This window comes from Methylovulum psychrotolerans (assembly GCF_002209385.1).
GTDB classification, from domain to species: Bacteria; Pseudomonadota; Gammaproteobacteria; order Methylococcales; family Methylomonadaceae; genus Methylovulum; species Methylovulum psychrotolerans.
The window spans coordinates 4,094,238-4,151,172 of record NZ_CP022129.1; the positions used below are offsets into that span (position 1 = coordinate 4,094,238).

Genomic DNA, 56,935 nt, shown 5'->3' on the forward strand with positions numbered 1-56,935 from the left:
GAGAAAACCGCCTCATGACAAGCTTTGCCGAAGTTATTTCATGCACATTACTAATCTCAGGAATGTGCATGAAATAAAATCTGTTGTAGAGACGTTGCACTGCAACGTCTCTAACCACCTTTGGGCCAGCATAAGCTTTATGCTGGCACTGCACCTATAGGCTTCAGCGTAGGCGGCGGGGCATATCCCGTCCGGCGGGGCGGTTCATCGCCCGGATTTTCGTGCGTAAGCGTTGGATGGGGATGTCCACCAGATAGATGGTCATCAGGGACAGCACGGCCACCACCAGCAAGGTGGTGAGGAAGACGATGGCCCCGCGCCCCGACAATTCATGAAATGCTTCGCCATACAGCAAATAGCTTACCGCCAAACCGGCTTGCCAGTGCCACAAATAGACCGGATAGGCAAAGTCGCCGATCACTTTATCCGCAGCGGCAGGGATAGCGGCAATTTTGTCGCCTTTAGCCAAGCTGTAGACCAGTAAGGCGCAAATGCCGATATTCAAATAAAAGCCGATTTCAAGGTAGAGGCCCGGATGGGTGACGGTCAGGACAGTCCAAAGCAAACAGTTGGCCAGTAAGGCTATAAATAAATGTCTGGCGCGTAGTCGGCTGCGGACATAGAGCTGATAAACACGCGGTTCCTTGGCTAAAAAATACAGCGCCGAACCGACCGCAAAGGGTAGCGACCCGGCGGCGATGGGGGCATAGCGTTGCCTTAGGGGAGCTTCCAGCAGATAAGTGCCGATCACATAGGCGACGGAGAGCAGTAGCCAAACCTTAATGCGGCGCGGGTGTTTGGAAATGCCCAAGCCAATCGCCACATAAAAAAACAGCTCCACCGTTAACGCCCAAGCGGGCGGTACGAGGCGCGGATCGACCGAATTGGGCAGCCAAGCCGGAAACAACATACTGGCATTGCTGAGATAATCTTTAAGCGACTGCGGCAAAAATAGGCTGTCATGGTAACGCAGGACGGTTGCCGGGCCGATGCCGATAATCAAAGCGGCCGAACCTAAGGCCGCCAACCAATAAGACGGATACAGCCTTAATAGGCGGTTAGCGGCAAAAGCTAGCCGCCCTGACCCGGTATAGCCGTAATTGTCGTGCATGATAAGGGTCATCAGGTAGCCGCTGATCAGGTAAAAACCAAATACCGAATAAGTGCCTAAGGGCGATAACTCAATCAGCAAATGGAAGGTGACTACCATCAACGCCAGTGTTGTGCGGAGTAAGCCTAGCATGGGTCGTAAAATAATGGCGCGAAAAAAGGGCGGGTAAAACCAATCGGCAATAGTAGCGGACAGCGGCGGCAAAGTCGATAGACGCTAAGGAACGTGCATAAAATTAAGTAGGCGTTCATTGCATCTTAGTGCCGTACCCCACTCCCAGCCCTCACTGCTATTAAGTTAAAGGATAGTCATTTACTTATGCCTGTAGAAACCGTTAGTTTACGGCCAAGGACACCAGCAAGCGCTTGAAAAAATAGTGCGCTTGGCGGTAAATGCAGTTTAAACTAGGGTTCTCGCTGCCGCTGGGCTTATCTGGACTGCCGCAGCCGCTGTGTGCCATTCCCTATCATGAGCTGATACTGATGACGAATCCCGCTCCTGCCGATGCCGCCCCAGCCGGGTCGCGGTTTTTTATTAACTTGCCGCATTACCGCATCGATATGTTTTTAGCGGCTGCCGCCACCGACTTGGTGGTGACGTTTGAGCCGATGGGCAGAAGAAAAACCTTCGGGGAAGGCCGCGAAGGCTGGGGCATGCGTTTTTTGCAAGGCTTGGGCTATTCGGTGATGGCGGTGATGATTAAAGACTGCGACTGGTACCGCCAAGCCGACCTGGCGGCCTTTTTTGCGCAAATGCAGGCGCGGGGCTTTTTCCGCAGCTTTGCCAAGGTCAGCACCTACGGGGGCAGTATGGGCGGTTTTGCCGCTTTGGCTTATGCCGATGCGGTATCGGCTGACATCGTGCTGTCACTGAACCCACAGGCCTCTTTAGCGGCGGCTTTCGCCCCGTGGGAAAGCCGTTTCCCATTTGTTGACCGCAAACAATGGCAAGAGGGCCTGAATAATGCGGCGGCGGGCTTTAAGCGCGTCCGGCAAGCCTATGTCATTTATGACCCTTGGTTGGCATTGGATGCTAAGCAGGTGCAGTTGTTGGTGGCGGATAACCCCGCTTTGGTACGGCTAAAAGTGCCCGCCGTGGGGCATGGTATGCCGAAATGGCTGGCGGAAATGGGCTTGCTGAAGCCGACCGTCGGGGCCATTCTGGCCGGGCAGTTTTGCCTGGCCGACTTTTATCAGCAAGCCCGCAAACGGCGCACCCTCAGACGGTATTGGCAATTGCTGATCGCCTTGCCAAGAGTCGCCAAGTCGCCGCTGTTCACGGAAATTGTCGGGCGGTATGCCGCGCAGTATGGCTTTCCCTATCGGCAAGGCACGTTTGCGCTGCCTGATGCCGCCCTGTAAGAGCTGCTGCTTAGTTGCTGCTTGATAATCAAATTGTCATATAAGCAGGTGTAAAATAGACTGTAATTTTTCTGACATATTTCCCTGACGGTATGAACCCGCTTCCCTCCTTCCTGTGCGTCGGTGTCCAAAAAGCCGGCACGTCCTGGCTTTATGAGCAATTGCGCCAGCATCCTGAGATTTGGTTGCCGCCCATTAAGGAACTGCATTATTTCGACCATTTGTATTGCCCCGCTAACCGTGCTTGGACGCAGTGGCACATCGAGCAATCGGCGAAAAACCTGCTCAAAGATTACCTTAACCAAGCGCAGGCTGTCGATTTCCGCTATGTCCGCTATCTGGCGACCATGGCTTCTAAGCCCTTGTTCACCGAAGCGTGGTATCGGCAGGCTTTCACGCGCCGGGCGGCCCGAGGCAAGCTGTTGGGCGACATTACTCCCGAATATTGCGCCATAGGCGATGAAGGCATCCTCTATATGAAACGCTTGCTGGGTGCGGTAAAAGTGCTGTGGATGATCCGTGACCCGTTAGACCGCGCCTTATCGCAATTGCGCATGAACGCCGGGCGGCGCGGCCTGTCGGCAGACACCCCGGCCAGCACTTGGCTGGCGTTGGCCGAAGACCCCGAAGTGGCCGAGCGGGGCAACTACGCCGATTATATCCCCCGTTGGGAGCGGCACTTGGGGCGGGATGCCATGCTGTTTATACCGTTCAGGCAGATCGGCCAACAACCGGAAGCGGTGTTGCAGACGGTCGGGCAATTTTTGCAAGTCACGCCCTGGCAAGGCTACCAGTGCCTACATGAAAAAGTCCATGCCAGCCCACCTTACCCTATTCCTGAGGCCGCAGTCAGTTATCTTAGCGCGTTAGCCCAGCCCCAATACCGCTTTTTGCGGGCTTACTTTCCTGCCGAATTCATGCAAGCGATTTAGACGAATAGGCCGATATTTTGCGAAAGATCCTGCGTTTTTTAAAAAAAGCCCTCCCCCTCCAGCTTAAGGCGCGGCGGCATGGCCGTGATTTAGCCTTGGTAAAGGATTGCACCGCACACATTAACGGCAAGGATATTTTAGCGTTTATCGTGTTGCGCAATGAGGCGGTGCGGTTGCCGTATTTTTTCGACTATTACCGGCACTTAGGGGTCGGCCATTTTCTGATTATCGATAACGGTTCCGATGATGGCTTGCTGGAAGTGATCGGCGCGGCGGCCGATTGTTCGGTCTGGCATACCCAAGCCAGCTATAAGGCCGCGAAATTCGGTGTGCATTGGCTGAATTTCCTGCTGCGCAAATACGGTACGGGGCATTGGTGCCTGACGGTAGACCCCGACGAGTTTTTGGTTTACCCCTATAGCGATAGCCGTAATCTGCGGGAACTGACCCATTACCTTGAGCAGGAAGGCAAGCCGTCGTTGTTTACCCTCATGCTGGACATGTACAGCGACACCGCCATAGAGCAAGCCACCTACCAGGCCGGCCAAGACCCGTTGGCAATTTGTCCATGGTTTGACGGTACGGGCTATTATCAGGACAAACGCCCACACTATGGCGAATGGTGGATACGCGGCGGGGTGCGGCGGCGGGCATTTTTCGCCGACCAGCCCGAACTGTCGCCCGCCCTGAACAAAACCGTGCTGGTGCAGTGGCGTTGGTATTACGCGTATATCGCCTCCACCCATATTGTCTGGCCGAACCGCCTCAATAACCCGCACTTTGCCGACACCCTGGCCCCGACCGGCTGCTTGCTGCATTTTAAGTATCTGTCCCTGTTACGCGAAAAAGCCGAAGAGGAAGTGCACCGCCAAGAGCATTATGCCGGTTCTTTTGAGTATCAGCGCTACTTGGCGGGACTGGACGCACAGGCCTATCTTTGGACTAGCGCGTCGGTGCGTTTCCAAGACTGGCGGCAGTGTGTCGATTTGGGGCTGATGACGACGGGGCGGTGGTTTTAGTGATGAAATTGGCGTTTATCATTTTGGCGCATGACGATAGCGACAACCTGTTCCGGCTGATCCGGCGGCTGTTGGTTGACGGCGATTTAGTGGTGGTGCATTGGGATAAAAAAAACCCTTTCGACTTAGCCGCCGCCGCATATAGCCAATTGGACGGCCCACAACGCTCGCGCCTGCGCTTTGCCCGCCGCCATGCGGTCGAATGGGGGGGCTGGAGCATGGTCGAGGCGACCTTGGCGGGGCTGGCGGAGCTGGCAACTTCGATTGAGGCCTTTGATTATGTGATTCTGCTGAGCGGAGCCGACTATCCCATCAAACCCTTGCCCGTGCTCAAAGCATTTCTTCGCCAAGGCGGTGGCCGCGAATATATCGAATGCGTAAACCCCGAACACGAGACATGGGTGGTCGATGGTTTGGTGCAGGCGCGTTACCAGCATTACCATTGGCTAAATTGGCGCAAACGCCCTAAGCTGTTCAGCTTTATGGTGACAGTGCAAAAAAAACTGGGCATCCGGCGGCGTTTGCCGGAAGACCTTAGTCCGCGCTTTGGCTCCCAGTGGTGGGCGTTGACCGGCACGACCGCGCAACAGGTGCTGGAACGTAGCCGCCGCCGCGCCCTCCGCGCCTTCTTCAAAACCACTTGGGTGCCGGATGAGCTGTTTTTTCCGACCCTGGTGGCGGCGCTGGTGCCTGCCGGGCGCATTGTCTCCAGCAGCCTGACTTTTTACCATTTTAGCCAGCAAGGCCGCCCCTTGCTGTTATATAACGACCATTTTGACTTTCTGTGCCGACAAGAGCGATTTTTTGCGCGGAAATTATCGGCACACGCCACCTTATTGCGCGACCGCCTCGACCAAGTGTTGGCCGCTCCTGAACCTGCCGCCCCACCCGTCCGGCTCAGTAAGCAATTGCCTGCTTACGAAGCGTTTACCGCCGTACAATGGCGCGGCTTACCGGGGCGGCGCGTCATCGGTCGGCAGCACGATGCGTGGTACGGCGATTTGGAATGGAATAAGCGGCCCTATTTTGTCTTAGTCTGCGACCAGCAGACCCGGCTTGAAACCGCCCACCAAACCTTAAACGCCCTGCCGGGCGTTAGCTGCTATGGTGAGCTGTTTCATGGCAGCCATATTGACTATGGCGTATCCGGCTGGGCACATCCGTTTTACCCCGCCGACAAGCCCGCTGTCCGCGATATGAAACGGCCCAATTTTTTGGCGGATGTCCTCCAAGCCCAACCGGCGCAGTTTATCGGCTTTGTTTTACGCCTGCCCTGCGGCCATGAAATGGAAAAAGTCATTCTGTTTGACCCGCAGGCCGCGCCTATTTTTATCCTGCCCGCTGACGGTTACCAAACCCCCGACGGGCTGGCCTGGGACACCGCCTTCGCTAATATGGTTTTACATGATAATCTGCAAGAAGCCCGCCGAGCGGGTAAGCGCTGCTTATTATTAACCGCACACCAGCATCACCTTTCAGATGAGGGCATTAGCCAGCTAAGCTCTTATGTCAGCCGTCTAAAAACAGGTTTTACATGTTAAGTTTTTTGGGGATACTAGGACAAATGGCAGGCCACTACCAACCCCGCCCGTTATTGTCGCCGGCAGCGGGGGATAATCGGCAACCGGCCAAGCAACGCTTGGTGATGACCTTATTGGTCAGAAACGAGGCCGACGTCATCGAAGGCAATCTGCGCTTCCATCTCGACCACGGGGTGGATTTTATCGTCGCCACCGATAACGGCTCCAGCGACGGCACGACAGAAATCCTCGAAGAATACGCCAAGCAGGGGGTCGTGCATTTGCTCCACGAGCCGAGCCGGGTGTTCCAGCAACGCGCCTGGGTCAACCGCATGGGCAGGTTAGCCTGTTCGGCCTTTGCCGCCGATATGATTTTCCACGCCGATGCCGATGAGTTATGGTTACCGCGTAGCGGTTCCTTAAAAACCGAGTTGTCCCGCTATAGCGATGTGGATGTGTTGTCGGTGCCGGTCAGAAATATGCTGATCGCCAATCGCGGCGGGGCCGAGTGTTTTCCGGGGGATATTATTTACGAAGTCAGCAACCCGATAGTCAAAGCCCTGCCGAAAGTGATGGATGAAGTCAATTGGCGGTCGTTTTTGTTGTACCGTTACCCCAATAAAGTCATTTACACCACCCGCCAAGGTTATTTGGAAGTGGTGCAGGGCAACCATGACATTCAGCCTAGGCATTGGCAAAATTATTGTAAACAGCCGTCTTGCGATATAGAAGTGCTGCATTTTCCGGTGCGCGGCTTTGCGCAATTTTGCCGGAAAATCATCAATAATGGCGAGGGCTTGGAAAATCTGGAACAGCACTTTGGCAGCAAGCCCGCCCATGCTTGGCATGTCAAACGCTGGTACGCGCTGTATAAAAACGGTAAGCTGGACGAAGAATATGCCCGGTTGCTGAATTTGGAGGCTTACTTGGCGCAAGGCATCCTATCGCCCTTAGGCGAACACCGCTACCGGGCGTTGGATTATTTTGCCGATGCCTTGGCAATGCCGGGCTAAGCGGTACATTAAGGGTTAAAATCATTGATGATCAAGTTTTTCATAAAGCCCGCCAATTAGGGTGGGGCATTTGTTAAAAACACAAGGCCGTAGGGTAAAACGGCTCCCTCCCCTGATGGGGAGGGCTGGGGTGGGGAGAATAAAATCAATGGCTTATACTTATGGCTTAGAGGTTTTAATCAGACTGCTTTCTGTCCGAATTAATGAAAAAAGCCTTATTTAGATTCTCCCCTCCCCATCAGGTGAGGGAGACGGGCTTCGTTGCAACCTGTTGTTTTAAATTAACTTGTGTTTATTTCCAATGTCCGGTAGCCGGGCTATTGATTTGAATGTTAAAAACTTGATGATCGAGAAAATGATAATAAAACGCCGTACAGGCTGGTTGCTTGCCTTAGGTCTGGCGCTCATTGGCGCGTTGGCGATTTTGGCGCCGGTTCCGCTGGCGTTTGCCCCGGCTTTACAGCTAACCACCCTTACCGGGCAAACGCTAACACTGTCGGACTGGCGCGGCAAGCCGGTCATCGTCACGTTTTGGGCGACCGATTGCGCTGGCTGCATCAAAGAAATCCCCCCGCTGCGCGGTTTGTATCAGGATTATCACGCGCGGGGCTTGGAGATGCTCGCCATTGCCATGTACTATGACCCACCCAGCCATGTGGTGGCGATGACGGGCGAACAGCAGTTGCCGTATCCGGTCGCCTTGGACTTAACGGCAGCGTCGGCGCGGGCGTTTGGCCAAGTCGCCCTGACCCCGACCACGTTTTTAATTGCCCCCGATGGGCGCATTGCCTTACAGTACACGGGTTTATTTGATGAGCAGGCGATACGCGCCGCGCTGGACCGTTTTTTAAAAGGATAACTATGCTTTGGTTAAAAGCCCTGCATTTGATTTTTATGGTGACGTGGTTCGCCGGCCTGTTCTATTTGCCGCGTTTGTTCGTCTACCATGCCATGAGCGATGATGCCATCAGCAACGAACGCTTTAAGGTGATGGAGCGCAAGCTATACTTTGGCATTATGACACCGGGCATGGTGGCGACGTGGCTGTTTGGGCTGTGGATGTTGCACAGCTATGCGTGGGCGGCTTATGCGGGCAGCGGTTGGCTGCACGTCAAGCTGGCCTTGTTGCTGGTCTTGGTGGCTTATCATATCCTGTGCGGGGTATGGTTACAGGCGTTTAAGCAGGACCGTAATACCCATAGCCATGTCTATTATCGCTGGATGAACGAAGTGCCGGTGCTGTTTTTGGTGGCGATTGTCATCTTGGCGGTGGTCAGGCCTTTTTAGGTATTACGGCCTTTAGTCCGTGAGGGCGGCAGGTGGACGGATCTCTTGGTAAGGAAAAGGTTTATGTTCGACATAGTAACTGATGTTACGCAGCCCTTAGTTTTTGCAACTCTTCATAAGCCATTTGGTTGGCCTTGACGAACAGCTTGGCCCGCATAGCGAAATGATTGGTTTTATGTTTTATCTTCAGGCATTCGAGCTTGAACCTTGCTTGGAACGAAAGCACCGTAACCCGCCCAGACAAAAGACATCGGCAAGGGGGTTGCTGAACTTCCATAAAAGGAAGAAAAAACATTGTTTCTGAACAGAATTTCCTTAACTTAATGGCAGTGACCCCAGCCCTCCCCTTCGCAGGGGAGGGAGCTTATGCCTTCCCCGTCGTACAGGCGAAAATAGGGAGGGGTTGCCGTACTTTCGCTTCTACTACAGATTTATTTCATGCACGTTCCTTATCGGGTTTAATGCTCGGCTTCTAACATCGCGGCCATTTCATTGTAGATGTGCTGTTGCCGTACCGGGTCGGTAATCGGCTGGTTTTGTGGGTCGGTGACGTAAAACAAATCCTCGGCGCGGCTGCCGATGGTGGTGATCTTGGCGCTGTGCAGGTTAATGTGCTGTTTGATGAAGGCTTGGCCGATTTGGGACAGCAGGCCGGCGCGGTCGGTGGTGACCAGTTCGATAACGGTATGCCGCCCTAGCGGGTCGTCTAAAAATTGGATGCGGGTCGGAATCGGGAAATGGCGGGCCTGGCGTGATTGGCGGTGCAGGTTTTTGTGTTTTTTAACTTCTTGTTTGCGCAAGCTGGTTTGCAGGGCGGTGCGGATATGTTCCTCGCGGTAATGGTCTTGGATAGGCTCGCCGGACTGTTCCAATACTTGGAAGCTATTGAGGGTGTAATCGTTCAGCGTGGTCATGATCCGTGCGTCTAAGATGGTCAGGCCCAGTTGGTCGAGGGTGGCGGTGCACAGGGAAAAAATTGGCCCGCAGTTTTCGGTATAGACGAATATTTCCGCGCTGCCGCGTTGGGTATGCGGCTCCAATAACACCATCGGCAGGTCGGCCGGGTCGGCGTAGGCGATGGCGCGGGTATGCCAGACAATTTCATCGGTGGCGTAACGTAAGAAGTAATCGTCGCTGAGGTTGTGCCACGTCTTGTCAATGACGCTTTCACATAAGCCCAGTTGGCGCAGTTCGTCTTTGGCTTCGGCTTTGTTCTCCGCCAGCCGTTCCGCGAGGGTGACCGGATTTTGCAGGCCTTTGTGCAGGACGCTATGGGTTTTGTTATACAGCTCTTTGAGCAGCACGTCTTTCCAGGAGTTCCACAGTTCCGGGTTGGTGGCGCGGATGTCGGCAACGGTGAGCAGGTACAGGTAGTTAAGGTATTCGATGCTGCCGACCAATTGCGCGAATTCGTGGATGACATCGATGTCGCTGATGTCTTTGCGTTGGGCGGTCATGGACATCATCAGGTGGTTGCGTACCAGCCAAGCGGTCAGTTTGCTGTCGTGGTTGGACAGCCCGTGCTGTAGGCAAAATTGGTAGGCGATGTCTTCGCCGATGGTGGAGTGGTCGCCGTTGCGGCCTTTGGCAATGTCATGGAACAGCCCGCCGAGGTAGAGCAGTTCGGGTTTTTGGATTTGTAAAAAGACTTTGTGGCAAAACGGCATTTCGTTGCAATGGGCTTCAATCGAGAAGCGGCGCAAGTTGCGGATCACGAACAGGGTGTGTTCGTCGACGGTGTAAATGTGGAACAGGTCGTACTGCATCCGTGCGACGATGTTGGCGAAGCTGGGCAGGTAGGCGGCCAGGACACCGTAGCGGTTCATGCGTTTGAGTTGGGTGGTGATGCCGCGCGGTTGCCGCAACAGTTCGATGAACAACTGGTTAGCGGCCTTGTCGGTGCGGAACGCGTCGTCCATCAGGTGCAGGTTTTTGCGGATCAGGCGGATGGTGGTGGCGCGGATGCCGCTTAAGCTGGTGTTTTGTTGGAGGATGAGGAAAATTTTCAGCAATAAGAGTGGGTTGCGGGTAAACACGTCTTCATCGACCGCTTCCAGATAGCCGTTGATGGCGACAAAGTCCTCGCTGATGTCGGTGGGTCGGCAACCGGTTTCGCCACAAACGAAACGCTCGTTAAACAGTTGCAGAAGCATTTCGTTCAGCCGCTCCAGGCCTTGTACAGTTTTAAAATAAAACTGCATGAAGCGTTCAACGTCTTGGTTGTATTGCTGGTCTGCGCCGCTAAAGCCGAATTGTTGGGCGAGGTCGCGTTGGTAGTCGAAAATCAGGCGGTCTTCGCCGCGTTGCGTGAGCAGGTGCAGGGCATAACGGATGCGCCACAGCACTTCGCGGGCGGCAATCAGCTCGTTATATTCCGACTCCGGCATGAAATTGTATTTGATCAGCTCTTTCAGGGTGGAGGAATGGTAATGGCGCTTGAACACCCACGCGATGACCTGCATATCCCGCAAGCCGCCGGGGCCTTCTTTGACGTTCGGCTCCAGATTGTAGGCGGTGTTATGGGCCTTGGCGTAACGTTGCTCCTGTTCGGTCATTTTGGCTTGAAAAAACAAGTCCGAAGGCCAGATATGGTCGGGCGAGGTCTGTTCTTTCAGTTCATCAAATAAGTCAGGGTTGCCGGTAATCAGACGGATTTCGGTCAGGCTGGTCATGACCGTCTGGTTTTTAATGGCTTCGGCCACGCATTCGCTAATGGTGCGCACGCTTTGTCCGGGTTTGAGGCTGATGTCCCAGAGGAAGGTGAAGAAGTTGCCCAAATCTTCTTGGTAGCCGCTGTCGTCGCCGTCCTCTTCGCCGTTGTCGAGCATCACTAAAATGTCGATGTCGGAATAGGGGAACAGTTCGCGCCGCCCGTAGCCGCCGACGGCGATGAGGGCGAAGCGGGCGGCTTTGATGCCGAGAAAATGCCGCCACGCGCTGCTGAGCAGATTGTCGATAAAGTCCGAGCGTTCTTTAATAAGCGCCGACACCGATTGGTGCGGGTCGAATTTTTGTTTAAGTTCCGCCTCGTTGTGTTTCAGCAAAAGCTTAAACTGTTGCAGGTGGTCGGGCTGGTCAAAGAGTTCAGAATACAAAGGCTTCACCGTTCTTCTTGGCGTAAGGTCAGGATTTCATAGCCGGTCGGGGTGACCAGTATGGTATGTTCCCATTGCGCAGATAAGCTATGGTCTTTAGTGACCGCCGTCCAACCGTCCGCTAAAACTTTGACATGGCGTTTGCCCAGGTTAATCATGGGCTCGATGGTGATAATCATGCCCGCGTCCAGCACGTCGCCGCTACCCGCCTTGCCATAATGGAGGACTTGCGGGTCTTCATGGAATTTTTTGCCGATGCCGTGCCCGCAGAATTCGCGTACTACCGAATAACGGTTGCCTTCGGCATGTTTTTGGATGGCATGGCCGATGTCGCCCAAGGTAGCCCCGGCCTTGACTTGCTCAATGCCTTTGTACATGGATTCTTGGGTGATTTTTACCAGCCGTTTGGCGTGGGGGCTGACCTCGCCGACACAAAACATTTTGCTGGTGTCGCCGTGATAGCCGTCTTTAATGACGGTGATGTCGATATTGACAATATCGCCGGATTTAAGTTTCTTGTCGCTGGGGATGCCGTGGCAAACCTGCTGGTTGATCGAGGTGCAGATGGATTTGGGGAAGCCTTTGTAATTCAGCGGCGCGGCAATGGCTTCTTGGACATTGACGATATAGTCGTAGCAAATTTGGTCTAGCTCGTTGGTGGTGATGCCGGGGACGACAAAAGGTTCGAGCATTTCTAAGACTTGTGCGGCCAGTCGGCCTGCCACACGCATTTTGTCGATTTCACTGGCGTTTTTTATAATGATGCTCATAGTCAATTAGCAATGGCTACTGCTGTCGGCAGTATTTCAGGGTCAAAAAGTATAAGGAACTGGAGAGTTTAACAGAGATTGGCTTGTTGTAAAAAGCTTTATATGGTATAAAGATAAGTTCATTTTTGTACCAATACTCACATTTATCGTCACGTTTGGAAGGGTGCCGGGTCGCCGTGTGCGGACTGGTTTCCAGACGGGATAAGTGGAGGCGTAACCCACTCGGGACAAGTGTCCCGAATTTTAATCTTTAGGAGAAATAAATGGCAGCAGTATCTATGCGTCAAATGCTCGAAGCGGGTGTCCACTTTGGCCACCAAACCCGTTACTGGAACCCCAAAATGGCTAACTACCTGTTCGGTTCGCGTAACAAAATCCACATCATCGATTTGGAAAAAACGCTTCCTTTATTTAACGACGCTATGAACTATCTGGGTCAAATGGCGGCTAACAAAGGCACTATTTTGTTTGTCGGCACCAAAAAAGCCGCGCGTAAAGTGGTCGCCGAAGAAGCGGCGCGTTGTGGTATGCCTTACGTCAACCATCGTTGGTTGGGCGGCATGATGACCAACTTTAAAACCATCAAAAAATCAATTAACCGCCTGAAAGAGCTGGAAGCGATGAAAGCGGACGGCACTTTGTACCAACGTTTCGGCAAAAAAGAAGCCTTGGGTATGGAGCGCGAACTGGAAAAGCTGGAACGCAGCCTCGGCGGCATTAAAGACATGAAAGGCGTGCCTGATGTGATTTTCATCTTGGATGTCGGCTACGAAAAAAATGCCATCAGCGAAGCCAGAAAATTGGGCATTCCTGTGGTCGGTGTGGTTGACTCCAACAACTCACCTGACAAAGTGGATTATGTCATTCCGGGTAATGACGATTCAATCCGCGCCGTTAAGCTGTATTGCGAAAGCGTGTGCGCGGCGGTATTGGATGCCAAAGCGGCGACTTTAGGCCTGTCCGCCAAAGCCGACGACTTTGTTGAAGAAGCGCCAGCAGCAGAATAAAGGCCGTTTCCGGCCTACGGCAAATGCCGTAAGGGCCGGGATTGGATTAGACAACGCCTCCTTAACGGGGGCGTTTTTATAGTGACACAGACTATTTTTAAAAAACAGGCGAGGAAAACGAGCAATGAGTATTACTATTAGTGCAGCAATGGTGAAAGAGCTACGCGAGAGAACCAGTTCAGGCATGATGGAATGTAAAAAAGCGTTGGTTGAAGCCGAAGGCGACATGGAATTGGCGATTGAGAACATGCGTAAGGCCGGTTTGGCGAAAGCCGACAAAAAATCAGGCCGTATCGCTGCCGAAGGCATCATTGGCGTACAAGTCAGCCCCGACGGCAAAACTGTCGCTATCGTTGACATTAACTGCGAAACCGACTTTGTTGCCAAAGCCGACGATTTTGTCAGCTTTGTCAAAAACGTGACGGTCGGTATCTTAAATGCCGATATTCAAACCGAAGAACAATTATTGGCGATGCCGTTGGAAGATGGCGTTACTGTCGACGAAATGCGCCGTGGCCTGATCGCCAAATTGGGCGAAAACATCACCGTCAGACGTTTTGAAAAATTCACCGCCTCAGAAGGCGGCACCGCTTGCTATCTGCACGGCAGCAAAATGGGCGTAATCGTTGAGTTGGCGGTTGCCGACCCTGAGTTAGGTAAAGATGTCGCCATGCACATTGCCGCCAGCAAACCCATTTGCGTGTCCGAAGACCAAGTGTCGCCTGAAACTATCGCCAAAGAAAAAGAAATTTTCATGGCGCAAGCGGCAGAAAGCGGCAAGCCTGCGGAAATTATCGAAAAAATGGTGGTCGGACGGATCAGCAAATTCTTGGCCGAAGTTACCCTGTTAGGCCAACCGTTCATTAAAGACGATAAAATCACCGTCGGTAAGTTGGCAGCTTCTAAAGGCAATAAAGTCATCCGTTTCAGCCGTTTTGAAGTGGGCGAAGGTATTGAGAAAAAAGAAGAAAACTTTGCCGAAGAAGTCATGGCGCAAGTACGCGGCAGTTAATGTCCGCATCCCAAGCAACTTGGGATAAAATGCTTGCCACTTAGACGTAACCCCTTAAAAGCCGACCTCCGATAAAACTATGACCAAGCTGATTTGCCAAAGAATATTGTTGAAATTAAGCGGTGAAGCCTTAATGAGCGATGTGGGCGGCAGTATCGATGCCGACATTGTGCAGCGGCTGGCGACCGAAATTAAAGAATTGTGTGACTGCGGTGTTCAGGTAGGTTTGGTGATCGGCGGCGGCAACATCTTGCGCGGTGCGGAAAAGGCCTCCCAAGGCCTGGACCGCGTCACCGGCGACCAGATGGGAATGCTTGCCACCGTCATCAATGCCTTAGCCATGCAGGATGCCATTGAGCATTTAGGGCAACCGGTACGCGTGATGTCCGCGCTTAAGATTAATCAGGTCTGTGAAGATTATATCCGCCGCCGTGCCGTCCGGCATTTGGAAAAAGGCCGGGTGGTGATTTTTGCTGCCGGGACGGGTAATCCGTTCTTCACCACCGATTCCGCCGCCAGCCTCAGGGCGATAGAAATCAACGCGCAATTGATGATTAAGGCCACGAAAGTCAAAGGCGTGTATTCGGCCGACCCTGAAAAAGTTAAAGATGCGACGTTTTACCCGCGTTTAAGTTATGACGAAGCCCTGGACCAACGCTTAAATGTTATGGACACCACCGCTTTGGTATTGTGTAAGGAAAACAATATGCCGATGCGGGTCATGAATATTTTTGAGCAGGGGGCTATTATGCGGCTGATGACCGGCGAAGACATCGGCTCACTTATTCAATGAGGAACACAAAATGATTAATGATATTCAAAAAGATGCCTCTATCCGTATGGGTAAAAGCATCGACGCTTTGAAACATGAATTTTCTAAAATACGCACAGGCCGTGCGCATCCGAGTTTGTTGGACCAGGTGACGGTGTCTTATTACGGCACTGAGTCCTCTATCTCCCAAGTCGCCAATGTCGCGGTGGAAGATTCGCGTACCCTGACTATCACGCCTTGGGAAAAAGGCATGGTGCAGGCGATTGAAAAGGCGATCTTAAAGTCCGATTTGGGGCTTAACCCGGCGACTAACGGTATGGTTATCCGGGTGCCGTTGCCGTCTTTGACGGAAGAGCGCCGCCGGAGTTTGGTCAAGGTCGTTAAGCACGAAGCTGAAAATGGCCGCGTGGCGATCCGCAACATCCGCCGCGATGCCAATTCCGACATTCAAAAAGCGTTAAAAGAAAAGTTGATTTCAGAAGACGAGGCACGTTCAGGCGAGGACAAAATCCAAAAGCTGACCGACCAGTTTGTCAAAGATGTGGAGAAGTTGTTGGAAGCCAAAGAAGCTGACTTATTGTCCATTTAAGACTGGGATTAACGTTATGTCCAATGATGACCTGAACTTTTCGGCGGCGACTCCCCGCCATATCGCCATTATTATGGACGGTAATGGGCGGTGGGCGCAGAAGCGTTTTATGCCCCGCGCGTTCGGTCATCAGGCAGGCGTTAAGACCGTCAGGAAGATGGTCGAGTATTGCGCCAGAAATAAGATAGAGGTGTTGAGCCTATTTGCGTTCAGCAGCGAAAATTGGCGGCGACCGCAAGATGAGGTGTCCATGCTGATGAACCTGTTTTTGGCGACGCTGCAAAGTGAAATTAATAAGCTGGACCGCAACAATATCCGTTTGCGTTTTATCGGCGACCGGAGCCAGTTTTCTGACAGTTTGCAGAAAAAAATGGCCGAAGGCGAAACGCAGACCCAGAACAATACCGCCCTGACCTTAGTGATTGCCGCCAATTACGGTGGCCGCTGGGATATGTGCCAGGCCTGCCAGCAAGTGCTGGATAAAATGGCGGCGGGCGAATTGCCGCCGCAAGCGATTACCGAGCAGTTGCTGAACCAGCATTTGTCTACCGCCGGGTTGCCGGAACCGGATTTGTTTATCCGTACGGGCGGCGAGCAGCGGGTGAGCAATTTTATGCTGTGGCAACTCGCTTACACGGAAATGTATTTTACCCCGACGCTGTGGCCTGATTTTGACGAAGCAGCGCTGGAAGCGGCGGTTGTCAGCTTTACGGGCCGGCAACGCCGGTTTGGCCATACCGGCGAGCAGATAGCTAACCGATCCGTTACCTTATAATTTATCTTAAGACCTACCCATGTTATTACAGCGAATTATCACAGCATCTATCTTGGCAACCTTGATTGCCCTCGCCGTCTTTTTGTTGCCGATTGACTATTTCTCCCTCGTGTTGGCGATTATCGCCCTAATCGGCGGCTGGGAATGGGGCAACTTGATTGGCATCAACTCATTGCTTAAGCGCGTGTTGTTTTTGGTGATGATGATAGTTCCGATGTTAGGCATCCATTTTTGGACACAACTACTGGAAGTGGTGGCGACCCTGTTAGATTGGACGGAAGTCAGAACTTATTCGGGGGTGTTGGACTGGCTGGCGGTTCCGCCTGTGATGTTTTGGCTGCTGATGATGATTATGATCCGCAACGCCCCCGGCGGTGTCTTGGCGTTGCAATTAAAACCCCGTTACAAGGTTTTTATCGGTTGGTTTGTGCTGTTGGCGACATGGATGTTCCTGTCACGCTTGCGGTCTTTTTATGGCTCAGAAATGACCATGTATTTTTTATTGCTGATTTGGGGCGCCGATGTCGCCGCCTATTTCGTCGGCAAAAAATATGGCACGGTCAAGCTGTCGCCTGAAATCAGCCCCGGCAAAACGGTTCAGGGCATGTACGGTGCTTTGGCGGCGGGGGCGTTGTGCGGCATTATCCTGTGCCTGATTTACCTGTTCCCGATTATGATTTCTGCCGACTTTGTGTTGCTGTCGGCTTTGACGGTGCTGATTTCGATTTATGGCGACTTGTTTTTCAGTGTCGTCAAACGCCAACGCGGCGTTAAGGACAGTGGCTCGATATTACCCGGCCACGGCGGTATCTTAGATCGGATAGACAGCATTATCGCCGCCGCCCCGTTCTTTTATGCAGGCGTGTTCCTGATTTATCGGAGCGTATCATGAAAGGGATTTGCATACTCGGCGCGACCGGCTCTATTGGGGTCAGTACCTTGGATGTCGTGGCGCGGCATCCGCACTTATACCGGGTCGTGGCCTTAACCGCCAACACCAATACCGATCTGCTGTTTAGTCAATGCTTGGAGCACCACCCCGATTATGCGGTGGTGGTGGATGAAAAGCGGGTACAGGCGTTTCGGGAAAAAATTAAAGCCTCGATAGTATCCGACATTAAAGTGTTGTCGGGGGCTAAAGCCTTGGAGCAAGTCGCCAGTTTGCCCGCTGTCGATTCGGTCATGGCGGCGATTGTCGGCGCGGCGGGGCTGTTGCCTTCCTTAGCCGCCGCCAAAGCGGGCAAAACCGTATTGCTGGCGAACAAAGAAGCCTTGGTCATGTCCGGCGACATTTTTATGCAGGCCGTCACCGCCGCCGGGGCGCAGTTACTGCCGATTGACAGCGAGCATAACGCCATTTTCCAATGTATGCCCGCCGCTTATCAAGCCGGTCAGCATAGCCCGCTGGTACGGCGCATTTTATTGACTGCCTCCGGCGGCCCGTTCCGGCAAACCCCTTTAGAACAATTACCCGATGTCACCCCCGCGCAAGCGGTCGCCCACCCTAATTGGGATATGGGCAAAAAAATCTCCGTCGATTCGGCGACCATGATGAACAAAGGCTTGGAAATGATCGAAGCCTGCCTGTTGTTCAACATGCAGCCTGAGCAAATCCAAATTGTCATCCATCCGCAAAGCGTCATCCATTCGATGGTCGATTATGTCGACGGCACGGTACTGGCGCAAATGGGCAACCCCGATATGCGCATCCCTATCGCCCATGCCCTTGCCGCCCCCGAACGCTTTGACTCCGGCGCTGAGCCGCTAGACATCTTTAAGGTCGGGCGTATGGATTTTGAAGCCCCTGACTTCCAACGCTTCCCTTGCTTGCGTTTGGCTTACGAGGCCATCCATGCGGGCGGCATTATGCCGACTGTGTTAAATGCCGCCAACGAAATCGCCGTCGAGGCCTTCCTGCAAGGGCAGATCCGCTTTACCGACATCGCTAAGGTGATCGAACGCAGTATGGCGGCGTTTACCGTCCGCCCAGCCGACACGCTGGAGATTGTCTTGGACGCAGACCAGCAAGCGCGGGTAGCCGCCAACCAAGTGTTAAGCCAATTGGACCGTTAATGGCCTTCTTACATACGCTGTTTTATTTTTTCCTCGCCATCGGGCTATTAGTGTCTATCCATGAGTTTGGGCATTTTTGGGTGGCGCGTAAAGTCGGCGTAAAGGTGTTAATATTTTCGGTCGGCTTTGGCAAAATTCTCTGGTCGTACCAAAAATCCCCTGCCGATACCCGCTATGCCTTTTCGGCGATACCTTTGGGCGGCTATGTCAAAATGGTTGACGAACGCGAAGGCGAAGTCAGCCCCAAGGATTTGCCGTTTGCCTTTAACCGCCAAGCCCTGTGGGCGAGGTCGGCTATTGTCGCCGCCGGGCCGGTTTTTAATCTGGTGCTGGCGGTATTGCTGTTTTGGAGCGTACTGGTGATCGGCGAGGCCGATTTTAGGCCGATTATCGGGGTTGCCGAGCAAGGTACCTTGGCGGCGCAAGCGGGCTTTGCCGACGGTGAAGAAATTATTGCCGTTAATGGCAAAACCTCGCCGACCTGGACGGAAGCCATGAGTTTGCTGATGGCGGCGGGTATGGACGGCGATCAGAGCATTCAGGTCACGGTCAAAAATCCAGCGGATGAACAACGGGAGCGGGTTATCACGTTGGCCGAAGGCGATGCCGAAAGCCCCGATAAGCTTTATCAGCATTTTGGCTTTAAGCCGTGGTCGCCAAAGCTCAAGCCTATTATCGGCACAGTTTTGCCGGACAGCGCCGCCTTGGCCGCTGGCTTAAAAACCGGCGATGTGCTGGTCAGTGCCGACACGGTTGTGCTAGATGACTGGCTGCAATGGGTGGGCATCGTCAAAAAACATCCGGGCAGCCCGATTAGCCTGATGATTGAGCGTGATGGCGTGGCCATGCCTATAACGATTATCCCCAACGCAGTGGTAACAGATCCTCAAGGCGAGCAGAAAGAAGGCAAGATCGGCGCTTCGGTGCTGTTTCCTGACGAGTTGCGCAAAAAAATAAGCGTCGATTATGTGTTGCCGCCTTGGGAAGCTATCCCGGTTGCTTTTGAAACGACCTATTATAATGCCAGCGGCACCTTGAAAATGATCGGCAAGATCATCATCGGCAAAGCGTCGGTAAAAAACTTAAGCGGCCCGCTGAGCATTGCCGAATATGCGGGTAAATCCGCCGAGGTTGGTTTAGTGCCGTTTTTGAAATTTTTAGGCTTAATCAGTGTCAGTTTAGGTGTGCTGAATTTATTGCCGATTCCGGTATTGGACGGTGGCCATTTGTTGTTTTTTGCCTTGGAAGCCATTTTTGGCCGACCCATGCCGGAACGGGTGCAAATGGCCTTCCAGCAACTCGGTATGCTGCTGCTGTTCGGGGTGATGGTTTTGGCGTTGGTTTTGGATATGCAGCGCAAGTTTTTTTAAGTGGATTTAAAAACCCGCTAACAATAAGGGGCGTGTAGGATGTTGCCCCGCAGGCAGGCTTATCTTAGGCCTATATGAACAAATCCATGTTACTGCTGTCGGACAGCCACAGCATTCTATATTTGTAACCCACGAGAAAACCATGAAAAAACTACTTAAGATTGCCGCGTTATCGGTGACGGCGTTAACCTTAGCCGTTGCCCATGCCGATGAAACCGCCATTAAGCAAATGTTGGCGAAATCTATGCCGGATGTGCGCGTGGACTCTGTCCGGCCTTCGGATATTAAAGGCATTTATGAGGTTATGGTGGGGGCAAATATTTTGTACGCCACGGAAGACGGCAAGTATATTTTTCAAGGCCGTTTGATTGATGTCGAATCACGCGCCGATTTGACCGAACAGAAATTAGGTGCTGTCCGTCTGGCCGCTTTAGATAAGCTTGGCGAAGCGAAGATGATTATCTTTAAGGCGAAAATCCCTAAATATACCGTCACTATTTTTACAGATATTGATTGCGCCTATTGCCGCAAGCTGCATTCGGAAATTGATTCTTACATGGCGCAAGGCATTACCATCCGCTATGTGTTCTTCCCCCGTGCCGGCAAAGGTTCCGAGTCTTACAATAAAGCCGTGTCGGTTTGGTGCGCTAAAGACCGTAACGCCGCGTTAACCGCCGCCAAGAAAGACCAGTCTATCGATAACAAATCCTGTGAAAATCCGGTTGATGAACACATGCAATTGGCCGCTGATTTTGACGTAAAAGGCACCCCGATGATTATCACCGAAAAAGGCAATGTCTACCCCGGTTACTTGCCTGCGAAAGAATTGGTGCAAGCCTTGGAAATTGAGAAAAAGCCCCGCTAATCCCCCTTCGGCTACGCTCAGGGCAGGCTTCGAGGCTCAGGGCGAGGCTTCAAGTAAGTAGGTGTTCATATATTTTTTAACATTTAATATTGGTAGCTCTGTAACCCCCTCCCAGCCTCCCCCTTGCCAGGGGGAGGGGCTTGTTCCCCTGATTTTCGCCTGTATGACGGGGAAAATGCTCCCTCCCCTGCGAAGGGGAGCCCCTTCGGCTTCGCTCAGGAGGGGTGGGGTTTAACACGTTGAGCCGCAATGGAACGCTCACTTAATGTTATGCGCGTTCTAATAAATAGCGTAACGGCTAACATCGCTTGCCAAGGATGTTAGCCGTTTTAGTGTGGCCTTATGGTTGGCTGGCTTTTTTATGGTGCAGATACGCTTTTCCGGCGATAAAGGCAATAACGGCGACTACGGCAAAGACGATCAGATGTTCGACATCGCGGATGGCGTTGTAAACTTGGTCGGCCAAATGGCCAAAATGGTAAACCACCCAAACGATCAGCGGCACACTGATTAACGCCGCCAAACCGTCGTATAAAAGAAACACTTTATAAGGCAAATGCAGCGACCCGGCGCAGAAAAAAGTCGGTGCCCGCAGGCCCGGCATAAAGCGCGAGACAAAAATGACTTTATTGCCGTGCTGATGCAGCTTTTCCTTTACAGAATCCAAGCGTTCGGGGGTCAGGATCTTACTGAAAAAAGGTTTTTTGGTGATTTCCGACCCGTATTTCGCACCCAAGAGAAAAATGCTGCTGTCGCCGATCAACACCCCCGCCATACTGACGATCACCATCGCCACAACATTCACCTTGCCGTAATAGGCCAGCATTCCGGCTACGAATAAGGTGATGTCTTCAGGAATCGGCAACCCCAGACCACAGGCCAGCAAGACCACGAACACCAGCACATAAGGCATCATGCCCCCAAAACTCTGTGCGAAATTTAATAGCTCCTCCACGGTTTAACCCCTCTTATTATCAATAATTATTTGCCGGCACAGGCAGGTAGACGGCTGTCTTTAGCGCCTGTAGCCGGGCGATTGTTATATGGCAATGCTTAGCCCGAAGATAATCGCTGATAGCGGCGGGATTGTCAATTTAACAGGGCGGGGAAGTGGGTTTATTTGTTTTTGAGGCGGATGGATAGTAAGTACTACAGAGGCAAGCCAACCTGATTTGTTGGGTTAGGCGAGAGCTTAAAGCCCTCGGCAAAGGCTAAAGACCTTTGCACTCCACTGGAGAGGCCGCACCGAACGAAGTGCAATGGTCTTCAGCCATTGCACGGTCAACAGGTGCTGGGCAGATGACGGTGTTGCCGTTATCGTTGTGGCTGGTGAGGGTTGGCATGGGATGGCCTTTTTGTGAGTCCTAAACTGCGCCGATTTTAGGGTGGTAGCGGTTTATTGGCAAGGGTTGTTTGGCGGTTAGGCCTAATGACGCGTAAGCAGCTAGTCTTGCTGGCAATTGGCTCCCCGTTCCTTAATTGTCAGAAAAATATCTGTAAAAAAGTATTCTTATGTGTTGTTTTTAAGTAAATCTATAAATTCTCCAATGTTACGATGCTTTAAATCATTGGGTGTTTCATCTGTTAAAGAGAAATTATGAAATTCATGCCAATCATGGTCAAGCTGTGGATTATATTCCTTAAAATGTAAGTCTGGTATGTCTATTTTGTTAGCAAGAAAGTAACGCCTTTCTATAAAGAGATTCTCCGCTATTAAATTAAGTCTGTCGGGTTTTAGGTTATATTGGTTGGAAAAGATAACCTCGCCCCAGTTTTTAAAGTTTCCTGCATCCCGATAAAGATATTCAAATTTGACATTCATAACGGCTCCTACTTTTTGAAAATACATTCCCGATGGTAGCGTAAAAAATCGGCAAGAGGGCTAAACTTTTGGGGTAAAAAAATTGGCTTACCCTCGTAAGCCAATATTGCAGAATTAAAAAAAAGATCGTCATGGCTGGTATATTTTTTTGAAACGCTGATAGTCATGTTTTCAGCAATTGTCAAAATGCCCATATCAAATGCTTTGTCATGTAGCATTGATAAACAAAGCCCGTTACTAGGATTTAATCGATTTGTTTCATCTATTCGCCACGGCACTATATGACTGGCTACCAATAGTTTTGTATTGGCAAGTCCTGTTATGCAGCAACGGTTATTGTAAGCACTCAGCACTGAACGTCGGAAAAAAGTTTGACCAACTCGGCTTGTCGATTGGATGGTTTTGTTGCTTCCGGTATAATTAGCGGCATCATATAGTTCGTCTATGTCTAAAGACAATTCCGGTATTTCAAAAGTATTTATAGCTTGTTGCATTTTATTGGCAAAAGCATCCCTGTCAAGTTGCATTTCTTCCCACATCGCTCTATCTAATGTTGATGCTCCTTTTAGTCCACTACGTCCGGTTGATATTATTGCAGGATCAATACTAGCAATATTCACTAATTTCATTGCTAATGCTGACGGAGTTCTATCAATAATTTCCGCATATTTAATAATTTCAGGATTGTTTTTGTGCATTTTCCCAAAGGGCATTTGACAATATAAATTGAAAGCGATTAGCAGTTGATTATATGTCCAGCTATTTTTAGTTGCCATTATAGAGTCCGAAGCTGATTATGCGACATAATAAACGTATAACTTAAGAACGGTCATTGATTGGTATGGGGCAAACGGTTTTACCTGACATTTCTCAAAACTACCAGATTCAATTTATCCCTATTAACGGCTTTATTTCGCGCCAAAAGGTACGACAAGCCTAATGGCTGTTGTCGGGCAGAACCGCTTGCCCGACCTACTTGCTATTTTTATTCAACTTATTGATTAATATTTAATTAATCCTCTTTTTAAACCAAACTTTTCAATTTATACAGCCAATCTAAAGCCTGCCTAGGGCTCAGTTCGTCGGGTTTGACTTCTTCTAGCAGGGTGACTGCCGGGTGGCATTCGGGGGCGGAGAACAAGTCCAGTTGGTTGGTGCCGGTTTCTTTTTGCTGTTCTTGGTAGGCCATGTTTTCTAGGTGTTGTAGTTTGTGTTTGGCTTTTTCAATCACTTGCCGGGGTACACCTGCTAGGGCGGCGACTTGTAGGCCGTAGCTTTGGCTGGCGGCGCCTTCTTTGACGGCGTGTAAAAAGATAATCCTGTCGTCATGCTCCATGGCATCTAGGTGGACGTTGTGGATGATTTTCTGCTCTTCCGCTAAGGTGGTCAGTTCAAAGTAATGTGTGGCGAACAGGGTGAAGGCTTTGCATTCTTTCGCCAGATAATCGGCGCACGCCCAGGCTAAGGACAGGCCGTCGAAGGTGCTGGTGCCGCGGCCTATCTCATCCATCAGCACCAAGCTTTTGGCGGTGGCGTTGTGGAGGATGTTGGCGGTTTCTGACATTTCCACCATAAAGGTCGAGCGGCCGCCGGAGAGGTCGTCGGACGCACCGATGCGGGTAAAGATTTTGTCCACTGGGCCGCAGTGTAAAGCTTTGGCAGGGACGTAGCAGCCGATATGGGCGATGAGGACGATTAAGGCGGCTTGGCGCATGTAGGTCGATTTACCGCCCATATTAGGGCCGGTGATGACTAGCATCCGCCGTTGTGGGGAGAAAACCAAGTCATTGGCGATGAAGGGAATGTCGGAGACTTGCTCAACCACTAAATGCCGCCCGCCCGTGATGCGGATGCCCGGTTTGTCGCTTAGCACGGGTTCGGCGAGGTTGAGGCTGTCGGCGCGTTCGGCAAAGTTGGTCAGCACGTCCAGTTCCGCTAAGGCGGCGGCGCAGTGTTGCAGCGGCACGAGGTCTTCGGCGATGGTGGTCAGTAGGCCGTCGTAGAGGGCTTTTTCACAGGCCAGGGCTTTGTCACGCGCACTCAGGACTTTGTTTTCAAAGGCTTTCAGTTCTTCGGTGATATAACGCTCCACGCCTTTTAGGGTTTGTTTGCGGGTGTAATGGGCGGGGATTTTCGCGCTGTGGGCGTTGGCGATTTCGATGTAATAGCCTTGGACGCGGTTGTAGTTGACTTTGAGGTTGGCGATGCCCGTGGCGGCTTTTTCCCGCGTTTCCATGTCCAATAAAAATTGGTCGGCGTTTTGGCTCAGGTCGCGCAATTCGTCCAATTCGGCGTTAAAGCCCGCCGCCAATACGCCGCCGTCGCGGATCAGCACGGGTGGGTTGTCGATCAGGGCAGTTTGCAGTAAGTGCAATAAGGCGGGCTGCTCGCCGATGTGGCCGCGTAACTGGGCAATTTGCGGGTTATCGCTGTCGGCCAGGCAGTGTTGCAAGTCGGGCAAGACGGCTAAGGTGTTGCGCAGTACCAGCAAATCGCGGGGCCGTGCCGATTTTAAGGCTACCCGCGAGCTGACCCGCTCAATATCGCCGACTTGTCTGAGTAAGGTCTGTACGGCTTGGTAATGGAGGTGGTTGAGCAGGCTGCCGACACAGGCATAGCGGTTTTTCAGCACCTCATGGTCACGCAAGGGGCGGTTGAGCCAACGGCGCAGGCAGCGGCCACCCATGGCGGTGGCGGTTTTGTCCAGCACCCCGAACAAGGTGTATTGCAGTTGTCCGGTCGGGTGGCTGTCCAGCTCCAAATTACGGCGGCTGGCAGCATCGAGCAGGATGCAGTCGTCGGTTTGTTCGACACGGATGCCTTGGATATGCGGTAAGGCGCTTTGTTGGGTGTCCTTAACGTATTGCAATAACGCCCCGGCGGCGGCGATGGCGGTGTGCAAAGTGTCGCAACCGTAGCCTTTCAGGTCTAGGGTGTTAAATTGCCTAAGCACCAATTGCCGGGCACTGGCCGTGTCAAAATGCCAAGGCGGGCGTTTGCATAAGCCGCTGCGCTGTTTAAGGGCGGCGGGGGCTGACCAGTCTTCGCCGAATAACAGTTCGGCGGGGTTTAGCCGGGCGATTTCGCTCAGCAGTTGGTCTTCGCCGTTGAGTTCTTGCAGGATAAACCGCCCGTTACTTAAGTCCAGGCTGGCGATGCCGTAGGTTTGTTGGTTTTGGAACACCGCCACTAAGAGGTTGTCCTTACGGTCTTCCAGCAAGGCTTCGTCGGTGACGGTGCCGGGGGTGATGATGCGCACCACTTTGCGCTCGACCGGGCCTTTACTGGTGGCGGGGTCGCCGATTTGTTCGCAAATCGCCACCGAGAGGCCGTGTTTTAACAGGCGGGCGAGGTAGTTTTCCGCCGCGTGGTAGGGGATGCCTGCCATGGCGATAGGTTCGCCCGCCGAACTGCCCCGGCTGGTCAGGGTGATGTTGAGCAATTGCGCGGCTTTTTTGGCATCGTTAAAAAACAGCTCGTAAAAATCGCCCATGCGGTAAAACAGCAGGGTGTCGGGGTAATCGGCCTTGATGCGGAAATATTGCTGCATCATGGGGGTGTGCGGTGTCGGGCTGGAAGTCATTAACAAATAACGGCAAAGGTGGATGGGGTTGGGCTGGTAGGGCTTAGGCTTCGCTCAGCACGAGTGACACTTCGCGGCTGCTGTGTCCGTGCAGATAAAACCCGCGCATTTCCAAAATGCCTTTGGTGTCTAGGGAGATGATTAAATACAGGGCATCGGGGTAGGCCGCCAGTTCCAAATCCGTCGCCGAGGGCAGGGCGGGGGCGTGGGGGTGGGAATGGTAAATGGCGAACAGGCTCTCGCCGTGCCCGCGCATGGCACTGAACGCGGCGATTTGTTGCGCCGGGTCGAGTAAAAACCGTTGCTCAGGCAACTCGGCAATGTTGGTGATGGGGTAGCAGCGGGTCGGTACGCCTGAGATAGCGCCCACTAAGCCGCAGACTTCTTGCTCTGGGGCAAGTTGGGCGTTATGTAGCAGTTGGTTGGCGATTTTGCGCGGTATTTGGATGGCTTCGGTCATGGGTGTACGGAGGGCTGAAAAGTAGAAGGGGTAAAGTTTAACATTTCAACCGCAACACATCGACTGTAACTCGATCATCAAGTTTTTAATATTAGAATAAGCAACTTAGCCACTAGATATTGGATTAGTATTTTAATTAAGTAAAAACAACAATTTGCAATGGAATCCCCTTGCTTGGAACGAAAGCACCGTAACCCGCCCAGACAAAAGACATCGGCAAGGGGGTTGCTGAACTTCCATAAAAGGAAGAAAAAACATTGTTTCTGAACAGAATTTCCTTAACTTAATGGCAGTGACCCCAACCCTCCCCATCAGGGGAGGGAGTTGCCCACCTTAACAAGCCTTAGCTCTCCGCTAATCTTCCCCACTATTTAGAGGTGACTTTATGAAAAACTTGATGATCGAGTATTAAAAACTGGCTTTGTTTTCCTGAAAATGATCCGGTAAACAAAGGGCAAGGCTGTGCATTAGATTTTGACTCATTGCCCATAGACATACCCGATTAAAGCCAGTGCGGCTGGGCAAATCCGTGTTTTTAGCCGCATTTAACCCTTCATGCCGCACGATGGCAACTACCTAGCCCCTTCTGAGCAGCACCCTAGCCCCTCCAAAGGCCTAGTCCCAAACCGCAAAACCGTGCGCAACAAGAACCTGCCCTGCGTCCTGAGCATACTCGGCTGGGCGGTATCATCACCCATTACCGCCCCCACCCTTGCGGCTTCGCCCATGGAACGCGGAGGCTGGGAGGGGATTGCCGTACTTTCACCTGTGCAACAGATTTTATTTCATGCGCGGTCTTTAGTGGCCATCCACCTGTTCCGGTGGCATGGCAAACAATAAGTCGGCCAAATCATCGGCATGTTCTTCCTCCACCGCAAGGATAGATTCCAGCAGGCGCTGGGTGGTCGGGTCTTGGTTGCCCAAATACTGGATAACTTCCCGATAACTGTCGATGGCTATCCGCTCCGCCACAAGATTTTCCTTAATCATATCCACCAAAGTCACTCCTTCCACATATTCGGCATGGCTGCGGGCCAATAAACCTTCGGGTGAAAAATTGGGTTCGCCGCCCAGTTGGACGATGCGTTCGGCCAGCAGGTCGGCATGTCCTTGTTCTTCGTTCGAGTGCATCAGGAATTCTTCGGCCACCGCCTGGGAGTGGATGCCCCGCACCATAAAGTGATGGCGGCGGTAGCGCAACATGCACACAATCTCAGTCGCCAGCGCACCATTCAGCAAGGTAAGGACGGCCTCCCGGTCGGCGCCATAGCCTACCGTCACCGCACCCGCTTCAATATGTTGGCGGGCGCGTTGGCGCAGGGTAGGGGTATCGGTCATCACGAATTGGTTTGTCATTGTGTTCTCTCTTAGGGGTTTGTTAAAGGGTGGATAAGGCGTGGATACTAGCGGCAAAAGCCCGTGTGGTCGGTGCGTTGTGCCGCATAAAGCTAAGCCGCCCCGTCTGCAACCACCCCGGCCTATTGTGCTGTACCGTACCGACTCCGCTGAGTTTTCCGGTTAAAGTGTTTGCAAGGCCATAACCTAGCCTTAGGCCACCATCCTGTATTGCGGGATGGTTCAGTTACCTTTGACGGCACTTGCCATACTAGAGCGATACCCTATGAATCACTTAAAGCCCTTTGCTAATCAGGTGATGATATGAATAAAACGCTTTGCCTATTTTTTAAAGGGCAATTGGCACTATGTGGGGCTTGTTTGTTATCGGCGTGTTATCCGCTTACCGTGAACTTGAATGTCGCCACGGATAAGCCCATTGCCCTTTATTGGATTGTTGACAAACCCATCGCCGTTAAACTCGATGCCGACGTTGCGGTCACCAAACTGCCAGCCATACAAGCTGACGGCAATATCGGCATCACTAAGCTGCCGCCCATAAAATTGGCGCATTAAGGAACGTGCATGAAATAAAATCTGTTGTACAGGCGAAAGTACGGCAACCCCCTCCCAACCTCCCCCTTGTCAGGGGGAGGGGCTTTTTCCTCTAACTTTCGCCTGTACGACGGGGAAGCCGTTCGCTCCCTCCCCTGCCAAGGGCGACTGCATGGATGCAGGAGGTAGAGCAACGCAGGAGCGGTTGCCGAGAGGGCTGGGGTGGGGTTGAACACGCTGAGGTGCAAAATGAACGCCAATTTTTGGGTAATACCGATAATAACCGCTAACGGAACAACCATCCGCTAGGGTTTTTGCCCGGCAAATTAGCCATTGATATGTGCGAAAGCGAACAGATAGGCCGTTGCACATCGTGCAAAATTTTCTAAACCCACTTGCTTGGAAATACATTATGACTCCTTCTGATTTATTAAGCGCGGACACCTTCGGGTACGCGGATGACCCGTCCACCTGTTGCCAGGAACCCCTGCAAGCCGGATCTAGTGCCGTGTCTTGGGGCGCCATTATGGCGGGGGCGGCGGGGGCGGCGGCTTTGTCGCTCATCCTGTTGATGTTAGGGATAGGCTTAGGGCTGTCCTCGGTATCGCCTTGGTCATATAACGGCGTAAGCGCGGCGGCTTTTGGTGTCTCGACCATTTTGTGGCTGATCGTCACCCAGCTGATTGCTTCGGGTATGGGCGGTTATCTTGCGGGCAGGCTCAGGACAAAATGGCTGGACGTACATACCGATGAGGTTTATTTCCGCGACACCGCGCATGGCTTCCTGGCTTGGGCCATCGCCTCGCTGGCGACCGCCGCGCTGCTCACGACAGTGATCGGCTCAATCGTTAGTGGCGGGGCACACATCGGCGCTGCCGCCATGGGCGACATGGCAGCCGTACATTCCGAAAAAGGCCGGCATGACAACGGTGTGATGGGTTACTTTGTCGATGCCTTGTTCCGCAAAGGCCCAAACGCGCCTGCCGCAGCAGATCCTACCCTAGCTGACCCTGCCATGGCTGAGCCCGAAACCCTCCTGCCACCCATGCCGCCAGCCAAGCCAAACAGAGGTGAATTGACCGCCGAAGTGGACCGTATTTTTAAAAATGCCATCCTAACCGGAGCATTGCCGCAAGAAGACAGCCGCTATGTCGGCCAAGTGGTCGCACAACGCACTGGCCTGAGCCAGCAAAGTGCAGAGCTGCGGGTCAATAGCGTCTATGAGCGTTTGCAGGCAAGGCTGCATGAGCAAGAAACAACGGCGAAAACCGTTGCCGATACTACCCGCAAAGCCTCTGTTTATGCCTCGCTCTGGCTGTTCATCTCGTTGCTGATAGGTGCCTTTGTCGCCAGTTTCGCCGCTATATTCGGCGGTCGGCAACGTGATCTGTAATTACAACCCACTTGTTTAGGAGAAAAATTATGCGCTCAATCCTTTTGTATTTTCTCGGCATCCCCATCCCCATTATTATCCTGATTGCGTTGTTCATGCATTAAATAGTCCATCCATCCCATGCCGATACCCGGCATGGGCAATTATCACCCGCTCAGATTGAGCTTAGGAGAATCACCATGATTAATGCCGCCCAAATTAAACCCGATATGCCCGTTGTTTGCTCCCAAGACGGCCAATTTGCCGTTGTTGACCACATGGAAGGGGCCAGCACCATTAAGCTGACAAAAGACAAAACCGGCCAGCACCATTACATTCCGCTAGCTTGGGTCATTTCAACCGAGAACGGCAAAGTCAAAATAGACCGTCCTGGCGACCAGGCTATGCAAGAGTGGTCAACCGTAGCGTAAAGCTATTCAAAAAGCCTGATTAAGCGCTTTAAAAAAGCCCCGATACCTTAAAGTGTCGGGGCTTTTTTATGTGCATGGGTTTATCCTGTTGTAGATATACTCTGAACGGTCAAGTTTTCGGTTTTTGGAGCGCGGGCATCTTGCCCGCAACTGGCGGGCAAGATGCCCGCGCTCCCTCCCACTAAAAACCGAAAACTTGACCGTTTGAAGCATAGGTATACGCAAGCATCCTGAAAGGTATTGCTTACTTTGATGTCGAGCCGCCCGCCTCTTAAGCCCTTTGCACAATGGCCTAATAATCTGTATTCTGTTATTACTGATACACCTTTGCTCTGGGGCGCAACGGTGCTGCCGCCCTAGCAATGCCTTTTTTATTTGCCGGAGCAGAACATGGACAACGGTCTATTTAACATTTTCATTTTCTTGGCGGCGGCCTGTGTGGTCGTGCCGCTGGCGAGCCGCTTTAAACTCGGCTCGGTGCTGGGCTATTTGGCGGCGGGGGTGATTATTGGCCCGTTCGGTTTGGGGCTGATGGGCGATACCACGAAAATCATGCACTTTGCCGAGTTCGGCGTGGTGATGATGCTGTTTATCATCGGCTTGGAACTGGAACCGGCCTCGCTGTGGCGGTTGCGTAAGGCCATTGTCGGCTTAGGCGGTTTGCAAGTATTGCTGACCAGCGCGGCGTTTACCGCCATCGGCATGGCTTTCGGCTACTCTTGGCAACTCAGTTTGGCGGCGGGCATGGCCTTATCGCTATCGTCCACCGCCTTGGTGTTGCAGATGCTGCAAGAAGCGCGGCTAATGGACACCACCATCGGCGAGACCGCGTTTGCCGTGCTGTTGTTCCAAGATATTGTCGTCATTCCGATACTGGTCATCATGCCGTTACTGGCGCGGCATGGTGTGCCTGCCGCCATCCAGAACCACGCCAATCTGATCGCCAGTTTGCCGGGTTGGCTGCAAGCGCTGGTGGTCACCGCTGTCATTGCTGGGGTAGTGGTCGCCGGACGGTATTTGTCGCACTATTTGTTCCGCGAAGTCGCCAGAACCCGCTTGCGCGAGGTGTTCACGGCCTTGTCGTTGGCGATGGTGGTGGGCATCACCTTGCTGATGCAATCGGTGGGGGTGTCACCCGCGTTGGGGGCGTTTGTCGCGGGCGTGGTGTTGGCCAATTCCGAATACCGCCATGTTTTGCAGACCGACATCGAGCCGTTTAAGGGGCTGTTGCTGGGTTTGTTCTTTATTTCCGTCGGCATGGGCATGGATTTTGGCCTGTTCGCGGAGCAGCCGTTGCGCTTAGGTGTGACGATAGGGCTGTTAATCACCGTCAAAGGCCTGTTGTTGTTTATCCTGGCGCGGCTGTTCGGGCTGAACGGCCTAAACGGTTTGGGCGTGGCTTTCGCCTTGGCGCAAGGCGGCGAGTTTGCGTTTGTGCTGTTCCAATTTGCCGGGGGCTTGGCGATTCTGCCCGCCGCGCAAGCGCATTTACTGACCTTGGCGGTCGCCACCTCCATCGCCATCACTCCGGTGCTGATGCTGGTGTATAGCCGCTTTATCATGCCGCGTTTTATGAGCGTGTTGCCGGAGCAAAATTATGACCGTTTCGCCGAGGGCAATGCCATTATCATTGCCGGTTTTGGCCGTTTTGGTCAGGTCATCGGGCGGTTTTTGACCGCTCAAGGCATTAAGGCGACGGTGCTGGAAAAAGACCCCGACCAAATCGAGTTGTTGCGTAAATTCGGTTTTAAAGGCTATTTCGGCGATGCCTCGCGCTTGGATTTGCTGCACAGCGCGGGAGCGGCGAAAGCGTCGTTATTGGTGGTCGCGGTCGATGACCCGGAAACCAGTGTGGCCATCGTCAAACTGGCTAAAGCCGAATTTCCGCAGCTAAAAATCTTCGCCCGCGCCCACAACCGCCGCCACGCTTACGAGCTGGACAAGGCGGGGGTGGATTATTACAAGCGGGAAATCTTCGACTCCTCGCTGGCAATGGCGCAGCATATTATGGTGACGCTGGGCAACAGCGCCGAGGAGATGCGCATCAAGGCCGCACAGTTTAGGGATTATGACGATACCGCCCTGAAAGCCTCGTTCGCGTTTTTTGATAACGAATCGGCATTGGTTAATTTTGCGCGGATTCAACGGACGGAGTTGGAACGGATTTTACAGGATGATGCGGCGGAGGATGGGCAGTAAGGTGGGCAAGCGGTTCTGCCTGACAGTTGCCCATTCCGTCAGGATGAAGCCGCCCGTTTTAAGGTGATGGGTTGGGGCGATGGCGGTCTTGATGCTGTTCACATCCATATAATGTCTCCGGGGTTATAATTGATGATGCGGTCGTTGAACTCAACGTGGACGGTTTTTATTTGCTGATCCCATTTAATACAGCCCCGATCTTTATGCCTAATCAATGCTTCCCTGACCATTTCGAGTATGTCCTGACGGTATCTTTCCAATTTTTCAGGGATGCGCATTTTGGCGACACGCCAAGCGATATCATACGTCCCTTCGGCATTTTTTTTTGCCTGATCATAAGCATGCATCTTGATTTCTTCATTTTTCCAGTGGAGTTCCACAAACTTTGGCATTTCCCCACCGCCGCCGCTTCGGGTCAACCAAGCATCCCGTTCACGGTCTATCGTGACGTAGGCAGAACCGTATTTTTTTCTTTCCTGTTCATCAGTCAGGTATTCATTAGCAAAGGCCATGGCAGTTTCCTTTATTTCGAGCATCAAGTTTTTAACATTCGGATAAATAACTTAACCATCGTATATTGTAGAGCTATTTAAAACAACAAGCCGCGTAGGTCGGGCACGCTGTTTTGCCCGACAAAAGCCGTCCGGTCTCCCGTATCCTTGCCAAGCCATAGATGCCTTAAGGCGGGTATTTTGCAACGGGCGATAATGGAAAATGTCGGGCAAAACAGCGTGCCCGACCTACGCGAACTAAAAAAACGATAAGATTCAATCGCTATGCACATACACAATACTATTTGGCAATATGATGACCTGCACCAGTTGCGTAATTACCCGTATTTAAAAGCCCTAAACATCACCAGAACGCTCAGTGATCATGGCTATCCCAATGGATACGATATTGAGATTCTCTTAAGCCGCTATTCGGCGGGCAGCACGAAGGATTTACAGTTGGTTTTTATCGGGGCGGTGGATATTCATATCAGTCAGCAAGCAGGGCTGTTCGGTCTGTTTGTCACTATTGAGGATGTGGCAGACCGGCAGCTTGAAGAGATGAAATTTCGGGTGGTGGAGCAGGAAGAGGGGGTATTTTGCTTTTATTGTAAGGCATTTACTGCCAGCTTGGTTGAGCCGACGTAGTAAGGTATTGTTCAGGCGGATTGGTTGCCCCACTTGTAGAAACTTGGCCTAAGGCATTCATTATATGCGTAAACATCGTAGCCGCCGCATAGTAAAAAAGCTCCATAAGCGTTTTTTATGGGATATTCGGTATGACATAAGCCTTTCCGCCCTTTGGCGGGCAACCTTATTTCAAGCTGCGGACGGGGCGGTTTTTCCCATCGGGCAAGTGCCGTCCGCTAAGCTTCACAACAGCATACAAAAATACGGCTTACGTTTTTGCGTCATGCGCCAACGCATTGTCGGTACGGAATGGGTGCGGTTTATTTTTTATCCCGCCGATTTTCCCGAGCTTAGGATAGAATCAGAAAATCCCCTGCCTGGTAGCAAGGCTGAGCGGATAAGGCGTTAGCCGCGTAGGTCGGGCACGCTGTTTTGCCCGACAAAAGCCGTCCGGTTGCCTGTGTCCTTGCCAAGCCATAGATGCCTTAAGGCGGGTATTTTGCAACGGGTGATAATGGAAAATGTCGGGCAAAACAGCGTGTCCGACCTATGCGAACTGTATAGCGTACCTTACTTGACTGCGACAATACTATGCAAATACCATACTATTTTTTATATGCAATCAATTGGTTATTGATCGTTATCCCGTCGCATAACGCTTGGAATGCAATCAATGACACGGTATTTAGCCCGGTTGCTTGGGTGGCTTTTTTTCTGCCTCTTGCCGCCGCCTTGTTTTTGTTGCGCCCCTCCACCCACCAATACAAAGCCTTGCGGTGGATTTTGGTTTTTTTCTTCGGCTTGGAAGCGGCTTTGCTGCTTGCTAAAGGCCATGATTTTGCCGTGTTGCCGCTGGTCTTCGTTATCGCCCAATTGCTAAGGGCAAAGCTTCAGGGCGATGCTTGGCAAATTTGCGAAACAACAGGCGGAAAACCTGTGCTGACGCTGATATCTGGGGCTAAATCAATTATCTTTATCGTGCTGGTATTTTGTGGCGTGTTCGGGATGCTGAACTATTCGGGGTTTTGTTTCGAGACTTTCCGCTTTCTCTCTGACGAACAAAAAATACGGATTGCCGTGGCGGATAGGTTAAAAGCAGAACCGCCCAACCAGCAAAACCAGCAAAACCAACATGAGGCAACGGTTTCTTATCATTATCAAGATGTTGATGATTTTCTGCGTCTTAATGCCGAGTGTTGCCAAGTGTCTGGCGCGGATTTTTTCAGTGGTGTGCCGTTGGAATGGCTAGAAAGGCTGTGTGGCCGTTTATCCGATTATGTGTATGTCTGGGAACCCAGCAAATACAAGGATAAAAACATGATGCCAGACAACAGCGTACATATTGTTGCGCTAACCAATTGCGGTAAGGCTTGGAGCGATTTTTATTAACAGGCCTTGCATAAAATCAGCGTTCGCCTAAGCGTTTACCCCCCTTAGGAAAAACCGCCGCTTTCCTTCCCGTCTTAGCCCTTATGATACCCCCATCCAATTTATTCCTAAGAGGTTATCACAATGGCAGTCAGTACCGGGTCTTTTACTAAAGCAATCCACGGCGATATCAGAAATCTTGGCAATAAGGCCATCCTCTCTGATGCGACCTTGGTCATTAAGGGCTTTGAGCATGTCCAATTTTTGTGCAACAGCTTTCCTTGGCCTATTATCACCACCCAGCTAGCCATTGATGTGCCGGGCCCTTTGGGGACAAAAATGGTGCAGCCTGGTCAGGCTAAAACGTCTTACAGCGGCCCGATTACCTTTCAAGAAACCGTTGCGGGCACTTGCGACCAATTTTTGTTGGATTTGATCAGCCAAGGTGGGGTGTTTGACGCGAAAATCTACGAAGGTACGCCACGCGCGTATCTGCGCTATAAGGTAATTGAGCAAGCCCATATTTATATGGAAAAACCGCCGCAACGCGATTGGGGTTCCGCCACGTTACTGATTTTTTCAGGCCAGCTCAATTATCACTACTATGGCGAAACGGTTGACGGCGCCGCGACTTACGGTTAAACCATGACCTTAACCGAATTGGTAAACCGCTTTTTGGTGAATGAGCGGCCTTTAGGGGTGGTGCTGGACGAGCGGGTGGTGATGGCGCAGGCCATTGCCGCCACGGTCTATTATGACGGTTATATCCGTCTGGCCAGCACCCCTGCCGCTATTGACGAAACGACGGCGCTGAATAATTTCGAATGGGCGCTGATCCGCCCGTTATTTTTGCTGTATGTGGAGCGGGAGACGGCGCTGTATTTGGAGGCGGCGCAAGTCATGGGGGTAACGTTATTTGGCCGGACTTCGGAAATGGTGCAGACGGCGATTGCTGCTGCCGAATCGGGCTTTAATACGCAGATCAATAACGTGCAGAATATAACCGCGTCATGATCATCACCTTAGAAAACGGCAAGACGGTGCGCGGCGATTTGCTTAAAAAGGCCGTGGTGCGCTCGGATTTGGCACCGATTCCGCTGACGTTTGAAGGGCAGATTCGGGTGACGGGGGATACGGGCAAGTATTTGGCGGAAGGCCGGACGCTGACCGTTAACCAAGATGTGTTTAAGATTATCGCCAACCCCGAAGACACTAAGGCGCAGTTGGTGCAGGGTAAGCAGGGGGTGGAGTTTAAGCAGGTTATCGCTTTGCTCAATAATTGCCATACGGCGGCGTTTATCAGCGCTAAGGCGATTATTAAGGAAAAAACCTCGTTGGCGGCGATTTATAAAGCCGCCGGGGCGGGGTTGGCGGGGATAGACGGCGATGTCACCGTGCCGTATTTCTGTTGTCTGGCGGGCAGTTGCCCGACTTTTCCGCTGGCCCAGGTGTTGCAGGAGCAAGGCGGGGTGTTGCGCTGGAAAAACGGTAAGATGGCGTTTTTCCGCATTGGCGATTTGTTTAACCAAAAGCCGGTGCTCACCTTGCCCGATACCGGGGCGGATACGCTATCGAACGGGTTTCTGGCGCGGCATACCGTGCCGTCTTTTTATTCGCTGGCCGATGACGGCAGTTTTATCTACGGCAACCGTGATAAGACCCGCAGCAGTTATTATGTGCCGAACAAAAATGCCCAGCAGTTGCAGAATATGTCACGCTGTCTGATCCGCCGTAAAATCATCAACCGCATTGATTTGGCCCCGGCGATTGCGGCGGGGGATTTAATCGGTTTTGCGGGCGGGCAGGCGTTGGCGGTGATTACCGCCGCGCATGTTTTTGAGTCCGACGGGGCGCACAGCAAACAATACACCCGGCTGTGGCTGGGGGAGGCTTTAACATGAGAAAACCTGCGGTTATCAGCAGTTACGATGCGGCCACGCGGACGTGCCGGGTATCTATCCCCGGTATTACCGATCAGGCGGAGGTGTTGCCGGAGGCGCATATCGAGTATGCGGTCGGCGATAAGTCGGCATTGACCGAGGTGCGGATTAAGGCGGGGGATTTGGTGTGGGTGGATTTTATTGATGACGACCCGCGCTATCCTATTATTACGGGCTACCGTAACCCGCGCACGGGTAACGCGACGGGGGTGCGCCGTATGCAGCAGCAGGGCATTGAGTTGACTGCCGACGGCACGTTAAAACTGACCGCCGATAAGATTGAGTTGGTCGGGACGACGAGCATTAAGGGCGATGTCGCCATCAGTGGCGGCGATTTGACCCATGAAAACATTAATGTCAGCTCTACCCATAAGCATTCAGGCGTACAAACGGGTAGCGGCATTACGAGTATACCGCAATAAGCGGTGGTTTTGTTTTAATCCCATCCCGTTATTTTTTACCGCGCTAGGCTACCACTGAATCCGGTGGCCACTTGGCGCGTTCCTGCTATGATTGTAAATGGACTTATTGACCACCCTGCACGACACCGCGCAACGTAAAGGCGCGGCCATCCTTTACCACGCATTGACCGCCGATAGTTGCGGCCAGATCATCATTTTAAAGCCCTGCGGCGAGAAAACCATCCGCGTCAGTTTTAGCAAGCCCGAAACCTGCCGGACTGCGTTTAAGCAGGCGTTGGAGTTGGTTTGCGCGTTAAATTGAGGGGCAAGGCCGCCCCGCCCCCCGCATAAGAAAACCCGCAAAAATCCCCGTTCCGGCTTGGGTTACTATACTCAGGTACGAGGATTTTTTAACTTTTGAGGGTTTCCCTAATGACCGCATTTACCAACTATACCGAAAACCAAATCGCTGGCCATATTTTTGGCTCGGCTACGTTCGCTAAACCGACTGCCCTTTATATCGCCCTGTTCTCGGCGGTCACTGACGGTGAAGCAGGTTCGGTGACGGAAATTTCCGGCAACGGCTATGCCCGCGCCGCTTGCGCCCCTGGCGATAGCGATTGGACGCAACCTACGACCGACGGTACGGTCAGCAATGCCGTCACGATTTCTTTTCCTGCCGCCACGGGGGATTGGGGCGTAATTACGGCATGGGGCATTTTTGATGCCGCCACAGCGGGTCATTTGTTGGTCTACGCCAACTTGACCAACTCGCGTAACATCACCGCCGGCTCTACCCCTAGCTTTGCCGCTAACGCGTTGACAGTACAGATCGATAATTAAAAGCTAGGCCGCTTTAGGCCGGGCTTTTCGCCAGTACCCGCCGCCCGGGCAGATGGTTTTGTGCCGTTTGCTTGGGCGTTTGTGTGTTTGGGGGGTAGCTTTTATAGCCGTGGGACAAGCGAAAAAACGCTATAATGCCGACCATTATTATTTAATCCGCGCACGGGTTGCCGTGCCTTTGATACTTGACCATGAAACTGGACATCAGCATTCGGCATTTTGGCAAAATTAATACGGCAAGCTTAAAACTGCGCCCGTTTACGGTGATAGCAGGGCCGAATTCTTCGGGGAAGAGTTTTGCTACTAAGGCGTTGTATAGTTTTTTTAATGCGGTTAATAAGGATCATTTGGCGATTGGATTTTTTGATAGCTGCAATGAAATTATTATGGCAATACCCTCTCTTTCTCCTTTTTTGCCAAAATTCAGCCAAGCAGAACGTGTGGCTTTTGAAGATTTTTCCTTTCAACTCAATATGCTTGAAACAATAAAAGCAGACTCATTCGAAAGGCTGTCGTTTATGGCTCAGGTGACAAAGTATGCGTTGTTAAAGAAAGAGATTCATGCGCTATCTGTAACCTTGGACACCTTGGTATCTGTAGCAGATAACGATGCTCTTATGAAGGGATTGCTTGCTAATGTTGAGCCTCATATTAGTGAACTGAAAAAAATAGTCGAAAATCCTACCGAATATCTATTTTCTGCCATTAGCAACAGCTTTGCTAATGCCCTAAAAGACAATTTCCAAATCTCTAACCTAGCCGATTTAAAAAATTACCGTTCGGCGGCAGATGACCTTGCCCAGTTTGATTTTGCCCAGTTAGGTTCCGTTACCCTAAAAAAGGCGGCATTAACGGTAGCTTTAAACCCTGACAGCTTTGCTGAGTTTCGCCAGTTTAATACTATTGTCTATCTGGAGTCGCCAGTGTATTGGAAAATGGCGGCGGCATTGCAATCGGTAAGACAAGATAAGCGGCAATTGTCGATGTATGGTTGGCAAAAAATCAATTATCTAACAGGTGTGCCGAGGTATGTGTACGATCTATTGGATCAGTTAAGCCATAAACGCAAAATCAGCCATCCTATTGGTTTAGACCAAGACACGATTAACGCCGCCATTGGCGGGGAGATTAAGCTATCGGAATCCGGCGATTTTTATTTTCAGGAACACGGCTATGCTGACGGGGTTGGCCTGCATTCGACGGCTTTGGGTATCACGAATTTGGGGCTGATCTCGTTGCTGCTTAAGCGCGGTGTGCTGGGTGAAGGCAGTTGTTTGTTTATCGACGAACCGGAAGCCCATCTGCATCCTTCGTGGCAAAAAGTGATGGTCGAGGCGTTGTTTGAGCTCAGCACCAAAGGGGTTAATATCATCATCGCCAGCCATAGTATCGACATGATGAAGTGTATTGAAAATATCATGGAACGGGAGCAGGACAACTTAGATTTAGATGCGCATTTTGGCATTAACCAGTTATCCGCCGACGGTAATTCGGTGAATATGAGCGACAATGTCTTTAAGCGTATCGCGGCGATTAAGGAGGACTTGGGGCAGTCTTTTTATGAGATGTTTGTCGATAGCGCGTGGCTGGGCTGATGCGTCCGTTACAGGATTTTTTAGAAGCGATGGATCATGAATTCGCCGATCTCCCGCTACGCTTGGAGGTGTTGGCGTTGAAAGTGGATGGCGAGGGTATAAAAAAGCATTGTCAGCTCCATGCCTTAAAGTCGGTGGATTATATTTATCCTAGGGGTGATGGTTTTCCTTTGGTGGAGTTCAGCGATATTGCTCGGCAACAGCACCGTATTTTGAATGACATCGCGGGTATTAAAGCCTCCAATTTGGCTAAGGCTTTAAGGACGGATCTTATCAAAGCTAGGCATAAGGCGGTTAATCAAGAGCTGGTGGCTAAATATAAAGACACGTTGACGATTATCAGCCGCTTAAACCAGCATTGTGCTGATGTACCGGAAGATTTGCTTAACGGCCTGCATCATTATTATGTTGTGGTGGCACCGCTTCATGAGGAGATAGCGGCACCGGGCAGGCGGATTGAAATCATCAGGTTTTTAGACAATCTTGAAAGCAAAATCATCAACAGTATGCCTGAGCAACTGTTTGCCGGGGTTAGCGTGGTATTGATCCATGCGTTTGCTGAACAGCATTTGTAGGGTATAGCCGTTACAGGTTTGCGTATATTGTGATTCCCTTCTGCTAATGTATGACACACCAGACCGTGGTGAGGCATGTTTCTAATATGGACTTTAATGTCAGGCAAGGCAACCACCGTATTTTTGGTGGCGATAATCAAGAGGTTAAAAACTATAGCAGCTACCCTAACCTGACGTTCAGGGAGTTCCCTATCCGTTCTCTCAACCATTTCCGCAAGAAAATCACTAACGGCGGCAAGGCGATTGCTGAGGCGAAACAATAGGGCTTTAATAATGTCGGGGGAAGGCATTGGGAACTGATCTATAACCTGTATTTAAAAGAGGGCGAAGCGGGGCTGAGCAAGAAGTTTGCCGAGATTTTAAAACGAAACACCGGAGAAGCCATCGTGCAGGATGGCTTGCCTTTAAGTGAAGTCATTAACCAGCTTAATTGCGCGAGAAAAGCGGAATTGTTGGAGGTGTTGATCTGTTAGGAGCGTGCATAAAATTGAGTAGGCGTTCCATTGCATGGCTGCGTGTTAATCCCCCTCTTGCCAAGGGTCACTGCCATTAAGTTAAGGATTTATACTTTACATTTCAATAATGTAGAGATTAAATTAATCCGTTCGTGGTGAGCCCTTCGGCAAGCTCAGGAGAGCCCTGTCGAACCAAGTAGGATTAACCGCCCACCCTTCGACAGGCTCAGGGCGAACGGTTAATCCTACTTGGCGTTATACGAACAGATAACGTACTGATTAATAATACTAAATTCTTAACTTAATGGCAGTGTAGCCAAGGGTGACCCCTCCGGCTTCGCTCAGGAGGAGGGGGTTGCCGTACTTTCGCCTGTTCAACAGATTTTATTCATGCACATTCTTTAGAGCCTGCGGGGGTTTTTGTAGGGGGCGGTTTGCGCCAGACGCACCGTTATAGAGGCCGGCGTTAAGCAGGCAAAAACCCCTAGAAATGCCGCTTAATAATATTAACTATATGTTTCTTAAAAATTTTCAGGTAGAATTGCAAAAAATGTATTTTTTACCTGAAAAAATATGCAATTCATAGAGATAGACTCCAATTCAAATAAAATCAAAATCAATGCCATTCAATGTTATGAAGCCTGGCAAGATGCGCTGAACAAATGGCATCCTTACAAGGGCAGCATGATGTGGCGTAAGCTATCGGGCATTGATTACTTGATACACCAGACCGCCAAAAGACAAAATAGCCTAGGCCCCCGATCCGAAACAACAGAAGCCATCTATACCAACTTTCAAACCAGAAAAGCCGAACTGTCTGAGAGAATTAAAACACTCAAAACCAACCAAGCAAAACATGCCAGATTGTGTAAGGCGGTTTACGCAAACAGAGTGCCGCGTATGCTGGCCGACATTTCAAGGCGACTGTCTGACTTTCCGGTATTGGCTAATAAAACGCTGATTGTCGGCACCAGCGCCCTATACGCTTATGAAGCGGCGGCGGCGGTGTATGTTGAGCCAGACAGTGTAGCAACCGAAGATAGTGCTGTTTTGTGGGATACCAGAAAAAAAATAAGCATCGCGGCAGCAGAGCCAAGAGGTTTTATTGGCCTGCTCAAATCCGTTGACAAATCTTTTGAGGTAATGGGCGGCAATACAGCCAGGGCAGCCAATAAAGAGGGCTTTATTGTTGACCTTATCCAACCCGCCAGTAAAAAGGTGTTGTTTAGCACCTATTCTTCAATGGCGGATTTTCCTGAAGACTTAGTGGCCGTAGAGATAAAGGGCTTGGCGTGGTTAGTGTCGTGCCCGAAATTCACCGCCATCGGCATTGATGAGCAAGGCTTTCCTGTAGGACTTACCGTACCCGATCCAAGAGCTTTTGCACTGCACAAGCATTGGCTGTCTACAAGAGACGACAGGAATCCTGATAAGAAAAAACGCGATTTAGAACAGTCCATAGCCGTTTTTAAGCTGGTTAATGACAAACTGGCCTTTCTTGATTTTAGTGACGATGCGCTGAGGGCGATGCCGTTAGCGATAAGAAAGTCTATACTGATGTAAAATCTCAGGCAGAACCGCTTGCCTATGGTTGGCTTAGAGCGATAACTCTGTCAGCAAGTTTTTAACGTCAGAATAAGCAACTTAGCCGCTAAGCATTGGGCAAGTATTTAAATTGAATAAAAACAATAAGTTGCAATTAAATACAGTTCCCTCCCCTGATGGGGAGGGAACTGTCTTATGTCTAACATTAGGCAATACTTAGCCCGAACGGTATTGTTTTTTTACCTTTACTTTTTAATCCTGATTTACGTTGAGATATTGGATATTGATTTGAAGCTGTACGCCCCAATCTGAAGCATAAGGATTACTCTTATTATTCACAGTAAGAAGCGCCCCGCTTTCACTGCCAATCTTAGCTCCTTGAAATCTAACAGTACTCAAATCCGTTGAAAATTGCCGATTGGCCCGGATTACGGGGTCTGGGTTTGAGTCGGCAATCTTAGCGTTAACTTGATCAATCACATCCAGTATATTTTGCTTTGTTATCGTAAAAGAAATTTTTTGATAACCTCCTGTCTTATCAGGTGGTGGGAGGAGGGTTGCCTCATTAGTTAGGTGAAAAGTATTGTCAGGCGAGACGGTTATCCCTGGGAGATTACCGGTATTATCGAGCGAAGTCGAGAAATAAGCAGAAGAAACGCTTGTGCCTGTATAAGGCGCACCACTACGCGAATCCATCAGCCTTATTTGAATACCAAGAGGATAACGGACTTGATCCCCTCTTGTTTGCAAGAGATCAATCCACAAATTGGACTGAGTGAAACCGCTATTCTTAACGAAGAGCTGAGGTATTGCCATTTCAGATTCAACTGTTAATGCTTCTGTTGTCAGAGTTGAAGGATCAGAAAATAGCAAAGGAGCCATGTTGTCTTGATATAAGGGCCAAACGCCTTTAAGGTGATCAAAGCCTACGTCAGTATGAATCCCTCCTGCCGCTACTGGTACTTTAAGGTCACTAGGCAAAGATGAGGAATTCAATATCCAGCGAATAGCAGAAATATTTTTCATTCTTGGATCTATTGAAGTAGCATACACATAAGATTTCCCTATCATTTTATAAATATCAGTGGTGGGTAGTTGGTTGTCGGGAACAATGGCGTTGTTTCTCGCCATTGAGTATCCTGCGGAATCTATACCTAAACTGAATGTTTTAATATACGTTTTTTCGTAGTCAGAAATATCAGGCCCCATGCCAATGGCCTGCATATCAGCAGTAGGCTTTCCATCAGGAGTAGTAAATAGCCCAGTAGCTTGATCAATACCACAACCTGTAGTTGTAAATCCACCGTTTGTTGCCGGAGAAATAGTGGAGTCCCAAATAACCCAAGTGCCATTACGAAGAGAACAAAGGTGTTTAATCGCTTGGGTGTTAGGATTAACATTGAATCCGCCTGGGCTAAAAATAATTTTAGACGAAGTTGAATTGTCAAATGAAGCGGGGGTGATACTTAAAAGCGTACGAGTAGCATTGGCTTCACTAAAGGGAAGCGCTAATTCAAAGGCCCCCAAAAGAACAAGCGGTAAAATCCGAAGCCTAAAGAAAACGTTTTTTTTAGTCGTTAAGTTCATTTGTTCCTCGCAAATTAGTCAAAATACCCTACGGCTTTGCCGTAGGTGTGTCAATGTGAACCGCTCAAAGCGGGTAAAAATGCGTGCTACCTGCTGGTGGGTGGAGGCTGTGTTTTAAAACCAACTCAATTCGCTCGCCTTCTTCTTTCTTTAGAAGTGACGTTATGAAAAACTTGATCATCGAGTATTTGCCCGTGTCCTCGAAACACAAGATGAGTCAGGGGTAAAAGCACAGACTTGAGAGGGCTTTAAAATAACAAGCAAACTGGGTGGACACAAAACAGGTGCTTTAATATCTATACTCTGAACGGTCAAGTTTTCGGTTTTTACAATTCACCGTAGGGTACGCTATGCGTACCTTTTTCACTGATTTTATGAAAGTTTTTTAAAGGTACGCACAGCGTCACTGCCATTAAGTTAAGGATTTATGCTTTATATTTCAATAGTGTAGAGATTAAGAGCGTAGTGCGTTAATCCGTTCGTGGTGAGCCTGTCGAACCATGGACGGATTAACCGCCCACCCTTCGACAAGCTCAGGGTGAACGGCTAATCCTATCTTGTTGAAATTACAAGTACAATTTCTTAACTTAATGGCAGTGACGCACAGCGTACCCTACCCAAAAAAACCGAAAATTTGAACATTTGAAGTATATATTAATCACTAAACCACCTGCTGTAAAAATGTGGCTATTAAGTTATGTTTCTGTATACTTTCTGGGCAACTTGTGTTCAATAAAAAACTTATCGATTAATTGCTGTTGATAAGTGCATCAGGGAAGTCGGATTGATGGTATATAAATATTACTTAGTATCTGATTTCCAAGCAAGTTTTTTGTTGTTTTATCAGGAAAAATCCTTATTTTTTCCACCACGCTACCGAAAAAAGAATTAAAAACTCATCTTTTTACTATAAATGGATCACCATAATAATTAAACTATTTTTAATAAAATCCATTGAATTCAACTAACTGCAATTACTTGGGGAGAATAAAACGAGGCTATATAGGGGTTTTAAGGTCTTTTGTCTATTAATATACTTCAAACGGTCAAGTTTTCGGTTTTTAGGATTAACCGTTCGGCCTGAGCCTGTCGAAGGCTGGACCGTTCAGAGTATAAACATAGCGACCTTCAACCCCCATCATTCTGGCATACCCACGAGGCATAAAGGGATTGCCGAAATGATGGGTATTTTGTGTGTAAGCCATTTTGAGCAACTTATTTTTCAGTCTATTTGATGAAAAAAGTGTTGTTTAGATTCTCCCCACCCCAACCCTCCCCATCAGGGGAGGGGGCAGTGTCACCTTGTACTTTGCGTATTGGTGAGCCTAACGCCCTGTTGTGCCTGTATCCCTAAACCCATTAGAGCCATAATAATAAATAATTTGTCCGAAGCGGCTGTTGTGCGTTTCGAGAGGAAGTTAATAATGAGCCAGAAAAATAAAACCCATTCAGAAATTGTTGTTTTGCAAAGTGTGCCATCCCACCAGCAGTTGATGAAAACCAACCGATGGTTGCTGAGGGGGGTGTTTTTCCTTATGACGGTGATTTTTGTCACGGGCTTTTTGTTACTGCCCAGCAATGATTTTTTAACGGCTTATAAAAAAGTGACGGCGGATGATGGCACGGTAACGGCGGACAGTCCGCAGTTGTCGGCGGAAGTTAACGCGCTGAAAGGGCAAATGGTCGGTTTGGTCAGCGGCTCGATTGAAAGCAAGCTACGCTCTTTAGAAGAAAGCCTACGCGCCGGGGCGGTTCCCGCGTCTTTAGGGGCGTTGGAAGACATTAAAAACGATGTGCGGGTGTTGCGCACCTATTCGGGACCCGCCCAAGCTGCCCCTACTCCGGCGGCCAGCCTATCGAATGCGCAACTGATGCAGGAAATGTCGCAATTAAAGCGGCTGATTTATTGGACGCTGGCTTCCTGTAGCCTGATGATCGCCGCCGTGGCGGGCATCTGGATCAGAAACCTCAAAAAACTGCCGTTGCGGGAAAAGATTGTCCGGTATTTGAGCGGCAAGTAAGCTTAGGCTTAGGAACGTGCATAAAATTAAGTCGGCGTTCCATTACTCCTCAACGTGTTAAACCCCACCCCAGCCCTCCCCTTCGCAGGGGAGGGAGCAAATGGCTTCCCCGTCATACAGGCGAAAATCAGGGGGATAACGCCCCTCCCCCTGCCAAGGGGGAGGCTGGGAGGGGGTTGCCGTACTTTCGCCTGTTTAACAGATTTTATTTTATGCACGTTCCTAAGCTTAGGCTTAAGTCCCGACACAAAAAAGCCGCCCCAGGTTTGCACTTGGGGCGGCTTTTTTTCGGGCTAAAGAAAGGCCCGATTTAGGTCAACAGTACGCTTATTTGGTTTCCAAATATTTGTACAGTGCGTCAACCGCTTGGTCTTCGCCGTAACCGGCTTTAGCCACTGAAGGTTGTTTCATGATTTCTGCGATGGCTTTAGGCATACCGCCTTTGCCTTCTTTCAGAGTGGTTTCAAATTTAGCGCGGTCCAATTGGCCGGCTTTGATTAAAGCGGTCAGTTGTGGGTTAGAAGCGATGTCGTGGCAAGTGCCGCAACCACGGCCAAAAGCGCGTTCATAGATTTTTTTACCGACTTCGATTTGTTCGTCAGCAAATGCTTGGCCACTTAAAGCGATTAAAGCAATACCTGCGATTGTGATTAATGATTTTTTCATAATGACCTCTCTTGATGTTAAAAAAAGAACTGTATTGCTTTAATTTAAGTGTACAGTCCGACGCAAAGTTAAACCCGTAAAGAATATGGAATTTAGCCGAAAAATTCAATGCTTTTGTTGAATTTTTTCATTTTTGCCGCTAAAGCCGCGCATCACCTTTTAGGCGGCGGATAACGGTATCTAGCGGCGGCTTTATTTTCCACAACAAAAACAGGCTGATGCCATAAGGCTCCCCTTATACCGAATCATTATCGGCACTTTGGTGTGGCTTGTAAATAAGGGCTAGCCAGCCAATTGCAGGTCTTAATGGATAATCGGCTAATTTTCGTGGATAATGAAGCACTTTAATTTGATTTAACTGTGCAGTGTGGCGATGAAACAAAAGATAGAGGAACTGATCCGGCAGGCGCTTGAGAGCCTGAAAACTGAGGGTGTTTTGGCGCAGGACATTGCGCCGCAAATAGTGATAGAGCGCGCCCGTGATGCACAACACGGCGATTTTGCGTCTAACTTGGCCTTGATGCTGGCCAAACCCGCCAAAGCCAACCCACGACAATTGGCCGAGAAAATCATTGCCGCCCTACCCGCTGATGCGGCGATCACTAAAGTGGAGCTGGCAGGCCCTGGCTTTATCAATTTTTTTGTTAATCCAGATGCCCAGTATCAGATTATCCCGCGTATCAACGAACAGGGCGCGGCGTTTGGTTTAAGCCAAAGCGGGGCGGGTAAGAAAGTACAGGTGGAGTTTGTTTCCGCCAACCCCACCGGCCCTTTGCATGTCGGCCACGGGCGCGGCGCGGCGTATGGTTCGGTGCTGGCGGACTTGTTGGCGGCGGTGGGCTTTGAGGTGCACCGGGAGTATTATGTCAACGATGCGGGCCGGCAAATGGACATTTTGGCGACCAGTATCTGGTTGCGCTATTTGGAAGAATGCGGCGAAGTGTTGCCGTTTCCGAGCAACGCCTATCGCGGCGATTATGTCCGCGACATTGCACGGGGCATCCACCAAAATGCAGGCAACGACTACCGCCGTCCGGCGGCGTTGGTGCAGGAAAGCATTCCGCCCGACGAGCCGCAAGGCGGTGATAAGGAAGTCCATATTGATGCCCTGATCGCGCGGGCAAAAATGTTGCTGGGCAGCAAACTGTACCGGGATTTTTTCCAAATCGGCCTGAACGACATTTTAGGCGACATTAAGGACGATTTGCACGAGTTTGGCGTCGATTATCAGCAATGGTTCTCAGAACGGCAGTTAATGGATGACGGCTCGGTGGAAAAGGCCTTGGCGCAGTTGCGGGCGGGCGGGCATTTGTACGAGCAAGACGGGGCGATATGGTTTGCGTCCAGCCAATTGGGCGACGAAAAAGACCGGGTGGTGGTGCGCGAAAACGGCCAGTACACGTATTTTGCCTCCGACATTGCCTACCACCACCACAAACTGGCGCGGGGTTTCGACCAGATTATTGATATTTGGGGTGCCGACCATCACGGTTATATCCCACGCGTACGCGCGGCGATACAGGCTTTGGGTGCGGATGCCGAGAAGCTGAAAGTGCTGCTGGTGCAGTTTGCGACCTTGTACCGGGGCGAAGAAAAGGTACAGATGTCGACCCGTTCCGGCGAGTTTGTCACCTTGCGGCAATTGCGTAACGAAGTCGGCAAGGATGCGGCGCGGTTTTTTTATGTAATGCGCCGCTCCGAGCAGCACATGGATTTCGATTTGCAGTTGGCGACTTCCAGAACCAATGAAAATCCGGTGTTTTATGTCCAGTACGCCCATGCGCGGGTATGCAGCGTGTTACGGCAATTGGATGAAAAAGGTTGGTCGCGCGATATTGATTTGGGCATGGCGAACTTGCCGCTGTTGGCGGAAAGTCATGAGTTGGCCTTGTTGGCAACCTTGGGCCGTTATCCCGAAGTCTTGGAAAAGGCGGCAGCACAGTATGAACCGCACCAAGTGGTGCTATACTTGCGTGAGTTGGCAACTGAATTGCATACTTATTATAACGCCCACCAATTTTTGGTTGACGATGCACCGCTGCGCAATGCGCGGCTGAATCTGGTTTGCGCCGTCAAGCAAGTGTTGGCAAACGGCCTAAACCTATTAAACATTAACACGCCTGAAGTTATGTGATGTATGGCTAAAGATTACAAACACCGGGGTACCATCAAAAAGAAAAGCCCGTCTTCCAAACGGGTTATTACCCGCTGGCAAGGGCTGTTGGTTGGGGCTTTGGTGTTTGCTTTCATTGCCTTTTTGGCCTACCTAAAACTCACCTCCCCAAAAGAGCCGCCGCCGTCTTATGTGGCGGGTAACAACACGGCAGCGGGTACGGGCACTACGGCCACAGCTACCGACCCTAAAAAAGGTACGGCAGCGGCGGTGCCTGAGACCAAAGAACCGCCCAAGCCTAAGCCCCCGCATTTTGAGTTTTACACCGTCTTGCCCGATAAGGAAGTGGTGGTGCCCGATTATGAGCTAAAAACCCGTGTCCGTGAAGAGCGTATCGGTAAGGCAAAAGATGCCAAGTATGTCATGCAGGTGGGTTCGTTCCAAACCTTTAAGGAAGCCGACCAACTCCGCGCCAAGCTGGCCTTAATGGGCATCGCCTCGAAAGTAGATAAGGCGAAAATCGACGGCGTGACCACCCACCGTGTCAAGTTAGGGCCTTTCACGCAGATGAAGAGCGTCAACGACATCCGTTTGCGCCTAAAAACCATGGGCGCGAATGTCATCGTCACCGAAATGGCCCCGACCAAACCTGTGGTGCAGACCCCGCAACGCCGTAGCCAGTAGGGTTTAAGTAGATGGCCAGCTATCCGTTATAAGAACCGTCACCCGTTGCGCGGCACAGAGTGGAGTGCAATGTTCTTTAGCCATTGCACGATGGCCTAACCGGATAGGTCAACCTGTCTTCCGGCGTTAAGGAAGGCGCATGAAATTAAGTGGGCGTTCCATTATATCTCTGCGTGTTAAACCCCACCCCAGCCCTCCCCTTGGCAGGGGAGGGAGCAAATGACTTTCCCGTCATACAGGCGAAAATCAAGGGGAAAACGCCCCTCCCCCTGACAAGGGGAAGCCCTTCGGCTTCGCTCAGGAGGGAGGGAGTTGCCGTACTTTTGCCTGTTCAACAGATTTTTTTTATGCACGTTCCTAAGTAAGCAATTTAGGCCATCGTGCAAAGGCTAAAGACCTTTGCACTCCAAGCTTGCGTAGTATTTCAGTACAGGATATACCTTTAACAGTGCGGCACGCGTAACATGCCACAGCCGTGCCGTTAAAAAACCTCTAGCCCTCAAAATAATAATTAAAGAGACGCAACTATGAAAGAGACCCTGTTAACCCTCTGGCAAGATGTCTGGCCTAACATAAAAGCTTCCCAGCCGTTACCGACGGGCGAGGGGGTGATCGACGAAAGCGCGTTCAGTACCCTAGAAGTCGATAAAGTGTTCGATGCCGTCAACTACGCCACCACCACCGCCGGGCAAGCCGTGCTGTACCGCTCGCTCACCCAACCCTCAGACTCGCTAGAAGTGCTGCACGCCAAGCAGGCAGCGGTGCAGGAACTGGGCGACAAGCCGCATCTGGCGGCAGCCCTGACCGCGCTGATTGACCACGCGGCCCAGCAAGAAGGCCATTTTTACCGCCTGCTGTTCGGCAATTTCCTCGGCTCGTTCACTACGGCGCGGGAAGCCCACGAGATCGAAGGTTATGGCTATGCGCAATACAAAAAAGGCGTACAGTTTCTGCTTGATGCGGTCGACCACGTCCAGGCTATTGAAAAGCCTGACAGCGCGTACTTGCAAGAACTGTTCGCCACCATCAGCAACTTCGCCGACACCCGCTCCTATTCGCTGATGAAGGGGCCTGTGTACCTGACCGAGCGCGGCATCCAATGCCGCGAAGAGCGGCGCGGTTCGCTGTTGCCTGCGGTGGTGTTTGTGCCGCGTATCCTTAAGCCTTTATTGCTGGTGACGGTGTTTGCCCTGTACTGGCTGATCAGCACTTTTGCCCCGGCTGATATGCGCGTGGAATTGCCCGATCAGGTGGTGTTTTTGTCACCGTTGCTGCTATTGTATTTTCCGATTATCGGCGGCTTTGACCGCGACAAGGCCATTGTGCCGTTGCGCGGCATTTACCGCAGTTCCGCCGCCGTCGGCGAAACCTTAGACGCGCTGGGGCAGTTGGATGAACTGTTGTCGTTCTTAAAATTTGCCGAGCATTTTGGCCACAATGTGGTCCTACCCAGCTTGATCGACAGCCCACACCACCGGATGAACCTGACCGAGGCCAGAAATCCGGTGTTAAGCAAAGCCTACAATGATTATGTCGGCAATGATTTGGCTTTAGACGACGAAAAACTGTTGCTGGTCACAGGACCTAACAGCGGCGGCAAAACCGCCTTTTGCAAGACCATCACCCAAATCCAATTGCTGGCGCAGATTGGCTGTTTTGTCCCTGCCAAAACCGCCACCCTGACGGTAGCCGACCGGATTTTCTACCAAGTGCCGGAAATTAGCCATTTGAATGACGGCGAAGGCCGCTTCGGTACGGAACTAAAACGCACCAAGGACATCTTTTTGGCGACCACCGCGAAAAGCTTGGTGGTGCTTGATGAATTATCGGAAGGCACCACGTTTGAAGAAAAAATGGAATCCTCCACCAATGTCCTCGACGGTTTTTACCGCAAGGGCAACAGCACGGTATTGATTACCCATAACCACCAATTGGTCGACCACTTCGTTAAGAAAAGGATAGGGATGCCCAAACAAGTCGAATTTGCCAATGACGCACCGACCTATCGGCTGGTGGAAGGCATTTCCCGCGTCAGCCATGCCGACCGGGTCGCCAAGAAAATCGGCTTTTCTAAAGAAGACATCGACAATTATTTAGCAGAGACAAAATGATGATAGGTACGCCATTAACCCCCAACGCCACCCGCGCCTTGCTTTTGGGCAGTGGCGAGTTGGGCAAAGAACTGACTATCGCCCTGCAACGTTACGGGGTCGAGGTCATTGCCGTTGACCGCTATGCCAATGCCCCCGCCCAGCAAGTCGCACACCGCAGCCATGTCATTGATATGACCGACGCGGTGGCGGTTAAGCAACTGATTGCCTTGGAGCGGCCGCATTTTATCATCCCAGAAATTGAGGCGATTGCCACGGCGGCACTGGCGGAGATTGAGGCGGAAGGGCTTTGCACCATCGTCCCGAACGCCCGCGCCATCCAATTGACCATGAACCGCGAGGGCATCCGCGCCTTAGCCGCCGAAGAGCTGGATATCGCCACGTCGGCTTATGCCTTCGCCGAATCGTTTGACGAACTGCAAGCGGCGGTCGACGGCGGTATCGGCTACCCCTGCTTTATCAAACCGACCATGTCTTCGTCCGGCAAAGGCCAGTCTATGGTCAAATCCGCCGAACAATTGCGCCCCGCTTGGGATACCGCCAAAGCCAGTGGCCGCGTCGATACGGGCAAGGTGATTGTCGAAGCGAAAATTGAGTTTGATTTTGAGATTACCCTGCTCACCGTCCGTGCCCTCAATGCCCAAGGCGAAATAGAAACCCATTTTTGCGAGCCTATCGGCCACCGCCAAGAGCAAGGCGATTACCGCGAAAGCTGGCAACCGCAAGCCATGACCGCCGCCGCATTGGCTAATGCCCAAGCGATAGCCTTAAAAATCTGCGCCGCCTTAGGCGGCTTAGGGCTGTTTGGGGTCGAGCTGTTTGTGCAGGGCGATACCGTATGGTTTAGCGAGGTCAGCCCTAGGCCGCACGACACGGGCATGGTGACAATGGTAACGCAACGCCAAACCGAATTTGACCTGCACGCCCGCGCCATTTTAGGCTTGCCGGTTAATCCCGCCCTGCAAAACATCGGTGCTAGTGCGGTAATTCTTGGCGGAGTGGATGCCGAGGGTGTAGTCTATGCCGGTCTTGCCCAAGCCTTGGCTGTACCCGATAGCGACATCCGCCTGTTCGGTAAGCCGGTCGCCTATAGCCATCGGCGTATGGGCGTAGCCTTAGCCACCGGGACAAGTATAGAAGCCGCGCGTAGCAAAGCCGTACAAGCGGCGCAATTAATCGTGATTAAAACTGCCTAAAGGTATTCTTATGGTAAAAAAACTGTTTATTGTATTCATCTTGAGCCTCACCCAAGAGGCTGGTGCTGATATTTATAAATATGTCGATAGCGACGGACACACTTATTATACTGACGAGCCGAAAGGCGGTATGTATAAACGGATTATTAAATCTAAAGCCGAACGGCGGTCACGCAATTATTTTACCAACGTCTACCTTAGCGCCAATACTAATACCAGCCCCAGGATAGGCCGTTATAACGAAGCCAATAAGCAACGCTTTGCCGACCTGATCGAACAGGCGGCGGCCAAACACCAAGTTGACGCTAAGCTAGTCCATGCCGTTATCCAAACCGAATCGGCTTATAATGCCGATGCCGTATCACCGAAAGGGGCGGTCGGGCTAATGCAGTTAATGCCCGCCACCGCACGGCGGTTTGGGGTGATGGACAGTTCCGCCCCCGAACAAAACATCGATGGCGGCACCCGCTATCTCAAGCATCTGATCACGATGTTTGAACCCAATATCGACCTGGCCGTCGCCGCCTATAACGCCGGCGAAAACGCCGTCATCAGACACAACAACTCCATCCCCCCTTACCCAGAAACCCAAAACTATGTCCGGCAAGTGCTGGCTTTGTATAACCGCTAAGGGGCGGATAAACGCCATTGTTTGATAATAGCGCTCCCTTCGGCTTCGCTCAGGGAGCAGGATACCTCACATTCCCTGAGCAAAGCCGATATGCCAACCATTAAAAACCTTATCTTTGACCTAGGCGGTGTGGTCATTAACCTTGATATACCCCGCACTATCCGCGCGTTTGAAGCCTTGGGCATTGCCGAGTTTGCCCAGGTGTTCAGCCAATTGGCGCAAACTCCGTTGTTTGACCAATTCGATAAGGGGCTGATCAGCGAAGATGATTTTTTCGCCACCCTTAAAAGCGACTTTCACTTACCCCAGCCCATTGCCGAATTGGAGCGGGCTTGGAACGCCATGTTGCTGGATTTTCCCGGCCACCGCTTAGCGCAACTGACGGTTTACAAACAACATTACCGGACGTTTCTGTTAAGCAACACCAACACCACCCACATCCGCACCTTTGAAAAAACCTTAGCCGACCATCATGCGGTGGCGAACTTGCAACCGTTTTTCCATAAAGTCTACTATTCTTGCGACGTGAAGTTGCGCAAGCCCGACCCGGACATTTTTCAGTTGGTCTTAGAGGAAAACGGCCTCAAACCTGAGGAAACAATCTTTATTGACGATACCTTAGGCCATGTGCAAGGGGCGCAGGCGGTCGGCCTCCATGCCCTACACTTACCCAAGGGGCAAGAATTTAAAAACCTGTTAGATAAGGTCTTGGTATAAATACCTATAGGCTAAAATCCTCCAAAGCCTTACACTATCCCACCATTACTAGGCCGGCAGTATTTGCCATCCATCCGCATTGATCACGATAAACTAGAGGGAAACATTTTATGGGGCGTTTATTATCTCAGCCAAGCCGTCTTAGCGCAGGTCTGGTTATGGCCGTAACCCTGCTATTGGGCGCTTGCGCGACCGAATCACATAAGGCATTAGTGCCAGAGACGGTCACGACTTACCAACGCCCTTATTTTGGCGAAAAGCAAGTCTTGGTGGTCGGCAAATTCCAGAACCGCTCGACCTATATGCGCGGCATTTTTTCCGATGGGGTTGACCAGTTAGGTAATCAGGCCAAGACGATCTTAAAAACCCATTTGCAACAGTCGGGGCGTTTTGATGTGGTTGACCGGGAAAATATGGACGAAATTGCCCAAGAAGCCAAGTTTCGCGGCGCGGGGCAACAGCTTCAAGGTGCCCAAGTGGTGTTGACTGGCGATGTCACCGAATTTGGCCGCCGTACCACGGGCGATACGCAACTGTTCGGGATACTCGGCTACGGTAAAAGCCAAACCGCTTATGCTAAAGTCGCCTTAAACGTGGTCGATGTCAAAACCTCGCGCATCCTGTATTCGGCACAAGGCGCGGGCGAATATGAGCTGAGCAGCCGGGAAATTATCGGCTTCGGTTCGGACGCGGGGTATGATGCAACCTTGAACGGTAAAGTCATCAATTTGGCGATTATGGAAGCCGTCCAGCATTTGGTGGCGGGGCTGGAGCAAGGTGCGTGGAAACCGTCACTATGAAGCAAGCGCTAAAAGCCGGATTAGTGGCAGGTGGTCTGATAATGGCAGGCTGTGCGCCTAAACCCCTGTACTATTGGGGTGAATATGAAGGGCTGATTTATACTATGTATAACAAACCCGGCTCGGCGGAACCCGACACCCAAGTCGTAAAATTACAGGAAGACCTCGCCAACGCCAAGGCGGCGGGGCTAAAAGTGCCGCCGGGCTTACATGCCCATCTAGGCTATATGTATTTTTTGCAGGGCAATACCCAAGCCGCGCTGACCGAGTTTAGCTCGGAAAAAGTGCTGTTTCCTGAATCGGTAACTTTTATCGATGGCATGATAGGGAGGTTAAAAAAATGAAGCCCGTCAAGTACCCTTTAAACGTGGCACTGCTCAGCGCGGTTATGGCGGTTGCAGGCTGCGCGACACCGCCAGGTACCGATTATGTGGCGTTCCGCAATCACCGCCCCCGCTCCATTTTGGTCTTGCCGCCCTTAAATAAGACCACTAACGTTAATGCCCCTTATACTGACTTATCGACCATTACCCAACCGTTAGCCGAGTGCGGCTATTATGTGTTTCCGGTGGCGGTGGTGGATGCGTATTTGAAGGAAAACGGCCTGCCTTACCCTGATGAGATGCACGGGGTCGCTTTGGATAAGATCAGAAGCATCATCGGTGCGGATGCCGTCCTGTATATTATGATTGAAGAATGGGGGCAAAAATATATCGCCATCCAATCGATGACAGTCATTACCGCCCATGCCAAGCTGGTGGATACCGCGACCGGGCAAATGCTTTGGCAGGGCAAACAAGAAGCCAGCCAAGGCTCCGGCGGTGCTGACCCTATCGCCATGCTGGTGTCCGCCGCCGTGCAGCAAATCATGAGTTCAATGGTGGATTATACCCATCAGCTATCGGTGCTGGCCAATAACAGCATGATTTACGATAGCAACAAGGGCTTTATCGCCGGGCCTTACAGCCCGCCCGGTACGGCAGGCCGTTGTAAGCCTTAAAAGCTAAGGGATAAGCCCGCTCAGCCGCTCACCGACACGGTAAAGCCTAGTTGGCGGATCTCTTCGGCAAACGCTGCCAATTCTTCAACCGGCAGCTTGGCCAACTGTGCCGCTTCCGGTTGCGCCGATGGTCTGGCAATGGTGTAGAGCATAATCTGCCGGACATTACAGTGGTCTTTCAGTTGCCTTAACATCGCCAGATACGCCTGCTTTTCGCTCTCCGGCAAGCCGCGTCCGGCAAAATCGAACAGGCAGGTTTGCAGCTTGGTCTTACAGAGCTGGCTGGCGGTCAGGACATTTTGCACCGCCGCCTGACAGCTTTGGCCAGAATTATTGACCAACAGCCGCCCCGCTTCGGTGGCGCTGTCAAACTTAAACCACACTTGCCCGTGATACGCGTTCAGCACCCGCAAGCCTTCCTGCACCCTAGGTTGGTGCAACAGGCTGCCGTTGGTGATCAGCACATAATCGCTGGCCGGAAATACCCCCGCCTCAGTGGCGATTTGCCCGATCAGCCCGACCGCCCGCGCGAACGCCTTCAGCGTCGTCGGCTCGCCATTACCCGCAATGGCAATATCCTTAATCACCCGCTTATCGGCATCGACTTCAAAACGGTCATAAAAATCCCCGTGCAGGACATCCGCCAAAAACTGCCGCAATTCTGCCGCCAATAAGGCAAAGTCAATGGCCGGAGCCGCGCCCAGGGTCAGATTAGGCACTTGGCAATAGACGCACCGCCAATTGCAGGTATTGTTGGTGTTAAAGTTAATCCCGATAGACAATCCGCCCGCCCGTCTGGACAGCACCGGGTAGATATAGGTCAGGCCGATAATATCGGCACGATGGCTATTGACTGATAATTTTGAACCCATGAATTCCGCTTAAATAGTGAGGCCTTAACCCTACTATTCTACGGCTTTCTGGGGATTTTATATGCTTTTTTCTGCGCCTAAACGGCTGGGAGTGACAAATGTTCACATACTTGCCTAGTTGGGCGTAACGTTCACTGGTTTAAGCGGTTTGCCCAGCTTTTTTTAAGTTATGGTTTTTTTCCTAACATTTTCATAAACTGCCCCGCCAACGGGTTGCGGGTCACAAATAACGCCACTACCCACGATAGCGCAAAACTGCCGCCCGCTAAGGCCAGCAAGCCAACCGTGGGCAGGCCCTGCACTTCCAGATAATGTTTGATGGCAAACGGGAGGGCTAAAGCTAGCGCAGCCATAATCAAATTAGCG

At 51.2% G+C, this 56,935-nt stretch carries 58 protein-coding genes and 1 pseudogene (1 of these 59 running past the window's edge); 42 read left to right on the forward strand and 17 right to left on the reverse strand.

Going from position 1 to position 56,935, the window contains the following annotated elements; all coding sequences use genetic code 11:
* Positions 1-163 precede the first annotated feature (163 nt).
* A complete protein-coding gene (locus CEK71_RS18400) occupies positions 164-1,243 on the reverse strand; it encodes an acyltransferase family protein (protein ID WP_088621687.1) in 1,080 nt (359 codons plus the stop codon).
* A gap of 260 nt (positions 1,244-1,503) precedes the next feature.
* Between CEK71_RS18400 and CEK71_RS18405 the strand changes: the two genes are divergently transcribed.
* From CEK71_RS18405 to hemJ, 7 genes are all read left to right on the forward strand, one after another.
* Positions 1,504-2,472 (forward strand): hypothetical protein, encoded by a 969-nt coding sequence (locus CEK71_RS18405; RefSeq protein WP_088620749.1) that lies wholly within the window; start codon positions 1,504-1,506, stop codon positions 2,470-2,472.
* A 92-nt stretch (positions 2,473-2,564) separates the two neighbouring features.
* Positions 2,565-3,404 (forward strand): sulfotransferase, encoded by an 840-nt coding sequence (locus CEK71_RS18410; protein WP_088620750.1) that lies wholly within the window; start codon positions 2,565-2,567, stop codon positions 3,402-3,404.
* A gap of 17 nt (positions 3,405-3,421) precedes the next feature.
* A complete protein-coding gene (locus CEK71_RS18415; protein ID WP_198328317.1) occupies positions 3,422-4,423 on the forward strand; it encodes a glycosyltransferase family 2 protein in 1,002 nt (333 codons plus the stop codon).
* Complete coding sequence (locus CEK71_RS18420) at positions 4,381-5,964, forward strand: beta-1,6-N-acetylglucosaminyltransferase (protein ID WP_157679404.1); 1,584 nt, start codon at positions 4,381-4,383, stop codon at positions 5,962-5,964. The genes CEK71_RS18415 and CEK71_RS18420 overlap by 43 nt, the downstream gene beginning before the upstream one ends.
* A complete protein-coding gene (locus tag CEK71_RS18425; RefSeq protein ID WP_088620752.1) occupies positions 5,958-6,956 on the forward strand; it encodes a glycosyltransferase family 2 protein in 999 nt (332 codons plus the stop codon). The genes CEK71_RS18420 and CEK71_RS18425 overlap by 7 nt, the downstream gene beginning before the upstream one ends.
* A gap of 325 nt (positions 6,957-7,281) precedes the next feature.
* Positions 7,282-7,815: a peroxiredoxin family protein gene (locus tag CEK71_RS18430; RefSeq protein WP_232463687.1), complete on the forward strand. Its 534-nt coding sequence runs from the start codon at positions 7,282-7,284 to the stop codon at positions 7,813-7,815.
* A gap of 2 nt (positions 7,816-7,817) precedes the next feature.
* The gene (gene hemJ, locus CEK71_RS18435; RefSeq protein WP_088620753.1) at positions 7,818-8,243 is read left to right on the forward strand and encodes a protoporphyrinogen oxidase HemJ; all 426 of its coding nucleotides are present in this window, start codon (positions 7,818-7,820) and stop codon (positions 8,241-8,243) included.
* Between the two features lie 85 nt (positions 8,244-8,328).
* Here the strand turns inward: hemJ and CEK71_RS24350 are convergent.
* The 3 genes and pseudogenes from CEK71_RS24350 to map form a co-directional block, all read right to left on the reverse strand.
* Positions 8,329-8,466, reverse strand: a pseudogene (locus CEK71_RS24350) (IS701 family transposase); the annotation flags it as partial.
* Positions 8,467-8,701: 235 nt separating this feature from the next.
* Positions 8,702-11,347: a [protein-PII] uridylyltransferase gene (glnD, locus tag CEK71_RS18445; protein ID WP_088620755.1), complete on the reverse strand. Its 2,646-nt coding sequence runs from the start codon at positions 11,345-11,347 to the stop codon at positions 8,702-8,704.
* Positions 11,344-12,108 (reverse strand): type I methionyl aminopeptidase, encoded by a 765-nt coding sequence (gene map, locus CEK71_RS18450; protein ID WP_088620756.1) that lies wholly within the window; start codon positions 12,106-12,108, stop codon positions 11,344-11,346. The genes glnD and map overlap by 4 nt, the downstream gene beginning before the upstream one ends.
* A 263-nt stretch (positions 12,109-12,371) precedes the next feature.
* Between map and rpsB the strand changes: the two genes are divergently transcribed.
* The 9 genes from rpsB (at position 12,372) to CEK71_RS18495 (ending at position 20,571) form a co-directional block, all read left to right on the forward strand.
* Positions 12,372-13,115, forward strand: coding sequence for a 30S ribosomal protein S2 (gene rpsB, locus CEK71_RS18455; protein ID WP_088620757.1), 744 nt, complete (start codon positions 12,372-12,374; stop codon positions 13,113-13,115).
* Positions 13,116-13,239: 124 nt separating this feature from the next.
* Positions 13,240-14,127 (forward strand): translation elongation factor Ts, encoded by an 888-nt coding sequence (gene tsf, locus CEK71_RS18460; RefSeq protein ID WP_198328318.1) that lies wholly within the window; start codon positions 13,240-13,242, stop codon positions 14,125-14,127.
* A gap of 79 nt (positions 14,128-14,206) precedes the next feature.
* A complete protein-coding gene (pyrH, locus tag CEK71_RS18465) occupies positions 14,207-14,920 on the forward strand; it encodes a UMP kinase (protein ID WP_088620758.1) in 714 nt (237 codons plus the stop codon).
* Positions 14,921-14,930: 10 nt separating this feature from the next.
* Positions 14,931-15,488 (forward strand): ribosome recycling factor, encoded by a 558-nt coding sequence (gene frr / locus CEK71_RS18470; protein ID WP_088620759.1) that lies wholly within the window; start codon positions 14,931-14,933, stop codon positions 15,486-15,488.
* 16 nt (positions 15,489-15,504) lie between these two features.
* A complete protein-coding gene (uppS, locus tag CEK71_RS18475) occupies positions 15,505-16,263 on the forward strand; it encodes a polyprenyl diphosphate synthase (RefSeq protein WP_088620760.1) in 759 nt (252 codons plus the stop codon).
* 19 nt (positions 16,264-16,282) lie between these two features.
* The gene (locus tag CEK71_RS18480) at positions 16,283-17,155 is read left to right on the forward strand and encodes a phosphatidate cytidylyltransferase (RefSeq protein ID WP_088620761.1); all 873 of its coding nucleotides are present in this window, start codon (positions 16,283-16,285) and stop codon (positions 17,153-17,155) included.
* On the forward strand, positions 17,152-18,336 hold the full coding sequence (gene ispC, locus CEK71_RS18485; protein WP_088620762.1) for a 1-deoxy-D-xylulose-5-phosphate reductoisomerase: 1,185 nt from the start codon (positions 17,152-17,154) through the stop codon (positions 18,334-18,336). The genes CEK71_RS18480 and ispC overlap by 4 nt, the downstream gene beginning before the upstream one ends.
* On the forward strand, positions 18,336-19,706 hold the full coding sequence (rseP, locus tag CEK71_RS18490; protein WP_088620763.1) for an RIP metalloprotease RseP: 1,371 nt from the start codon (positions 18,336-18,338) through the stop codon (positions 19,704-19,706). Before ispC ends, rseP begins: the two co-directional genes overlap by 1 nt.
* A 142-nt stretch (positions 19,707-19,848) precedes the next feature.
* Positions 19,849-20,571, forward strand: coding sequence for a disulfide isomerase DsbC N-terminal domain-containing protein (locus tag CEK71_RS18495; RefSeq protein WP_088620764.1), 723 nt, complete (start codon positions 19,849-19,851; stop codon positions 20,569-20,571).
* A 340-nt stretch (positions 20,572-20,911) separates the two neighbouring features.
* Here CEK71_RS18495 and CEK71_RS18500 read toward each other — a convergent pair whose 3' ends face one another.
* The 7 genes from CEK71_RS18500 to CEK71_RS18525 form a co-directional block, all read right to left on the reverse strand.
* A complete protein-coding gene (locus CEK71_RS18500; protein ID WP_088620765.1) occupies positions 20,912-21,526 on the reverse strand; it encodes a DedA family protein in 615 nt (204 codons plus the stop codon).
* Positions 21,527-21,782: 256 nt separating this feature from the next.
* Entirely contained in the window at positions 21,783-21,914 is a 132-nt protein-coding gene (locus CEK71_RS23985; RefSeq protein ID WP_269766567.1) for a hypothetical protein, read from the reverse strand.
* 167 nt (positions 21,915-22,081) lie between these two features.
* Positions 22,082-22,393 (reverse strand): hypothetical protein, encoded by a 312-nt coding sequence (locus tag CEK71_RS18505; protein WP_146054478.1) that lies wholly within the window; start codon positions 22,391-22,393, stop codon positions 22,082-22,084.
* A gap of 8 nt (positions 22,394-22,401) precedes the next feature.
* On the reverse strand, positions 22,402-23,169 hold the full coding sequence (locus tag CEK71_RS18510; RefSeq protein ID WP_088620767.1) for an HNH endonuclease: 768 nt from the start codon (positions 23,167-23,169) through the stop codon (positions 22,402-22,404).
* 248 nt (positions 23,170-23,417) lie between these two features.
* Entirely contained in the window at positions 23,418-25,946 is a 2,529-nt protein-coding gene (gene mutS / locus CEK71_RS18515; RefSeq protein WP_088620768.1) for a DNA mismatch repair protein MutS, read from the reverse strand.
* A gap of 73 nt (positions 25,947-26,019) precedes the next feature.
* Positions 26,020-26,436 carry a M67 family metallopeptidase gene (locus CEK71_RS18520; RefSeq protein ID WP_088620769.1) on the reverse strand — a complete coding sequence of 139 codons (417 nt, stop codon included), beginning with the start codon at positions 26,434-26,436 and terminating at the stop codon, positions 26,020-26,022.
* 798 nt (positions 26,437-27,234) lie between these two features.
* A complete protein-coding gene (locus CEK71_RS18525) occupies positions 27,235-27,792 on the reverse strand; it encodes a ferritin-like domain-containing protein (RefSeq protein ID WP_088620770.1) in 558 nt (185 codons plus the stop codon).
* 303 nt (positions 27,793-28,095) lie between these two features.
* Here CEK71_RS18525 and CEK71_RS18530 point away from each other — a divergent pair, with 303 nt between their 5' ends.
* From CEK71_RS18530 to CEK71_RS18550, 4 genes are all read left to right on the forward strand, one after another.
* Positions 28,096-28,347 carry a hypothetical protein gene (locus CEK71_RS18530; protein ID WP_088620771.1) on the forward strand — a complete coding sequence of 84 codons (252 nt, stop codon included), beginning with the start codon at positions 28,096-28,098 and terminating at the stop codon, positions 28,345-28,347.
* 391 nt (positions 28,348-28,738) lie between these two features.
* Entirely contained in the window at positions 28,739-29,719 is a 981-nt protein-coding gene (locus CEK71_RS18540; protein ID WP_198328319.1) for a hypothetical protein, read from the forward strand.
* A gap of 179 nt (positions 29,720-29,898) precedes the next feature.
* Positions 29,899-30,129: a DUF2171 domain-containing protein gene (locus tag CEK71_RS18545; RefSeq protein WP_088620773.1), complete on the forward strand. Its 231-nt coding sequence runs from the start codon at positions 29,899-29,901 to the stop codon at positions 30,127-30,129.
* Between the two features lie 390 nt (positions 30,130-30,519).
* Positions 30,520-32,328 carry a monovalent cation:proton antiporter-2 (CPA2) family protein gene (locus tag CEK71_RS18550; protein ID WP_088620774.1) on the forward strand — a complete coding sequence of 603 codons (1,809 nt, stop codon included), beginning with the start codon at positions 30,520-30,522 and terminating at the stop codon, positions 32,326-32,328.
* Here CEK71_RS18550 and CEK71_RS22815 read toward each other — a convergent pair.
* Positions 32,296-32,436 (reverse strand): hypothetical protein, encoded by a 141-nt coding sequence (locus CEK71_RS22815; RefSeq protein WP_157679408.1) that lies wholly within the window; start codon positions 32,434-32,436, stop codon positions 32,296-32,298. The two genes, CEK71_RS18550 and CEK71_RS22815, sit on opposite strands and share 33 nt — an antisense overlap.
* Positions 32,427-32,840 carry a hypothetical protein gene (locus CEK71_RS18555; RefSeq protein ID WP_088620775.1) on the reverse strand — a complete coding sequence of 138 codons (414 nt, stop codon included), beginning with the start codon at positions 32,838-32,840 and terminating at the stop codon, positions 32,427-32,429. Before CEK71_RS18555 ends, CEK71_RS22815 begins: the two co-directional genes overlap by 10 nt.
* A 264-nt stretch (positions 32,841-33,104) precedes the next feature.
* On the opposite strand from CEK71_RS18555, the gene CEK71_RS18565 reads away from it, so the two are divergent.
* The 12 genes from CEK71_RS18565 to CEK71_RS18620 all read left to right on the forward strand — a co-directional run bounded on the left by CEK71_RS18565 (position 33,105) and on the right by CEK71_RS18620 (position 42,189).
* Entirely contained in the window at positions 33,105-33,467 is a 363-nt protein-coding gene (locus CEK71_RS18565) for a hypothetical protein (protein WP_088620777.1), read from the forward strand.
* 573 nt (positions 33,468-34,040) lie between these two features.
* The gene (locus CEK71_RS18575) at positions 34,041-34,838 is read left to right on the forward strand and encodes a hypothetical protein (protein WP_088620779.1); all 798 of its coding nucleotides are present in this window, start codon (positions 34,041-34,043) and stop codon (positions 34,836-34,838) included.
* Between the two features lie 123 nt (positions 34,839-34,961).
* Entirely contained in the window at positions 34,962-35,459 is a 498-nt protein-coding gene (locus CEK71_RS18580; RefSeq protein WP_088620780.1) for a hypothetical protein, read from the forward strand.
* 3 nt (positions 35,460-35,462) lie between these two features.
* On the forward strand, positions 35,463-35,831 hold the full coding sequence (locus CEK71_RS18585; protein ID WP_088620781.1) for a hypothetical protein: 369 nt from the start codon (positions 35,463-35,465) through the stop codon (positions 35,829-35,831).
* Positions 35,828-36,718: a hypothetical protein gene (locus CEK71_RS18590; protein ID WP_088620782.1), complete on the forward strand. Its 891-nt coding sequence runs from the start codon at positions 35,828-35,830 to the stop codon at positions 36,716-36,718. Before CEK71_RS18585 ends, CEK71_RS18590 begins: the two co-directional genes overlap by 4 nt.
* A complete protein-coding gene (locus tag CEK71_RS18595; RefSeq protein ID WP_088620783.1) occupies positions 36,715-37,179 on the forward strand; it encodes a hypothetical protein in 465 nt (154 codons plus the stop codon). Before CEK71_RS18590 ends, CEK71_RS18595 begins: the two co-directional genes overlap by 4 nt.
* Before the next feature lie 97 nt (positions 37,180-37,276).
* Positions 37,277-37,480, forward strand: a complete 204-nt coding sequence (locus CEK71_RS18600) for a hypothetical protein (RefSeq protein WP_088620784.1) — start codon at positions 37,277-37,279, stop codon at positions 37,478-37,480.
* Between the two features lie 110 nt (positions 37,481-37,590).
* Positions 37,591-38,001, forward strand: a complete 411-nt coding sequence (locus tag CEK71_RS18605) for a phage tail fiber protein (RefSeq protein ID WP_088620785.1) — start codon at positions 37,591-37,593, stop codon at positions 37,999-38,001.
* Positions 38,002-38,519: 518 nt separating this feature from the next.
* Positions 38,520-39,596 (forward strand): AAA family ATPase, encoded by a 1,077-nt coding sequence (locus CEK71_RS18610; protein WP_198328321.1) that lies wholly within the window; start codon positions 38,520-38,522, stop codon positions 39,594-39,596.
* The gene (locus CEK71_RS18615; RefSeq protein ID WP_088620787.1) at positions 39,596-40,171 is read left to right on the forward strand and encodes a hypothetical protein; all 576 of its coding nucleotides are present in this window, start codon (positions 39,596-39,598) and stop codon (positions 40,169-40,171) included. The genes CEK71_RS18610 and CEK71_RS18615 overlap by 1 nt, the downstream gene beginning before the upstream one ends.
* A gap of 50 nt (positions 40,172-40,221) precedes the next feature.
* Entirely contained in the window at positions 40,222-40,434 is a 213-nt protein-coding gene (locus CEK71_RS22820; protein WP_157679410.1) for a hypothetical protein, read from the forward strand.
* 765 nt (positions 40,435-41,199) lie between these two features.
* Positions 41,200-42,189, forward strand: a complete 990-nt coding sequence (locus CEK71_RS18620; RefSeq protein ID WP_088620788.1) for a GSU2403 family nucleotidyltransferase fold protein — start codon at positions 41,200-41,202, stop codon at positions 42,187-42,189.
* 234 nt (positions 42,190-42,423) lie between these two features.
* Here the strand turns inward: CEK71_RS18620 and CEK71_RS18625 are convergent, their stop codons facing one another.
* Positions 42,424-43,758, reverse strand: coding sequence for a hypothetical protein (locus tag CEK71_RS18625; RefSeq protein WP_088620789.1), 1,335 nt, complete (start codon positions 43,756-43,758; stop codon positions 42,424-42,426).
* Positions 43,759-45,182: 1,424 nt separating this feature from the next.
* Here CEK71_RS18625 and CEK71_RS18630 point away from each other — a divergent pair.
* On the forward strand, positions 45,183-45,779 hold the full coding sequence (locus CEK71_RS18630) for a hypothetical protein (RefSeq protein ID WP_088620790.1): 597 nt from the start codon (positions 45,183-45,185) through the stop codon (positions 45,777-45,779).
* 327 nt (positions 45,780-46,106) lie between these two features.
* On the opposite strand, the gene CEK71_RS18635 is transcribed toward CEK71_RS18630, so the two are convergent.
* Positions 46,107-46,445, reverse strand: a complete 339-nt coding sequence (locus CEK71_RS18635) for a c-type cytochrome (RefSeq protein WP_088620791.1) — start codon at positions 46,443-46,445, stop codon at positions 46,107-46,109.
* Between the two features lie 373 nt (positions 46,446-46,818).
* On the opposite strand from CEK71_RS18635, the gene argS reads away from it, so the two are divergent.
* From argS to CEK71_RS18680, 9 genes are all read left to right on the forward strand, one after another.
* Positions 46,819-48,579: an arginine--tRNA ligase gene (argS, locus tag CEK71_RS18640; protein ID WP_088620792.1), complete on the forward strand. Its 1,761-nt coding sequence runs from the start codon at positions 46,819-46,821 to the stop codon at positions 48,577-48,579.
* A 3-nt stretch (positions 48,580-48,582) separates the two neighbouring features.
* Positions 48,583-49,242 carry an SPOR domain-containing protein gene (locus CEK71_RS18645; protein ID WP_088620793.1) on the forward strand — a complete coding sequence of 220 codons (660 nt, stop codon included), beginning with the start codon at positions 48,583-48,585 and terminating at the stop codon, positions 49,240-49,242.
* A gap of 527 nt (positions 49,243-49,769) precedes the next feature.
* Positions 49,770-51,353 carry a MutS-related protein gene (locus CEK71_RS18650; RefSeq protein ID WP_088620794.1) on the forward strand — a complete coding sequence of 528 codons (1,584 nt, stop codon included), beginning with the start codon at positions 49,770-49,772 and terminating at the stop codon, positions 51,351-51,353.
* Positions 51,350-52,549: a formate-dependent phosphoribosylglycinamide formyltransferase gene (gene purT, locus CEK71_RS18655; protein WP_088620795.1), complete on the forward strand. Its 1,200-nt coding sequence runs from the start codon at positions 51,350-51,352 to the stop codon at positions 52,547-52,549. Before CEK71_RS18650 ends, purT begins: the two co-directional genes overlap by 4 nt.
* Before the next feature lie 10 nt (positions 52,550-52,559).
* A complete protein-coding gene (locus CEK71_RS18660) occupies positions 52,560-53,180 on the forward strand; it encodes a lytic transglycosylase domain-containing protein (protein ID WP_088620796.1) in 621 nt (206 codons plus the stop codon).
* Between the two features lie 90 nt (positions 53,181-53,270).
* Positions 53,271-53,897, forward strand: coding sequence for an HAD family hydrolase (locus tag CEK71_RS18665; RefSeq protein WP_088620797.1), 627 nt, complete (start codon positions 53,271-53,273; stop codon positions 53,895-53,897).
* Positions 53,898-54,055: 158 nt separating this feature from the next.
* Positions 54,056-54,697, forward strand: a complete 642-nt coding sequence (locus CEK71_RS18670; protein ID WP_232463688.1) for a CsgG/HfaB family protein — start codon at positions 54,056-54,058, stop codon at positions 54,695-54,697.
* Positions 54,694-55,041, forward strand: a complete 348-nt coding sequence (locus tag CEK71_RS18675; protein WP_088620799.1) for a DUF4810 domain-containing protein — start codon at positions 54,694-54,696, stop codon at positions 55,039-55,041. Before CEK71_RS18670 ends, CEK71_RS18675 begins: the two co-directional genes overlap by 4 nt.
* Entirely contained in the window at positions 55,038-55,697 is a 660-nt protein-coding gene (locus CEK71_RS18680; RefSeq protein WP_088620800.1) for a DUF799 domain-containing protein, read from the forward strand. The genes CEK71_RS18675 and CEK71_RS18680 overlap by 4 nt, the downstream gene beginning before the upstream one ends.
* Before the next feature lie 20 nt (positions 55,698-55,717).
* On the opposite strand, the gene CEK71_RS18685 is transcribed toward CEK71_RS18680, so the two are convergent.
* A complete protein-coding gene (locus CEK71_RS18685; protein WP_088620801.1) occupies positions 55,718-56,569 on the reverse strand; it encodes a radical SAM protein in 852 nt (283 codons plus the stop codon).
* 167 nt (positions 56,570-56,736) lie between these two features.
* Positions 56,737-56,935, reverse strand: partial view of a lipopolysaccharide biosynthesis protein gene (locus CEK71_RS18690; protein ID WP_157679412.1) — the 3' portion only. 1,238 nt of this gene lie beyond the right edge of the window; only the last 199 of its 1,437 coding nucleotides appear in the window; the start codon falls outside the window, past its right edge — the gene reads right to left on this strand; it ends in the stop codon at positions 56,737-56,739.

Excerpts from the sequence above, each read along its gene's own strand:
- CEK71_RS18400 (WP_088621687.1), bottom strand. The coding sequence starts at position 1,243 with ATGCTAGGCTTACTCCGCACAACACTGGCGTTGATGGTAGTCACCTTC.
- CEK71_RS18405 (WP_088620749.1), top strand. The coding sequence starts at position 1,504 with ATGCAGTTTAAACTAGGGTTCTCGCTGCCGCTGGGCTTATCTGGACTG.
- CEK71_RS18410 (WP_088620750.1), top strand. The coding sequence starts at position 2,565 with ATGAACCCGCTTCCCTCCTTCCTGTGCGTCGGTGTCCAAAAAGCCGGC.
- CEK71_RS18425 (WP_088620752.1), top strand. The coding sequence starts at position 5,958 with ATGTTAAGTTTTTTGGGGATACTAGGACAAATGGCAGGCCACTACCAA.
- hemJ (WP_088620753.1), top strand. The coding sequence starts at position 7,818 with ATGCTTTGGTTAAAAGCCCTGCATTTGATTTTTATGGTGACGTGGTTC.
- map (WP_088620756.1), bottom strand. The coding sequence starts at position 12,108 with ATGAGCATCATTATAAAAAACGCCAGTGAAATCGACAAAATGCGTGTG.
- rpsB (WP_088620757.1), top strand. The coding sequence starts at position 12,372 with ATGGCAGCAGTATCTATGCGTCAAATGCTCGAAGCGGGTGTCCACTTT.
- tsf (WP_198328318.1), top strand. The coding sequence starts at position 13,240 with ATGAGTATTACTATTAGTGCAGCAATGGTGAAAGAGCTACGCGAGAGA.
- pyrH (WP_088620758.1), top strand. The coding sequence starts at position 14,207 with ATGACCAAGCTGATTTGCCAAAGAATATTGTTGAAATTAAGCGGTGAA.
- frr (WP_088620759.1), top strand. The coding sequence starts at position 14,931 with ATGATTAATGATATTCAAAAAGATGCCTCTATCCGTATGGGTAAAAGC.
- uppS (WP_088620760.1), top strand. The coding sequence starts at position 15,505 with ATGTCCAATGATGACCTGAACTTTTCGGCGGCGACTCCCCGCCATATC.
- CEK71_RS18480 (WP_088620761.1), top strand. The coding sequence starts at position 16,283 with ATGTTATTACAGCGAATTATCACAGCATCTATCTTGGCAACCTTGATT.
- ispC (WP_088620762.1), top strand. The coding sequence starts at position 17,152 with ATGAAAGGGATTTGCATACTCGGCGCGACCGGCTCTATTGGGGTCAGT.
- rseP (WP_088620763.1), top strand. The coding sequence starts at position 18,336 with ATGGCCTTCTTACATACGCTGTTTTATTTTTTCCTCGCCATCGGGCTA.
- CEK71_RS18495 (WP_088620764.1), top strand. The coding sequence starts at position 19,849 with ATGAAAAAACTACTTAAGATTGCCGCGTTATCGGTGACGGCGTTAACC.
- CEK71_RS23985 (WP_269766567.1), bottom strand. The coding sequence starts at position 21,914 with ATGCCAACCCTCACCAGCCACAACGATAACGGCAACACCGTCATCTGC.
- CEK71_RS18505 (WP_146054478.1), bottom strand. The coding sequence starts at position 22,393 with ATGAATGTCAAATTTGAATATCTTTATCGGGATGCAGGAAACTTTAAA.
- CEK71_RS18510 (WP_088620767.1), bottom strand. The coding sequence starts at position 23,169 with ATGGCAACTAAAAATAGCTGGACATATAATCAACTGCTAATCGCTTTC.
- mutS (WP_088620768.1), bottom strand. The coding sequence starts at position 25,946 with ATGATGCAGCAATATTTCCGCATCAAGGCCGATTACCCCGACACCCTG.
- CEK71_RS18520 (WP_088620769.1), bottom strand. The coding sequence starts at position 26,436 with ATGACCGAAGCCATCCAAATACCGCGCAAAATCGCCAACCAACTGCTA.
- CEK71_RS18525 (WP_088620770.1), bottom strand. The coding sequence starts at position 27,792 with ATGACAAACCAATTCGTGATGACCGATACCCCTACCCTGCGCCAACGC.
- CEK71_RS18530 (WP_088620771.1), top strand. The coding sequence starts at position 28,096 with ATGAATAAAACGCTTTGCCTATTTTTTAAAGGGCAATTGGCACTATGT.
- CEK71_RS18540 (WP_198328319.1), top strand. The coding sequence starts at position 28,739 with ATGACTCCTTCTGATTTATTAAGCGCGGACACCTTCGGGTACGCGGAT.
- CEK71_RS18545 (WP_088620773.1), top strand. The coding sequence starts at position 29,899 with ATGATTAATGCCGCCCAAATTAAACCCGATATGCCCGTTGTTTGCTCC.
- CEK71_RS18550 (WP_088620774.1), top strand. The coding sequence starts at position 30,520 with ATGGACAACGGTCTATTTAACATTTTCATTTTCTTGGCGGCGGCCTGT.
- CEK71_RS22815 (WP_157679408.1), bottom strand. The coding sequence starts at position 32,436 with ATGGATGTGAACAGCATCAAGACCGCCATCGCCCCAACCCATCACCTT.
- CEK71_RS18555 (WP_088620775.1), bottom strand. The coding sequence starts at position 32,840 with ATGGCCTTTGCTAATGAATACCTGACTGATGAACAGGAAAGAAAAAAA.
- CEK71_RS18565 (WP_088620777.1), top strand. The coding sequence starts at position 33,105 with ATGCACATACACAATACTATTTGGCAATATGATGACCTGCACCAGTTG.
- CEK71_RS18575 (WP_088620779.1), top strand. The coding sequence starts at position 34,041 with ATGCAAATACCATACTATTTTTTATATGCAATCAATTGGTTATTGATC.
- CEK71_RS18580 (WP_088620780.1), top strand. The coding sequence starts at position 34,962 with ATGGCAGTCAGTACCGGGTCTTTTACTAAAGCAATCCACGGCGATATC.
- CEK71_RS18585 (WP_088620781.1), top strand. The coding sequence starts at position 35,463 with ATGACCTTAACCGAATTGGTAAACCGCTTTTTGGTGAATGAGCGGCCT.
- CEK71_RS18590 (WP_088620782.1), top strand. The coding sequence starts at position 35,828 with ATGATCATCACCTTAGAAAACGGCAAGACGGTGCGCGGCGATTTGCTT.
- CEK71_RS18595 (WP_088620783.1), top strand. The coding sequence starts at position 36,715 with ATGAGAAAACCTGCGGTTATCAGCAGTTACGATGCGGCCACGCGGACG.
- CEK71_RS18600 (WP_088620784.1), top strand. The coding sequence starts at position 37,277 with ATGGACTTATTGACCACCCTGCACGACACCGCGCAACGTAAAGGCGCG.
- CEK71_RS18605 (WP_088620785.1), top strand. The coding sequence starts at position 37,591 with ATGACCGCATTTACCAACTATACCGAAAACCAAATCGCTGGCCATATT.
- CEK71_RS18610 (WP_198328321.1), top strand. The coding sequence starts at position 38,520 with ATGGCTCAGGTGACAAAGTATGCGTTGTTAAAGAAAGAGATTCATGCG.
- CEK71_RS18615 (WP_088620787.1), top strand. The coding sequence starts at position 39,596 with ATGCGTCCGTTACAGGATTTTTTAGAAGCGATGGATCATGAATTCGCC.
- CEK71_RS22820 (WP_157679410.1), top strand. The coding sequence starts at position 40,222 with ATGACACACCAGACCGTGGTGAGGCATGTTTCTAATATGGACTTTAAT.
- CEK71_RS18620 (WP_088620788.1), top strand. The coding sequence starts at position 41,200 with ATGCAATTCATAGAGATAGACTCCAATTCAAATAAAATCAAAATCAAT.
- CEK71_RS18625 (WP_088620789.1), bottom strand. The coding sequence starts at position 43,758 with ATGAACTTAACGACTAAAAAAAACGTTTTCTTTAGGCTTCGGATTTTA.
- CEK71_RS18630 (WP_088620790.1), top strand. The coding sequence starts at position 45,183 with ATGAGCCAGAAAAATAAAACCCATTCAGAAATTGTTGTTTTGCAAAGT.
- CEK71_RS18635 (WP_088620791.1), bottom strand. The coding sequence starts at position 46,445 with ATGAAAAAATCATTAATCACAATCGCAGGTATTGCTTTAATCGCTTTA.
- argS (WP_088620792.1), top strand. The coding sequence starts at position 46,819 with ATGAAACAAAAGATAGAGGAACTGATCCGGCAGGCGCTTGAGAGCCTG.
- CEK71_RS18645 (WP_088620793.1), top strand. The coding sequence starts at position 48,583 with ATGGCTAAAGATTACAAACACCGGGGTACCATCAAAAAGAAAAGCCCG.
- CEK71_RS18650 (WP_088620794.1), top strand. The coding sequence starts at position 49,770 with ATGAAAGAGACCCTGTTAACCCTCTGGCAAGATGTCTGGCCTAACATA.
- purT (WP_088620795.1), top strand. The coding sequence starts at position 51,350 with ATGATGATAGGTACGCCATTAACCCCCAACGCCACCCGCGCCTTGCTT.
- CEK71_RS18660 (WP_088620796.1), top strand. The coding sequence starts at position 52,560 with ATGGTAAAAAAACTGTTTATTGTATTCATCTTGAGCCTCACCCAAGAG.
- CEK71_RS18665 (WP_088620797.1), top strand. The coding sequence starts at position 53,271 with ATGCCAACCATTAAAAACCTTATCTTTGACCTAGGCGGTGTGGTCATT.
- CEK71_RS18670 (WP_232463688.1), top strand. The coding sequence starts at position 54,056 with ATGGCCGTAACCCTGCTATTGGGCGCTTGCGCGACCGAATCACATAAG.
- CEK71_RS18675 (WP_088620799.1), top strand. The coding sequence starts at position 54,694 with ATGAAGCAAGCGCTAAAAGCCGGATTAGTGGCAGGTGGTCTGATAATG.
- CEK71_RS18680 (WP_088620800.1), top strand. The coding sequence starts at position 55,038 with ATGAAGCCCGTCAAGTACCCTTTAAACGTGGCACTGCTCAGCGCGGTT.
- CEK71_RS18685 (WP_088620801.1), bottom strand. The coding sequence starts at position 56,569 with ATGGGTTCAAAATTATCAGTCAATAGCCATCGTGCCGATATTATCGGC.